This is a genomic window from Rhodococcus sp. H29-C3 (genome assembly GCF_030063405.1).
GTDB lineage: Bacteria > Actinomycetota > Actinomycetes > Mycobacteriales > Mycobacteriaceae > Rhodococcoides.
In genome coordinates this window covers 1-43,399 of the sequence record NZ_JASITC010000019.1, presented here as the reverse complement: position 1 = coordinate 43,399, position 43,399 = coordinate 1, and the positions used below count along the sequence as shown (strand labels likewise).

The 43,399-nt window shown below is 62.1% G+C and carries 53 protein-coding genes and 4 pseudogenes; 20 read left to right on the top strand and 37 right to left on the bottom strand.

Translation table 11 applies throughout. From position 1 onward, the window contains the following. Positions 1-131: 131 nt before the first annotated feature. Both QMK32_RS23295 and QMK32_RS23290 read right to left on the bottom strand, forming a co-directional pair. A pseudogene (locus QMK32_RS23295) lies at positions 132-647 on the bottom strand (transposase); the annotation flags it as partial. Between the two features lie 234 nt (positions 648-881). Next, positions 882-1,091: a hypothetical protein gene (locus tag QMK32_RS23290; RefSeq protein WP_283477841.1), complete on the bottom strand. Its 210-nt coding sequence runs from the start codon at positions 1,089-1,091 to the stop codon at positions 882-884. Between the two features lie 110 nt (positions 1,092-1,201). On the opposite strand from QMK32_RS23290, the gene QMK32_RS23285 reads away from it, so the two are divergent. Then, on the top strand, positions 1,202-1,423 hold the full coding sequence (locus QMK32_RS23285; RefSeq protein ID WP_283477839.1) for a helix-turn-helix transcriptional regulator: 222 nt from the start codon (positions 1,202-1,204) through the stop codon (positions 1,421-1,423). Between the two features lie 369 nt (positions 1,424-1,792). Here QMK32_RS23285 and QMK32_RS23280 read toward each other — a convergent pair whose 3' ends face one another. Next, positions 1,793-2,482, bottom strand: coding sequence for an HAD family hydrolase (locus tag QMK32_RS23280; protein ID WP_283477837.1), 690 nt, complete (start codon positions 2,480-2,482; stop codon positions 1,793-1,795). Between the two features lie 152 nt (positions 2,483-2,634). Beyond that, positions 2,635-3,162, bottom strand: a complete 528-nt coding sequence (locus QMK32_RS23275) for a CGNR zinc finger domain-containing protein (protein WP_283477835.1) — start codon at positions 3,160-3,162, stop codon at positions 2,635-2,637. A gap of 269 nt (positions 3,163-3,431) precedes the next feature. On the opposite strand from QMK32_RS23275, the gene QMK32_RS23270 reads away from it, so the two are divergent. Further along, entirely contained in the window at positions 3,432-4,184 is a 753-nt protein-coding gene (locus tag QMK32_RS23270) for a hypothetical protein (RefSeq protein WP_283477833.1), read from the top strand. A gap of 7 nt (positions 4,185-4,191) precedes the next feature. Here QMK32_RS23270 and QMK32_RS23265 read toward each other — a convergent pair whose 3' ends face one another. Continuing rightward, positions 4,192-4,428 carry a hypothetical protein gene (locus QMK32_RS23265; protein ID WP_283477845.1) on the bottom strand — a complete coding sequence of 79 codons (237 nt, stop codon included), beginning with the start codon at positions 4,426-4,428 and terminating at the stop codon, positions 4,192-4,194. Here QMK32_RS23265 and QMK32_RS23260 point away from each other — a divergent pair. Further along, on the top strand, positions 4,340-5,176 hold the full coding sequence (locus QMK32_RS23260) for a DMT family transporter (protein ID WP_283477843.1): 837 nt from the start codon (positions 4,340-4,342) through the stop codon (positions 5,174-5,176). The two genes, QMK32_RS23265 and QMK32_RS23260, sit on opposite strands and share 89 nt — an antisense overlap. Before the next feature lie 155 nt (positions 5,177-5,331). Here the strand turns inward: QMK32_RS23260 and QMK32_RS23255 are convergent, their stop codons facing one another. After that, positions 5,332-6,027, bottom strand: a complete 696-nt coding sequence (locus tag QMK32_RS23255; RefSeq protein WP_283477842.1) for an IS6 family transposase — start codon at positions 6,025-6,027, stop codon at positions 5,332-5,334. Between the two features lie 162 nt (positions 6,028-6,189). Here QMK32_RS23255 and QMK32_RS23250 point away from each other — a divergent pair, with 162 nt between their 5' ends. Together QMK32_RS23250 and QMK32_RS23245 are read left to right on the top strand one after the other, a co-directional pair. Beyond that, entirely contained in the window at positions 6,190-6,891 is a 702-nt protein-coding gene (locus QMK32_RS23250; protein WP_283477831.1) for a hypothetical protein, read from the top strand. Next, complete coding sequence (locus tag QMK32_RS23245) at positions 6,888-7,262, top strand: hypothetical protein (protein ID WP_283477829.1); 375 nt, start codon at positions 6,888-6,890, stop codon at positions 7,260-7,262. Before QMK32_RS23250 ends, QMK32_RS23245 begins: the two co-directional genes overlap by 4 nt. A 70-nt stretch (positions 7,263-7,332) precedes the next feature. Here QMK32_RS23245 and QMK32_RS23240 read toward each other — a convergent pair whose 3' ends face one another. From QMK32_RS23240 to QMK32_RS23210, 7 genes are all read right to left on the bottom strand, one after another. Then, positions 7,333-7,569, bottom strand: a complete 237-nt coding sequence (locus QMK32_RS23240; protein WP_283477827.1) for a hypothetical protein — start codon at positions 7,567-7,569, stop codon at positions 7,333-7,335. Next, positions 7,566-7,901 (bottom strand): CopG family ribbon-helix-helix protein, encoded by a 336-nt coding sequence (locus QMK32_RS23235; protein ID WP_283477825.1) that lies wholly within the window; start codon positions 7,899-7,901, stop codon positions 7,566-7,568. Before QMK32_RS23235 ends, QMK32_RS23240 begins: the two co-directional genes overlap by 4 nt. 79 nt (positions 7,902-7,980) lie before the next feature. Further along, positions 7,981-8,250 carry a hypothetical protein gene (locus tag QMK32_RS23230; protein ID WP_283477823.1) on the bottom strand — a complete coding sequence of 90 codons (270 nt, stop codon included), beginning with the start codon at positions 8,248-8,250 and terminating at the stop codon, positions 7,981-7,983. A 58-nt stretch (positions 8,251-8,308) separates the two neighbouring features. After that, a complete protein-coding gene (locus QMK32_RS23225; protein ID WP_283477821.1) occupies positions 8,309-8,710 on the bottom strand; it encodes a hypothetical protein in 402 nt (133 codons plus the stop codon). Further along, positions 8,707-8,928: a hypothetical protein gene (locus tag QMK32_RS23220; protein ID WP_283477819.1), complete on the bottom strand. Its 222-nt coding sequence runs from the start codon at positions 8,926-8,928 to the stop codon at positions 8,707-8,709. Before QMK32_RS23220 ends, QMK32_RS23225 begins: the two co-directional genes overlap by 4 nt. Positions 8,929-9,694: 766 nt before the next feature. After that, a complete protein-coding gene (locus QMK32_RS23215; protein ID WP_283477817.1) occupies positions 9,695-10,279 on the bottom strand; it encodes a DnaB-like helicase N-terminal domain-containing protein in 585 nt (194 codons plus the stop codon). Between the two features lie 22 nt (positions 10,280-10,301). Further along, positions 10,302-10,532 carry a hypothetical protein gene (locus tag QMK32_RS23210; protein ID WP_283477815.1) on the bottom strand — a complete coding sequence of 77 codons (231 nt, stop codon included), beginning with the start codon at positions 10,530-10,532 and terminating at the stop codon, positions 10,302-10,304. Positions 10,533-10,757: 225 nt separating this feature from the next. On the opposite strand from QMK32_RS23210, the gene QMK32_RS23205 reads away from it, so the two are divergent. After that, positions 10,758-10,979, top strand: a complete 222-nt coding sequence (locus QMK32_RS23205; RefSeq protein ID WP_283477813.1) for a helix-turn-helix transcriptional regulator — start codon at positions 10,758-10,760, stop codon at positions 10,977-10,979. 214 nt (positions 10,980-11,193) lie between these two features. On the opposite strand, the gene QMK32_RS23200 is transcribed toward QMK32_RS23205, so the two are convergent. From QMK32_RS23200 to QMK32_RS23185, 4 genes and pseudogenes are all read right to left on the bottom strand, one after another. Next, a complete protein-coding gene (locus QMK32_RS23200; RefSeq protein WP_283477810.1) occupies positions 11,194-11,391 on the bottom strand; it encodes a hypothetical protein in 198 nt (65 codons plus the stop codon). Between the two features lie 514 nt (positions 11,392-11,905). Then, a complete protein-coding gene (locus QMK32_RS23195; RefSeq protein ID WP_283477808.1) occupies positions 11,906-12,553 on the bottom strand; it encodes a maleylpyruvate isomerase family mycothiol-dependent enzyme in 648 nt (215 codons plus the stop codon). Positions 12,554-12,807: 254 nt separating this feature from the next. After that, entirely contained in the window at positions 12,808-13,386 is a 579-nt protein-coding gene (locus QMK32_RS23190) for a hypothetical protein (protein WP_283477806.1), read from the bottom strand. 1 nt (position 13,387) lies between these two features. Then, a pseudogene (locus tag QMK32_RS23185) lies at positions 13,388-13,962 on the bottom strand (NADPH-dependent FMN reductase). 133 nt (positions 13,963-14,095) lie between these two features. On the opposite strand from QMK32_RS23185, the gene QMK32_RS23180 reads away from it, so the two are divergent. The 3 genes from QMK32_RS23180 (at position 14,096) to QMK32_RS23170 (ending at position 15,680) form a co-directional block, all read left to right on the top strand. Continuing rightward, complete coding sequence (locus QMK32_RS23180) at positions 14,096-14,497, top strand: MerR family transcriptional regulator (RefSeq protein ID WP_283477805.1); 402 nt, start codon at positions 14,096-14,098, stop codon at positions 14,495-14,497. Between the two features lie 53 nt (positions 14,498-14,550). Next, on the top strand, positions 14,551-15,009 hold the full coding sequence (locus QMK32_RS23175; RefSeq protein WP_283477802.1) for a MarR family winged helix-turn-helix transcriptional regulator: 459 nt from the start codon (positions 14,551-14,553) through the stop codon (positions 15,007-15,009). A gap of 302 nt (positions 15,010-15,311) precedes the next feature. After that, the gene (locus QMK32_RS23170) at positions 15,312-15,680 is read left to right on the top strand and encodes a hypothetical protein (protein WP_283477801.1); all 369 of its coding nucleotides are present in this window, start codon (positions 15,312-15,314) and stop codon (positions 15,678-15,680) included. 370 nt (positions 15,681-16,050) lie between these two features. On the opposite strand, the gene QMK32_RS23165 is transcribed toward QMK32_RS23170, so the two are convergent. From QMK32_RS23165 to QMK32_RS23155, 3 genes are all read right to left on the bottom strand, one after another. Beyond that, positions 16,051-16,524, bottom strand: a complete 474-nt coding sequence (locus tag QMK32_RS23165) for a ParB/RepB/Spo0J family partition protein (protein ID WP_283477800.1) — start codon at positions 16,522-16,524, stop codon at positions 16,051-16,053. A gap of 143 nt (positions 16,525-16,667) precedes the next feature. Beyond that, entirely contained in the window at positions 16,668-17,027 is a 360-nt protein-coding gene (locus QMK32_RS23160; protein WP_283477799.1) for a hypothetical protein, read from the bottom strand. A 266-nt stretch (positions 17,028-17,293) separates the two neighbouring features. Next, a complete protein-coding gene (locus QMK32_RS23155) occupies positions 17,294-18,526 on the bottom strand; it encodes an IS110 family RNA-guided transposase (RefSeq protein WP_502943745.1) in 1,233 nt (410 codons plus the stop codon). A 309-nt stretch (positions 18,527-18,835) separates the two neighbouring features. On the opposite strand from QMK32_RS23155, the pseudogene QMK32_RS23150 reads away from it, so the two are divergent. Both QMK32_RS23150 and QMK32_RS23145 read left to right on the top strand, forming a co-directional pair. Then, a pseudogene (locus tag QMK32_RS23150) lies at positions 18,836-19,782 on the top strand (IS3 family transposase); the annotation flags it as partial. A 606-nt stretch (positions 19,783-20,388) separates the two neighbouring features. Then, positions 20,389-20,604 (top strand): annotated as a pseudogene (locus QMK32_RS23145) (IS3 family transposase); the annotation flags it as partial. Positions 20,605-20,741: 137 nt separating this feature from the next. Here the strand turns inward: QMK32_RS23145 and QMK32_RS23140 are convergent. From QMK32_RS23140 to QMK32_RS23100, 9 genes are all read right to left on the bottom strand, one after another. Beyond that, complete coding sequence (locus tag QMK32_RS23140) at positions 20,742-21,131, bottom strand: hypothetical protein (protein WP_283477797.1); 390 nt, start codon at positions 21,129-21,131, stop codon at positions 20,742-20,744. Then, positions 21,128-21,424 (bottom strand): hypothetical protein, encoded by a 297-nt coding sequence (locus QMK32_RS23135; RefSeq protein WP_283477796.1) that lies wholly within the window; start codon positions 21,422-21,424, stop codon positions 21,128-21,130. The genes QMK32_RS23140 and QMK32_RS23135 overlap by 4 nt, the downstream gene beginning before the upstream one ends. Before the next feature lie 253 nt (positions 21,425-21,677). Further along, complete coding sequence (locus QMK32_RS23130; protein WP_283477793.1) at positions 21,678-22,544, bottom strand: hypothetical protein; 867 nt, start codon at positions 22,542-22,544, stop codon at positions 21,678-21,680. 112 nt (positions 22,545-22,656) lie between these two features. Beyond that, on the bottom strand, positions 22,657-22,785 hold the full coding sequence (locus tag QMK32_RS23125; RefSeq protein ID WP_283477791.1) for a hypothetical protein: 129 nt from the start codon (positions 22,783-22,785) through the stop codon (positions 22,657-22,659). Beyond that, a complete protein-coding gene (locus tag QMK32_RS23120; protein ID WP_283477790.1) occupies positions 22,785-23,066 on the bottom strand; it encodes a hypothetical protein in 282 nt (93 codons plus the stop codon). Before QMK32_RS23120 ends, QMK32_RS23125 begins: the two co-directional genes overlap by 1 nt. Next, complete coding sequence (locus QMK32_RS23115; protein ID WP_283477789.1) at positions 23,063-23,380, bottom strand: hypothetical protein; 318 nt, start codon at positions 23,378-23,380, stop codon at positions 23,063-23,065. The genes QMK32_RS23120 and QMK32_RS23115 overlap by 4 nt, the downstream gene beginning before the upstream one ends. 283 nt (positions 23,381-23,663) lie before the next feature. Further along, a complete protein-coding gene (locus tag QMK32_RS23110) occupies positions 23,664-24,047 on the bottom strand; it encodes a HicB family toxin-antitoxin system (RefSeq protein WP_283477787.1) in 384 nt (127 codons plus the stop codon). Next, the gene (locus QMK32_RS23105) at positions 24,044-24,244 is read right to left on the bottom strand and encodes a type II toxin-antitoxin system HicA family toxin (RefSeq protein ID WP_283477786.1); all 201 of its coding nucleotides are present in this window, start codon (positions 24,242-24,244) and stop codon (positions 24,044-24,046) included. The genes QMK32_RS23110 and QMK32_RS23105 overlap by 4 nt, the downstream gene beginning before the upstream one ends. 370 nt (positions 24,245-24,614) lie before the next feature. Next, entirely contained in the window at positions 24,615-25,577 is a 963-nt protein-coding gene (locus QMK32_RS23100; protein WP_283477785.1) for an oxidoreductase, read from the bottom strand. Positions 25,578-25,632: 55 nt separating this feature from the next. Between QMK32_RS23100 and QMK32_RS23095 the strand changes: the two genes are divergently transcribed. Further along, entirely contained in the window at positions 25,633-26,064 is a 432-nt protein-coding gene (locus QMK32_RS23095; protein ID WP_283477783.1) for a MerR family transcriptional regulator, read from the top strand. Between the two features lie 277 nt (positions 26,065-26,341). Continuing rightward, positions 26,342-26,806, top strand: a complete 465-nt coding sequence (locus QMK32_RS23090) for a hypothetical protein (RefSeq protein ID WP_283477782.1) — start codon at positions 26,342-26,344, stop codon at positions 26,804-26,806. 79 nt (positions 26,807-26,885) lie between these two features. On the opposite strand, the gene QMK32_RS23085 is transcribed toward QMK32_RS23090, so the two are convergent. Beyond that, positions 26,886-27,263 carry a hypothetical protein gene (locus QMK32_RS23085; protein WP_283477781.1) on the bottom strand — a complete coding sequence of 126 codons (378 nt, stop codon included), beginning with the start codon at positions 27,261-27,263 and terminating at the stop codon, positions 26,886-26,888. A 505-nt stretch (positions 27,264-27,768) separates the two neighbouring features. Here QMK32_RS23085 and QMK32_RS23080 point away from each other — a divergent pair. Then, complete coding sequence (locus QMK32_RS23080) at positions 27,769-28,368, top strand: TetR/AcrR family transcriptional regulator (RefSeq protein ID WP_283477779.1); 600 nt, start codon at positions 27,769-27,771, stop codon at positions 28,366-28,368. 139 nt (positions 28,369-28,507) lie between these two features. On the opposite strand, the gene QMK32_RS23075 is transcribed toward QMK32_RS23080, so the two are convergent. Further along, positions 28,508-28,762, bottom strand: a complete 255-nt coding sequence (locus tag QMK32_RS23075; protein WP_283477778.1) for a hypothetical protein — start codon at positions 28,760-28,762, stop codon at positions 28,508-28,510. A 212-nt stretch (positions 28,763-28,974) separates the two neighbouring features. On the opposite strand from QMK32_RS23075, the gene QMK32_RS23070 reads away from it, so the two are divergent. Beyond that, complete coding sequence (locus QMK32_RS23070; protein WP_283477776.1) at positions 28,975-29,229, top strand: hypothetical protein; 255 nt, start codon at positions 28,975-28,977, stop codon at positions 29,227-29,229. Between the two features lie 440 nt (positions 29,230-29,669). Here the strand turns inward: QMK32_RS23070 and QMK32_RS23065 are convergent, their stop codons facing one another. Together QMK32_RS23065 and QMK32_RS23060 are read right to left on the bottom strand one after the other, a co-directional pair. Further along, positions 29,670-30,287 (bottom strand): PIN domain-containing protein, encoded by a 618-nt coding sequence (locus QMK32_RS23065; RefSeq protein ID WP_283477775.1) that lies wholly within the window; start codon positions 30,285-30,287, stop codon positions 29,670-29,672. Positions 30,288-30,336: 49 nt separating this feature from the next. Next, entirely contained in the window at positions 30,337-30,795 is a 459-nt protein-coding gene (locus tag QMK32_RS23060) for a helix-turn-helix domain-containing protein (protein WP_283477774.1), read from the bottom strand. Between the two features lie 188 nt (positions 30,796-30,983). Between QMK32_RS23060 and QMK32_RS23055 the strand changes: the two genes are divergently transcribed. Together QMK32_RS23055 and QMK32_RS23050 are read left to right on the top strand one after the other, a co-directional pair. Then, positions 30,984-31,820 carry a hypothetical protein gene (locus tag QMK32_RS23055; protein WP_283477773.1) on the top strand — a complete coding sequence of 279 codons (837 nt, stop codon included), beginning with the start codon at positions 30,984-30,986 and terminating at the stop codon, positions 31,818-31,820. After that, positions 31,817-34,003, top strand: a complete 2,187-nt coding sequence (locus tag QMK32_RS23050; protein WP_283477772.1) for a hypothetical protein — start codon at positions 31,817-31,819, stop codon at positions 34,001-34,003. The genes QMK32_RS23055 and QMK32_RS23050 overlap by 4 nt, the downstream gene beginning before the upstream one ends. A 574-nt stretch (positions 34,004-34,577) precedes the next feature. On the opposite strand, the gene QMK32_RS23045 is transcribed toward QMK32_RS23050, so the two are convergent. The 4 genes from QMK32_RS23045 to QMK32_RS23030 form a co-directional block, all read right to left on the bottom strand. Further along, on the bottom strand, positions 34,578-35,738 hold the full coding sequence (locus QMK32_RS23045) for a glycosyltransferase family 4 protein (protein ID WP_283477771.1): 1,161 nt from the start codon (positions 35,736-35,738) through the stop codon (positions 34,578-34,580). Beyond that, complete coding sequence (locus QMK32_RS23040; protein WP_283477767.1) at positions 35,735-36,937, bottom strand: glycosyltransferase 87 family protein; 1,203 nt, start codon at positions 36,935-36,937, stop codon at positions 35,735-35,737. Before QMK32_RS23040 ends, QMK32_RS23045 begins: the two co-directional genes overlap by 4 nt. Positions 36,938-37,009: 72 nt before the next feature. Further along, positions 37,010-37,678 carry a response regulator gene (locus QMK32_RS23035; protein ID WP_283477765.1) on the bottom strand — a complete coding sequence of 223 codons (669 nt, stop codon included), beginning with the start codon at positions 37,676-37,678 and terminating at the stop codon, positions 37,010-37,012. Further along, the gene (locus QMK32_RS23030; protein WP_283477763.1) at positions 37,675-38,952 is read right to left on the bottom strand and encodes a sensor histidine kinase; all 1,278 of its coding nucleotides are present in this window, start codon (positions 38,950-38,952) and stop codon (positions 37,675-37,677) included. Before QMK32_RS23030 ends, QMK32_RS23035 begins: the two co-directional genes overlap by 4 nt. A gap of 181 nt (positions 38,953-39,133) precedes the next feature. Here QMK32_RS23030 and QMK32_RS23025 point away from each other — a divergent pair, with 181 nt between their 5' ends. The 3 genes from QMK32_RS23025 to QMK32_RS23015 all read left to right on the top strand — a co-directional run. Next, complete coding sequence (locus tag QMK32_RS23025) at positions 39,134-40,525, top strand: IS30 family transposase (RefSeq protein WP_283477762.1); 1,392 nt, start codon at positions 39,134-39,136, stop codon at positions 40,523-40,525. Between the two features lie 157 nt (positions 40,526-40,682). Beyond that, positions 40,683-41,882, top strand: a complete 1,200-nt coding sequence (locus tag QMK32_RS23020; RefSeq protein WP_283477761.1) for a tyrosine-type recombinase/integrase — start codon at positions 40,683-40,685, stop codon at positions 41,880-41,882. Continuing rightward, a partial coding sequence (locus QMK32_RS23015) for a hypothetical protein (RefSeq protein WP_283477760.1) occupies positions 41,875-43,399 on the top strand: 1,525 nt, incomplete at its 3' end. The genes QMK32_RS23020 and QMK32_RS23015, both read left to right, overlap by 8 nt.

Below are 43,399 nucleotides of genomic sequence, written 5' to 3'. Positions count from 1 at the left end.
CCCGGACAGCCCTTGTCTGATCAGTTCGAAGTAGCGACGCTTGATCTCCAGCGGTGACTTGTTCCACGCATACTTGGGCATGCGAATCCTCTCGGGACAGGATTCGCTTCGATCAGTAGAAACCGCCCGCGGTCGAGTGGCCGGTTCTGCCATTCGGTCATCTCGCCGACGACCTTGTCTGTGATGCGGGAGATGGTGTCTTTCGATACCGTCGCTCCATAGATGTCCTGGAAGTGTGCGGACACCTCACCTGTCGTCAAACCCTTTGCAGTCAAGGACAATACGATCTCGTCGATACCTGTCAGGCGACGTTGACGCTTTTTGACGATCTGCGGTGCGAACGAGGAATCGATATCGCGTGGTACCTCGATTTCCACCGGCCCGATCTCGGTCAGCACCGTCTTCGAGCGGGTGCCGTTTCGGGAGTTCCCGCTGCCGCGGCCGGCGGCGTCGTGTTTCTCGTAGCCGAGATGTTCGGTCATCTCCGCATCCAACGCCGTCTCGAGGACGTTCTTGGTGAGCTGATTGAGGAGCCCGTTCGGGCCCATCAACTCGATGCCTTGCTCCTTGGCTTGAGCCAGGAGCTGCTCGGCCAACTGCTTCTGATCCACCTCGGTCGCTGCCATGGGATCCAGTGTTTCGGTCATCGTCGATCCTTCCCGCCAAGCTCAGCTCGGCGTGTCGAACCAAGGACCGGATCCACCGTTATTCAGACAGTCCCCATGGCGCAGTCGCAATCTTGAACGATGACGACCTGATGCGCCTGGCGCGCCCCGACTGCTCGCACGACAAGCGCGCCGTTGCCCGGACTCTTTTTGCGAACGCCATTGAGATTCCTTTCGTTGTGTTCTGTATCGGGTTGCGGAGCTGGGTGTGTGGGTCTAGTTGCGGAGTTCGTGGCGTGCGGTGCGGCGGTCGCGTCTCGCGCTGGCTCGTTTGGCGGTGCGACGAGCCTTGGCCTTGCCCTGGCGGTGTACGAGAATGTCGATCTCGTCGGCGGTGCTGTGGTGTTGTGCTCGCATGGTGGCCTCTTTCTCGGCGGTGGTGAACAGGATTGAGTGCCAGTCGATTTCGGCGGTCGGCGAGAGCATACCCCAATATGACAGTCTCAGACTGTACAGTAAAGCGTATGGGCCGATTTTTACAGTAGGAACCTGTAAGGTCGAGATAATTCAACTCTGAACCCACCTAGGAAGCACCGATGTCCGACGAACTCACCATTGCCGAAGTACTGGCGCTGATCGAAGACAAGACCGGGAAGGCGATGCCGGCCAAGACGTGGTCGTCCTACGTCGCACGTGGTCAAGCCCCGAAACCGGCCCGCCATCTCTCTCGTACTCCTCTGTTCGCGCGAGAGGACATCGAGCACTGGATCGACAACCGACCAGGCAGCGGAGCACGGACGGACCTCCCGCCGACGTGAGGCTGCCGCCCTCGGCTCCGACCTACTCACTCGCGCCGTCGATCCACCACGATCACGGCGTCAACTGACGCTCCTTCGGCACACGAGAACGGCACCCGCACATAATGTGTGCAGGTGACGTTGGTTTGCATTCGGCGTTAAGCCGATTATCGCCTCTTTGCCACACGCTGAGGCCGGCCTCAGCGTGCGCTTGGCTACACTCCGAGGTGCTGCGTTCGGTTCCATGCGGACATCGACGCGGCACGGGCGCGGGGAAACACCCCCCCAGGTGACCCCGCGCCCACCAAGCTCGAGACGGACCCGGCCGCGGTGTGACGACGACCGGCGGGCCTCAAAGGGCCGTGGAAGGCCGGCCTGATTGATCGTGCTCTACAAGCTGGTGGTGGTGGTGGTGGTGCTTTCGACAATCGGTCGATCTGCGCCGCTTGCGTGTTGGCGGGTGTGCAACTGTCGCAACGATTCGACTGAGGTCTCCAGTAGAGAGTTTTTGTAATCGAACCCAGGAAGCTTGTTGCCTGCTCTGGTGGTGACGAGCAGAACATGGGAGCCGCTCAGTCTGGCGCTGGTGGCGCCGATGACGGTGTCTTCGATAGCAATGCAGTGCCGTGTGTCGACACCGAGCTTGGCCGCGGCGGAAGCGTACGGTTCGGGGTGCGGTTTACCATGTTTGACGTCGCCTCCGGTGACGATGACGTCGAATACTTCGCTCAGGCGCGGGATGGCGTCGACAACACGTCGGTCGGTGGATGTCACCAAGGCGCAGGGCATTTGAGTTCGTTTCAGATCGGCCAGTAGCCCTTCGGCGCCGACAGTCCAGGGTGGGTTTCCTAGGTGCAGGAGTTCGACCATGCGGTCTGTCAGAGCCGCGCTGATATGTTGGACCTCCAACTCGACACCGAGAGATCGCATTCGTTGCGCTGATTCGCCCATCGTTGTTCCCGTGATTAATTGCTGATCTTCATGTGTCCATTCTCGGCCCCATTCGGACGCCACGTCTTGGTAGGCCTCGAACCATAACGGCATGGTGTTGAGCAGCGTTCCATCTAGATCGCACAGCACCGCGTGGAGTTGGCAGAAGCACTTACTCGGGTCGGTCCCTGTGCGCGGCACCGCTGCCGCACCAGAAACCGGGGATTGATCACCGAAAGACTCAGCAAGGTTCGATTGCGATACTTGGAACCCCTGTTTTTGTGTGTGCCGCTTCCTATGGCTCACGATGTGGGGTTGCGGCGGGCGCGGTGCGCGGCAACGTGAGCGCGGTTACCGCATCGTGCAGGGTCGCAGAACCTTCGGCGCCCGCCTCGCGAAGCGTCCACGAACATGCCGGTACATGAATCGGTGGTACAGCTTCTAAATCGCGAGATGCCGAACGTTCGAGCCATCGCCAACAGACTGGGAACCACGACTAGTTGTAGTCGCCGAATTACGTCAGCATCGCTCGTCACCGCCAGATGCCAATGCCATTGACCGTCGAGATCGGAGCGGTCAAGTTTGACCAGGGGCTCGGCTTCGCGGAGCAAGTCGTTTAAATCTGCAACTGCCGACTCTACGGTGGAGGCCGCGAGGATTGTGCGGACGCGATCTCTGAAATGGCGCAGATGCGAGAGATCATCGTCGGTGACTTGGACAGTCACTGAGTCGAGCCCGATCGTGGCAAAAAATGCTTTGGCGTCATTGACCGTAGTCAACCTGTCCGCAGCCCTCTGGCCGGCTGCGGTGTTCGCCAGCAGCGTGGCCACGGCCGCTCCTTTTTCGTAATCCGATAGCAATGCTATGTAATTCATGTGAATCACTTGCAGACCTTACGTTATTCCCTTACTGTAATCCGTACAGAACAACCATACGCCTTACTTGTAGTTCGGTACGTGTTTCTCGGTCCGCTATGGACCCGGCACGCTCTGACGTCCGCTGAAGCCAATCGGCGGGTTCATCCAGCCAATAACTTCTATCTGCTCAGTTCTGTCGCGTCCGCGCATCGTTTCGATGATCATCACATCAGGGGGATCCCGTGTTCGATGTCAAACAGCAGTTCACCCGGCGTGAGCTACTCGGTAAGCCCACGTACTGGCAGGCGTCCGACTTCGGAGCGGCGCAGCTTCGCCACCAGTACCCGGCCGACCTGCTCGACACCATTCGCAGCAAAGCGCTGGAAATCAAGGACGAAAACAGCGAGAATCGGCCCCTCAACCTCCGCTACATCCGTGGCGCTCACAAACTGATACCCGAGATCCTCGATCTCTTCTACCTGCCGGGTCGGCTGGAGGCACTCAGCGAGCTCGCCGAAACCAAATTGGAGATCTATCCAATTTCCGTGATCACGACGGCCGTAACTTTTATGGGTCCACAGGACGGGACCGTGGACTGGCACGGCGACGGTGTGCCGTTCACCGAGTTGATCGCGTTGGAAGTCGACGATGTGAGCGGTGGAGCCCTGGAGATCTACCGCGGCGACTTCGACGAGGGATCGGCGGTAGTCCACGGCGGCGGCGACCTCCCGGTCGACACACTCACCCATCTCACCCATGAGGTCGGTTCCAGTATTTTCGGACAAATCATGCGAGTGCTGCACCGCACCGAACCGATGGCGTCCGGATCGCGAATCACGTTGACCCTCAATCACAGCAGCGCCGAGAAACCGTTCATCGACGATAATCCGATGTTCTACCTCGCTGCCGACAACCCCACGTTCGACTGGGTCGATGAATATGTCGACGATGTCCGTACACGGCAGCTGCCCGCGTACATGGCCACGCGCTCCTGACTGTGGGTCAGACCTTGCCGAACCGAGACAGCACCACTGCGATCCCGTCCGGGACCCCAGACTCCACTGGCACCGGGTCCCGGCGTGCGCCTGGCTCGTCGGTTCGGGCAGCTGTTCTCGCGCTCGGAGGCGTCGCATTCTGGTCGACGAACGCTTTGGCCGGCACGACTGCCCTGGAGCATTCGAACGTCTTGCAGGTTATCGCAGTCCAATTCATCTCTGCCACTGCAGCTTTGATGCTCATTCGACGTCTTACGGGTCGTCGTAAATTACGTATGGAATCTGCTGCTGCGTCTTCTGCTGCCGAGAAGTCGTTCGGATATGGGATCGGCATCGTGGGCCTCGGCGGAACCATGGTGCTGCAGTACATTGCCTTCGCCAACGCGCCCATCATGGACGCCAACATCATCGCCTACTCATGGCCGATGCTTGCCGCGATCTATCTCGCCGTCACCGCTCTGAACACCTCGACAGTGGCCAGTGTGGTGATTTCCCTGATCGGATTCGGTGGTGTCACGCTGATCGTGGCAGGGCAGACAGCAACCGACAATGGGACAGGAAACGTCGTACTCGGCTATTGCGCGGCGGTCGGATCGGCGGCGTGCATGGCGGTCTACACCCTGGGTATGCGAACGGTTCGCATACCGGTGCTCGATCTCATGCTGATGACAACCGCGGTCGGCGGTGTCGGCGCGGTACTCACCATGATCGTCACTACAACCCCGGTCGCGATCTCCAGCGAGGCAGGTCTGGCGATCTACATCGGCATCGGTCCGGTCGCACTCGGATACACACTGTGGAGTTTCGGAATGAAACTCAGTGGAGGTCGACTCGCTCCGCTGGGATTCATGACCCCAGTGCTCTCGACGCTGGTGCTTCTGCTCGGAGGTAACGCCTTCGGAGGTGTGACCGCGCTGGGCGCAGGCATCGTCTTGCTCTGTACGGTCGCCGTCCTCGTCGTCGACCGGCTCTTCGGTAACGCATCACTCTGACACCAAAATCGACGGACCGAAATCTTTCGGTCGTCACCCTGCTCGCTCACATCCAGAAGGAGCATCGAAATGGGCACTGTCACATTAGTCGAAAAGCGTAGCAGTGAAGCCTGTTTGGGGCAGACTGTTACAGGACACCGCCGGGCTGTTTACTTTCAGGCGGCGTCGGTCGTCGTGACTTCCTGCCAGATCGTGAAACGGTCGGCCATCTCGGTATGCCATTCGGATGCCGAGAGGCGGTGGCGGCAGGGCCGGAAATGCGGCGAAATGCCCGAGAAGGCGGACAGGAATCGTTGTGCGTGCCCGGGAGATGTGAACCGTTTCATCGCATGTTCTCGCTGTCGGGTGGGTTGGTGCGAGTTCTCGGCCCGGTTGTTCGAGTATTTCGATCGGCGATGCTCGACCGAGGCCAGCAGTTCGCGGTGCGCGACCTGGTAGCTGCCGAGCTTGTCGGTGACGATCACCCGCGGCACATAGCGCAAGCCCTTGAGCAGCTTACGGAAGAGTCGCTTGGCGGCGTTGCCATTTCGTCGGGACTGGACCAGCACATCGAGCACGTTGCCGTCCTGGTCGACCGCGCGCCACAGATAATGTTGGCGGCCGTTGATTCGGATGAACACTTCGTCGAGGTACCATTTGTCACCGGATTGTGGACGTCGGCGGCGCAGCTCGTTGGCGTAGGCCTGCCCGAACTTGGCGCACCACCGCCGGATCGTCTCGTAGCTGACCATGACACCGCGTTGCAGCATCATCTCCTCGACTTCGCGGAAGCTGAGCGGGAACCGGAAGTACAACCACACGCAGTGGTTGATGATCTCGACCGGGTAGCGGTGGCACTTGTACGACAGCATCGGGGTCGTCACGCCATGGATTCTGCCAGTTTGCCGACTTCAACAACGTGACAGTGCCCACGCGAAGTCGACACCGTCTCCGTCGTCATCGACGCCATCTCCGACGGAAGCTCTCACCGTGATGTCGAGTTCATCGGCACCCCCGGCGAACTCGCCGCCGAATTGACCGCGCTCGCGGCCTACGCATCCGGTGCGCGCCGCACCGTCATCCCCGCACCGCGAGAGGTCACCACCGCAGTGGCCGCCATCGTTGAGGCGTCACCGCCCCTGCCCGATTCGGCGGTAGAGGGTCCCGACGCTGTCGCGGTTCTCGACGTTCAGGTGTACTCCACCCGGCCCGGCCCGATCCCGAACTCACGCACCGAACTCGGTGCATACGAAAGCTCGGACGCACACCGCATCGCCGAAGGTCTCGCCCGAGATCTCGGCGGCACCATCGAACCGATGCGGGGCAACACTGTGCTGCGCGTAACCCACGAAGCGGACGTCTTCGACACCGACCGCATCGCCGCCGAGAGGACAGTGCGGGTGCGGAACCTGCGCGCGAACATCTCCGTCCTCGACCCGGTCGCCGACGCCGAACACATCACCGCCCTCGCAGCCGACCTCGACGAGCTGCGAGCACGGTCGACGCCGCCCGCACACGCCGACGACACTGCGGCTGCGTCCGCGTCGGTATCGACACCGCCCGTGTCGCACGCAGTCGACATCGAACGCTCCTCGACACGTCCGCGCGGGTTGATCACTGCCCCGCCCGCACGCTCGTCCGGAGCAGCGCGGGCCGCCTCACCCGCACTGAACACCGCACCTGCCCCAACACACACAGCGGCGACATCGCGGTCGGCCGATCACGGGCTCGGATGACCACCGAGCATCGTTCCTTGTCGCAGCTGCGAGAAGGGCGGCACCGACCGCCTCGGCCGCCGCAGCGGTCCGGCCCGATCGGCATAGAGGACATCGCAGTCGAGAGCACCGGAAAGCCTGCGTTCCGGATCGACGGCGGCGACCTCGGCACGGTCCTGATGTTCGATGCGGTGCTGTGGAACGAACCGATGACCGGCGTACTACGCGAAATCCACATCACACCCGGCCGCGTGCGCGTGGCCGTACTCCAGACCGAACAGCAGAAAGGTCTCTACCCGCGGTACACCTCGAGCGGCGTGCCCAATGCGCCGTATCTGGCCGATTACGACATCGACTTCGGCGACGAGGTCCGGGTCAGCGATCGCCACTGACATCGCTGACCAATCGACGAGAAAGGCACCCACACAGCCAGTGTGGGTGCCTTTCTTGCGTACGGGCCGGTTACCGCGCGGTCGGTGCTGCAGACGCGGCGTGCTCGGGTGCCCGGTAGATCTCGACCGAGAGTGCCCATGCGCTCAGGGTGCGGCGTTCGGCGTCGGTCATCTCGTCGACGCGGAGGTAGTCCCACTCCTGCAGCGCATCGAGATCGCGCGCGTCGGCACCGACATGTCCGCACCACCACAGGCCCGCCCCGATCGCAGAGGGCACCTCAACGCTGACGCCGCCCGCAGCGTTCACGCGTTCATGCTGTGCGCGTCGGCGTACTCGGCGACTGCATCACGCAGCACCGCCGACCGACTGCGCCCTTGCTGCGCTGCGATCGCGTCGATACGTGCATCCAACCGAACAGGCAACCGGACCTGCCGCACCGGGGACTCGGTGCCAGGTTCGGCGTCGGGGTCCAACGATGGGCGTCCTGCGACACGGTCGAGCAGAGCCCGGCCCGCAGCACCAGCATCGCGCCCCCGCTTCGCCGTCTTCGAGGCAGCGGGAAGGGTCATCTCGTTCTCGGCCCAGTCGGACAGGGCGTCGTAGTCGGTGCCCGCGTCGGGCTTGTCGGTGTTGCTCATCATGTTCACCTCTGGGTATGTGGAGCCGGGTATGTGGAGTTGGGTACGTGGAGCGGTAGATGTCTGTTCGGGCGGTCGATCAGTCGTCCATCCGGTCCAGATGCTTCTCCCGTGCTTCCATGACGTGAAAGACGACCATCTCGCGCGGTGGGATCATCTCCACCATCACCTCCAACAGCGGACCTCCCAGCGTTCGGGGTGGGCCGATGAACAACGTCGGTTTCGCGTGCCCGGGTACGCGCGGCTCGTCGAATTCTTCCTCGACGTAATAAGCGTTTCCTATCGCGTGCAGAGCGTCGGCGTGGTCGATTCCGTGCTTGTCAGCGCTGTTCGCCCACCTGATCCCCATACCAATAGTGTACTACACAACCCCTGTTGTGTAGTACACAACCATAGAGGGTGGATGGTCAGGCGGAGCGCTGGACCGCAGCCGGCGACGCGGTCGGCCTGGTGGGTGATTCCCAGCGTCCGGTGTGCCCGTTGTAGCGCCGACCGCGATCGTCGACGCCGCGCATATCTCGTTCCTTGCGGGGGCCGGTGCGGGTACGGGGACCGCCGAGGTCGACCCGGTCACCGTTGTAGTCGAAGGCGATTCCGGCGAGCACCATCGATGCGGGTCTGATTGCGCCGCCCGCAAGCGCGGAGCGGCACGCGCTCAGCAGGGGGCATTCGAACCGGCACACCCGCACCGACGCTGTGAGCACCTCGGCGGTCGAGGCGTCGAGATCCCACGACGAGGGGTCGGAGCTGCACGGCGCGGTAGGGGCGTCGTCGACCGTCCGCACGCTCTGCGGTGTCTCGGTGGTCATCGCTGCACGGCCGGGTCTGTGAGGTAGAACCGCGCCGATTGGGCATGGGCGGCGGCGAGTGCGTCCGGATCTGCGGATCCCTCGACGCTCTCGCACCGCAACCCGTGGTCGGTCCACGTGGACAACTCGGTGGACAGCTCGGTGATGGAGTGTCCGAGGACGGTGATTTTCTCGGTGATGGCAGCGAAGCTGTCGCCGGTCTCGTTCGGTGATCTCATGCGTCGGCCTCTTTCCGTGCGGTGGTGGTGTGTCCGCATCGACGCATTACCCGGTGACGCGTCAGAATATGTTGACGCACGCTGTTCGAGGAGTGTCTCTCACTCGAGGTACTGCACACCAATATTGCTGCCCTCGACCCCACTGTCGACGCCGAGCGCATCGCTATTCTGTCCGCGGATCTACAAGAGCGCTGTACGACCCGGTACCTGGCGCGCGTAAGACCGGTGAACGGCCGCGGCGTCTCGTCAGCCCACCGCGGCAGCGTTCCACCAGCGCTCCGAGTGCTTCGACGGGTAAGCCTGCATTGCCGCCGACCTACTCCGCATCGCCGTCGGTGGACCGCGATCACGGTATCGGCTGACCTTCCTGCGACAGAGAACAAAACGGCACCTGCACCTCGTGTGCAGGTGCCGTTTGTTGTATTCGGTGTGAACGTGAGAGAAAACCGGGTACTCCGCGTGCGTCTTGCCTGCTGACTGAGCTGATCTCGAGCTGAGTCGCTCGTCACCTCCGGTCACACGAACAATGCGGATGTCGCAGATGTGTGGCTACACTCCGTCGTGCTGCGTGCGGATACCGACGCGGCGCGGGCGCGGGAAAGCACCCTCCCCCCAGGGTGTTCCCCGCGCCCACCAAGCCCCCGCCCCTGATGTTCCTCGGTGGTGCTCCCCCTGCGATCGGCGTCGTAGTGACTGTGATGGTGCCAGGTGGATACGACGGGTGCCATCGGTCGTACCCCTGTGCACGCGCCGCAACGCAGCGCCTCTACTGAATGCGTCTAACCGCTTCCACTCCGCTTCGGAACGCGTGCAACCTGTTGTGCGCGCGGCGTTGTCGGCGGCCGCACTCGAGCATCTGTTCGAAGAGGTCATCCTCGGGGAGCTCCTCAGCGGCCTGGACGATCGAATGTCCGGCGATACGGAAGCTACGCCGGTAGGACTGCGAGAGCACTATGGCAGCGTTGTTGGTGGCCGTGAGCGGATGCGTGCCGAGAGTGGTGATGTTGACCAAGCGGCGGCGAAGTGGTGCATCCTTCTGCCCGGCTGCCCCCGAACGCACGAGAGTGTTGGTGACCGCCGCGACATCGAATGGCTCTGCGGCGGCGACGAGTTCGGCGACGATCGCGTACAACCGGCCGTGCGCGGCGTCGTCGAAGTCTGCGGCGGTCAGCGCCGCGGTGATGCGTGCAGTCTCACTGACGTCCCCGGCCGGGTGGTAGCTCCACATCAACGTGCACAGCAACAGTGCCTCCGGATCGGTACCGAGATCGTAAGTGATCTCGGCACCGTCGACCCGGTCGAGGGTGCCGACGCCCGAGTCTGGTGTGGGCACGGCGCGCAGTGCAGTCATCTTGGCTCTTCCTTCTCGGGTGTTACGAGAGGCCGGCGAGGCTGGCGTTCTCGATCTGGGTTTCGGTGGCTCCCTGCGCGCGGGCTTGCTCCGCCCAGGCTTCGAGTGTGCGGAGGAGGTCGGTGATGTCGACGGTCTTGCCGCTGCGCGCTGCGGCGTCCATGCGTGCGGTGGTGCGGGTGTACTGGGTGAGAGCGCGGTCGCGGCGTGCTGCCGTCTGCGACATGGTGTGCGCCGTCGTGGTCATGGTCATGTGTTGAGTCCCCCCGGATGCGTGTGTGAGTAGTAGATCGCGTGTGACAACCTGCGCCACTTCCCCGGTCGGGGTCGCGGCGCACGCGGCGGTGCGTCATGGCGTGGCCGTACCTCAACGATACCGCGCTGCGTTGTGTAGTCAAGGGCGAACAATTACAGCGGTGAGCTGTATAGTGGGTGACTACACCACCGGCGAAGTACCGAACGATCCTGGAGGCCTGCAATGCCAGAAGAAGAGTTGACCCTCCCTCAAGTCCTCACGCGCATAGAAGAACGCATGGGCAAGAAGATCGCGGCCTCGACGTGGAGGTCCTACGTCGCGCGCGATCAAGCCCCCAAACCGGTCCGCCGCGTGGGACGCGAGCCGATGTTCGCCGGCGCCGACATCGAAGAGTGGATAAAAGAGCGACCCGGACGCGGCGCACGCACCGACCTACAACACTGATCGGAGGAACCACCGGGCCACCGCATCGCCAGCTCGCTACTCGCCACAAGGAACCTCACGGTGCGTCAGGTTTTCCTGACACTGAGTGTTGTCAGGTTCCCCTGACGCTAGTTCTTTCGCAGCTGGTCGCAGCGGTAGGTACGTGAGCCCTGACATTCGGAAAGCCTCCACCCATCGAATACGAGGGTGGAGGCTTCATTTTGCTGTTGCGTTCTCAGTCGTTGTCGACGGCGGTGTCGTAGGCGACGTCGATGGTGATGTTGCCGATGGCTGCCCGCTCGATGGGGCTGAGCACATATCCTGCGTCGGCGAGGAAGGTGAGGTAGCTGTCGATACCTACCATTCCTCGGTAGTGCTTGAAGGAGAAGCGCCAGTAGTCCTTGGCGTCCTGAGGGCCGGTCAGACGGGCCACTTCATCGCACTCTTGGGTGCGGTTTTGCCGGAGAGCACGCGTGCAGAGAAGCTTCGGTGTACGCGATCTCGGCCGACTGTTGACCGGGCCGACTCCCCTCTCCGGCAGAAAGATCTGAACGTCGATCCCGGCCAAAAAAGCTCAAACCGCCGTGCCGGTCAACGACACCGCCTCCGGCAGGAAACGTCAGCTCAGGAAACCCAATTCACAACGGCTCGAGATAGCCATCCGGGGCGTGAACGCACGCATCAAGAGTGCAACAACAGATTCCTTGTCGGTTAGCCCACGGTTAGCCCGTACCCCCCGATTCGTGGGCTCATGACCGCGAGCTTTCCACGGATGTTGCAGGCGCCGCCATCGTTTTCCGGGAACCCGCGTCGTCTGGGCTCCGCTTGCCGATCGCTTGCCGATCGCTTGCCGATCGCTTGCCGGGGCGCCGGTGCCGGTTACCGGATCCGGTCGCAGCCTGTTCCCGCCGACCGACATTCCTAGTCCGCCAGTGATTTGACTGGTGTCAATTGAAGAGGGTGAATGCGGAGGCATTGGCTCCCGTGAGCCGATATCTTCCTGGATCAGCGTTGCGGCCGGCGCAGAGCCTGAACAGCGTGGCAGTGTCAGTGACCAGCGACACCTCGGCGTCGTAGCTCCCGAGAATTACCTCGCCGCGATCAGACAATGTCACCACGGTTCGAGGCACGTTGAGATCGGGCAGCCTGCTCAGGTCGCCCAGCAGCACGAGCGCATCGTTTACACCAGCACTGGCGTAGGCGTCGGGAAGCCCCAACGCCTCTCGGACGTCACCGCCGTGGATCCACTCACCGAGTGCCAGCGCGTCGAGCCGACCCTCGGCCGCGATGATGGCCCGTGCGGTATCGGCGTAACCGGCCTCCAGCTCAACCAACACGTCATCGAACGGCCAGGTGCGGCGCGCATCGACATCGCTCTGATTCTCGGTTGGACTGAAGCCGTGCCAGCTACTTTTCGCGGCCATCGCGAGTGCCGCCGAGCAGTGCGCGAGTACATCGCGCACCGACCAGCCGGGTAAACACGTCGGCTCCACCAACTTCTCGACGTCGATGGACCGCAGTGCCGGCAGCAACGCGTCCCGCTCCGACAGCAAAAGTCGTGCAGCCACTGAAGTGACACGGCTCTCTTCACTCATGTGAGACACGGTATCGCACAGACAAATGCGCGTCTGAGTTTGGCTGAGCTGCTGTCAGGACTAACCGACGGATGTAGGCGGCGCGGAGCCCGAGCCGTTCGAACTCGCCGAGCGCCTCGGCCAACTCTCGAAGCGTCCGGTCGCGTGTCCATCCGGTGGACCCCAACGAGATCACGAAAACCACCTCCGCCACCGTGTCGTGTGAGTTGACGGCGCCCGTAAGCGATCCCTGACCGCCGATCGCAGAGTGGTGGTCATAGGAACGGAAGGTGGTGAAACTCTTCGCCATTGACTACGGCGACCAGACTGTAGGCCCCGGACAGGTTGGTGTCGCTGAGTGGGCAGGTCATCCGCCCTTCGGCGACGTCGGCATCGAGCAGGACGGTCTTTTCCAAAGACTCTTGGGTGGGCTGGTGATACAGGCTCACGCAGATGTGGCAGGTGGTCAGTACCGTCGCTGTGACCTGCCCACCGCGATCGTGCAGGGTGAAGGTCAGGTCCTCGACGAGGGCCGGGGATCCGGGGCTACGTTGAATCGCGGCGGCCACTTGGGCTACGGCGATCGGTCCGAAAGCGTCGACGAAGCCAACCCTCGGGTCTTGATCAGAGAAGGCATGCTTGAGGCGCTCAGCCCCGGGCCCCAGTGCCCCTCGGCCGAAGGCGATCACCTTGAATTGGCGGGCGTCGTAGCGTTCGGCGGCGGTGTCGGGCTCTGTGCAGCCGACCGCGTCGATACCCAGTTCGCGCAGCGATGCGACGACGTCCTCGTTTTTGACTGGGGACAGGCCGATGACAAGCACCCGTTGGTCCCTCGGCGGCTCGGCGACACTCATATCAGGCCACCGCGGCTGTAGTGCGCAGGTGTCGGAGGGCGTCGCTCCACACGACGACCTCTTCGAGCATCGTGGACAACCGCTCGCGGGTACGGGCATTGACCTCGACGGTGTCGTCGACGATATCGGTGAAGCGGTTGAGCCCGACCTGGCTGCGTACGTCGGCGAGCTTGAGCTCCGCGGCTATCAGGCGCAGGTGCTCAACGGCGCGCAGGCCGCCGTCGACGCCGTAGCTGACGAAGCCGCAAGCCTTGTTGTTCCACTCGGCGTAGAGGAAGTCGATCGCGTTCTTCAGTGCCCCGAAGTCGAGTGGTTGTACTCCGGGGTGACGAACACGAACCCGTCGTATCTTGCGATCGCGGCGGCCCAAGCCCGAGTGTGCTCATGGGTGACCTCACCACTCATGGGTGGCATCGGCTCGTCCAGCATCGGGAGGTCGTAGTCGGCGAGGTCGAGCACCTCGAACGTGGCGTCGTCCCGATCGCGGGCGACGCCGTGGACCCAGCGAGCGACAACCTCGGCCGAGCGCCCCGGGCGGGTGCTGCCGACGATGATCGCGATCTTGGGCGCGATCATCCTCGATCCTTCAGCTCGAGCGGTCCCAGAGGTGACGTCACTGGACTCGGTAACAAGTTTCGTTTCCATGGTCTTCACGCTGCACGTTGAACATATGTTGAAGTCAAGTGATGCGTCTGTCACGATCGACTTCATGACCACCACAGCCGAGATCGCAGACGTTGCGCCTACCCTGACCGTCCGTGATGTGGCCGCCGACAGCGGTGTCGCTGCCTCGGCGGTGCGGTTCTACGAGAAGCATCACGTCGTCACTGCACTGCGGACCTCGGGCAATCAGCGACGCTTCGATAAGTCGGCAGGCTGCCGGATCAAGGTAGCCAAGCTCGCGCAGCGGGTGGGGCTGAGCGTGCGAGAAATCGCCGAGATCTTCGCTGACCTGCCCCCTGAGCCGGGCCCCGAGGACTGGGGCCGGATAGCCGACGCCCTGATCGAGGAGGCCGAAACCCGCACCGCCGAACTGCGGGCACGGCTCGACGACATGTGGTCGGGGAAAAAACTGTGCGAGATCGTGGAATCCGTCAACGACCACGAGTAGCCGTGGCGATTGTCCTTGACTTCATCATTGGTTGAACTTCTACGGTTCTCGATATGAACCAGAATCCGATGCAACCTCCCGCCAAGCAGCCTCTAGGATTTTGGACAGCCCGCGCTGGTGAAGCTATCGGCCAACACACACGGGCTGCCTTGGCCGAAATTGGTTTGTCCCAACCTGAGTGGTGGGTGCTCCATCAGTTGTCGCTGTACCCGAAGGGGCTTGATCGATCCACGATGATCGAGACGATCGGCCCGAACATGGGATCGGACATCGAGACCGGGTACATCGAGACGGCTATCGCCACCGTCGCTTCGAAGCGCTGGTTGACCGAGTCCGAGTCGACTTTGCGCTTGACACCTAATGGGAAAGTGCAATTCCGGCGAGGCGCAGACGTTCAACGAGCGCTTGCCGATCAACGGATGCAGGGGATCACCGACGCCGAGTTCGCGACGACCATCACGGTGCTGCAACGGACCATTGCCAACGTCGGCGGAGAGGCCTGGCACTGGTGACTACAGCTAGATGACCAAACCACCGATTGATGGCACGTACGGTCCCAGCGATCGCCGGGCCGGTTCCCCGGCTCAAGGGGGCCGCCACTTCCTTGCCCGTCTACGCCCAGTGCCGCCGATGGGAGTTGGACGCATCTGCAGGCGGTAAATAGCACCGTTCCTGAGTTCGTCAGACGTGAAGTACTGAAACGCGAAGTAGTCGTAGTAGGTGACCACGGTAATTCTGTAGGTTCGCTGGTTCGCGGGAATGCGGTCAAAGTGCGCGACGTAGGTGTGCATATGCCCACTCCGTCTGGATTCTGTTGGATGGAGGCGACTTCCAGTGGCGACCTCGCGGATGCGGAACCAGCATCTCCTTCGATCGCGAGAATATCGTTCTGAGAGACCTGAACTGCTCCGATGGTGCACTTGCCGGATTGGGCGATGCTCGGTTGGCTTCGCTGGTGACGGTGACCGCGGCGGCAAAGGTTTCCGGTACGTCGATCGTGGTCGAACAACTCGTCAGGATCAACGCCCGCAGACGCCGCCATCGCGGCCACGATCTGCCGCCATCCCCGCCTCATATCAGTCACGATCGACAGTCCGAACCGAGGCCGTGGTGGATCTCCGAACCGAGGCTCGGGCGAATGCGTAACCGGCTGCGTTACCTGTGTGTACATTCGATGATCTGACAAGGGATGTGGGTCGCCATCGCGAGGTAGTCCGGAAGCCGAACCCTGGCCGGCGCATCCCGAAAGCCGTCCCTTGACCGGCGCTCGTCGAGCTGGGCAATTCCGGTAGCCCTGTCCGGTGACGAATCCCGCAACGGTGCGCTCAACGGGGCACCACGGCGGGCGGGGTTGCTTCGCATCGCTGCCTAGTTAATCCGGCGACGCATCTCACTAGTCTTTTCGCTGCGTCTCGACAGCTAGCCGGATCGGGCGGTTCTGTCCCTCGTGCGTGCCAGGTAACGCAACCGGTGGGCGATCCCGTACGGCTGGCTCAGGATGGCCTCCAGCTTCTCGGCGATATCGGGGTCCGATTCGGCGGCATCTTCGAGCGTCAGAGCGAGGTCATCGAGGTTGCGCTGCGCGGTCTTCGATCGACTGCACGTGCGGCGGTCTCGACATACGCCTTGGTGTACTTGAGCTCGCGGGTGATGGCGGCCGCGCTCATCCCCAGGTCGAGCATGTCGGTGATAGCGCTCGCGCGGTCGCTCTCGGTGATGTCGATGCGGTGATCGTTGCTGCTGAGCTGTTCGGTGATACGAGCGATGGCCGCGGTCTTCTCATCGCCGGTCTCGGGGCGCACCAACACCGGAATCGTCGTCAGTCCTGCTTCTCGCGATGCGAGGGTTCTGTGCTGCCCATCTCGTACCAGTACAACTCCGTCTGCGCCCTCCACAGCGGAGATCGCTTGTAGCGCAACGTGTTGGATGATGCTCGCGACCAAGCTACGAAACTGGGGTGCGTCGGTGTCGACGTGTTTGCGCGCGTTGTGCCCGATCTGGAGATCGCCTGGAGCGAGGTAGCGCAAGGTGTAGGCACTGGCGGGGACAGAGGTCTCGGCGGTGGTCTCGGTGGTGAGGCACCGGGCAGATATCAGCTACCCGGTGCCTCGATGTCGGTCGGAGCCGGATTGATCTGCCGGACTACAAGTACTGCTGGCAGGGGCAGCTCTCACCGCACTCGGTCCCCCTGCAAGAAATCGACCGTGTCATCGCGAGTGTCTTCGAGTGCCGCGTCCGCCACCCACGCGCCGCTGCCTCGTAATTCGACTGCGACCTTCCACGTCGGATCCTCACCGCCGGTGTGGTCGATGTCTTCCCACTTCCCGATCATCTCGAAGCCGCGGTAGCGGAGTAGTTCGGTGGCCATCTCAGGTGTCCAGTCCAACGGTGCGTGCTCTTCGATTCCGGTGGCGATCAAATACTCGACCTCCGAATCGAACTCTCGCACAGAGACACCCAATCCGAGGCCGGGGCGTATGTCGCCGAGTGCGGAGGTGATGGCGGTCAGATTCTGGACGGTTTCTCCCATACCCCAACCATGCAGCGTTCCGCTGTAGAGTCAAGTTCGGGAAGCTTGTTCGCATTTGTAGTTCTCGAACTGCCTGCGGCACAGCATCTGCACCCAGCTACACCCACCAGCGCGGCCGATAGCGACGCCGGAGACGCCGAGTCGTAGGGGCTTCTCAGCGGCCGCTCGTCTCCGTCAGGGAATCCTGACAGTGAGAGCGTAGTGTTCCGAGGTCGCCGCTCCGAACACGATCGGGACTGCCCCCATCTTGGATGCTCCTATTGGTGTCAAGCGGAATCGGCAAGTTGTCCCGTCAACCATTCGCGGTAACGTGCCGCGAATTGGTGGTTCGGTTTGATAGCCCGTTCTGTGCGCGAGATCGTCGTGAGGGAGACTGCGAAATGGTCGGCGCAGGATTGCATGGACAGCCCCGTTCGGTGGCGTAGTGGCCGCAGGTCATCGGTGCCGGGGACGGACTGCGGGTCGACGAGAAGGGCATAGACCTCTCGGGCTATGTGACGTTTGAGGCAACGCCTGATTTCCCGGGGCGATTTCCCCTCGGCGGTCCTCCGCGCCACGTAAGTGCGGGTGCGTTCATCGCTGGACGATCGGATCAGCGCGATGCGCCACAGTGCGTTGTTCGCTTGACGATCTCCGCCGCGATTGAGCCTGTGGCGGGTGTGCTTACCCGACGACGCTTCGATCGGCGAGACGCCGCACAGAGCAGCGAAAGATGCTTCGCTGTGGAGTCGTTCGGGATTATCTCCTGCGGTGACGAGCAGTGTCGAAGCGCTGTCAACGCCAATGCCCGGCGCTGCGAGCAATGCCGGGTTGGCTCGTCGCACCAGCTCGGTCAACTCTTTTCGGAGCCGATCCATCTCGTGTTGCTGGAAGAGGATCTGGCGTGAGAGTGAACGAAGCGTCGACCTGACGGCTACCCGAGCGTCGGTAGGCGCGCCGGCTGGGACACGGAAGCTCGAGCAGTGATGTAGCAATGTGCCGATGGTCATGGGCTCGAGTTGGTCGCGTAAGTCGGGTGGAGCGCCGACGATGACATTGCGTAGCGAATTGGTCAGCGCTGTAGTGCATTTCCGGGTTCCAGTCAGTGTGACACGAAGAAGTCGGATCGATTCGATCGTTCCGTCGCGCGACTTGGGGACGGCCGTTGCGGTTCCCGCGAGAACGGCCCGCGCTGCCGCTTCGGCATCGATCGCGTCGGTTTTGCCGCGCAGTCTCCGCATCTGCCGGTTGGGGCGGTTCACTTCGACGACCGCGAGTCCTCGGTCGCGAAGGAGTCGGGTGATGGCGACTCCATAGGAGCCTGTGCCTTCGACACCGACCCGGGCTACGTTACCGAATGACGTAATCCACCGCAGCAGAGTGCGATAACCAGCAAGTGTCGTCGCGGCTGTGAAGGTGTCGATCAGCCGTCCCAGGTGGTCGACGACCGCGGCGACGTGAGAATCCTTGTGTGTGTCGATCCCCGCATAGACCGCGTCGGCGACTGAATTCTCGGACAATTTCTACCAATCCCGTACCTGGAGGACGTTTTGCCGTCCTGTCGTGTGGTCGCCGAACGGGGTTAGTGGACAAAACACTAACGATGAGTTCAAGGCTCCTATGAGGTCACACAACCGAGACTCGGCGACGCCCCGGCCGCCATGGTGGCGAGGCGGGAACGTCGAGCAACGAACGCCGACAAATCCAAAAGAGGACATGGTTCAGTCAGTTGACATTCGAGTCAGACGACGCTGCTCGACGCTTCAACCATTATTAGTGTTGACATCTGATCTGTGAGGATCGCTCCTCGCAGTGGAAGGATGTTCCCCATGCCGAAAGCATTTCCCGAAGAGTTCCGCCGCGACGTCATCGCTGTCGCACGTAAAGGCGAGGCCCCGCTGCGTCAGATCGCGAAGGACTTCGGAATCTCCGAGGGCTGTCTGCACCGTTGGCTGAAGATCGCCGATCGCGACGATGGCATCACCCCCGTTGACGGGACCGCGGCGAGCAGCGAATCCGTCGAGCTGCGGGAAGCCCGCAAACGCATCAAGATGCTCGAGCAAGAAGCAGAAGTGATGCGGCGCGCGGTCGGCTATCTCTCTCGGGACGTCAACCCAAAATGATCTACCCGCTGGTCCTCGACCTTGCTGCCGACGGTATCCCCGTCACAGTGACCTGCCGGGTTCTCGGATTCTCTACCCAAGCGTTCTACAAATGGAAGAAAACACCAGTGTCGCAACGTGATTGGGACGATGCGCATCTGATCAACGCGGCCCGTTCCATTCATGCCGACGACCCCGCGTTCGGGTACCGCTTCATCGCCGACGAACTCCCCGACCACGGCATCACCGCCGGCGAGAACAGGGTCGCCCGGTTGTGCTCACAGGAACGAATCTGGTCGGTGTTCTCCAAGAAGCGAGGGCTGAACAGAAAGGCCGGTCCGCCCGTCCACGACGACCTCGTCGACCGTCAGTTCACCGCAGAGGCCGCGGACACACTGTGGCTCACCGATATCACCGAACATCGCACCGACGAAGGCAAGCTCTACCTCTGCGCCATCAAAGATGTGTGGTCCAACAGGATCGTCGGCTACTCGATCGACTCCCGAATGAAAGCGTCGCTGGCCGTGTCCGCATTGACCAATGCTGTGACGCAACGCGGCTCGGTCGGGACGATCGTACATTCGGATCGCGGTAGCCAATTCAGATCCAGGAAATTCGTGCACGCGTTGTCCCACAATGGATTACGTGGATCGATGGGCCGCGTTGGGGCATGCCTGTTAACCGGCTAATCGAGGCATGCGAGCAGGTCAGGGCGATATGCACACAGTCGTGGTACTTGTTCTGGGAAGAGAACAGGACTACGACTGTCATATGAGGAACCAACGCACGCTGCGTTCGGAAGCCGGCGCCGAGGCCGTTCATGTCAAGTAAGCGTCTCGATCGTAATGGCGGTGCCTGCGGACTGCCGGGCAAGTCAACGAGTTATCGTCGGTCTAATAATGTTGGTAGACAGGACCGTTCGTGTAGATACGACGAATTGTCGCCACTTCGGATGCCGAGTGTCCCAAGTCGACCCGTGGGGCTCCTCCACGTTGACCCGGACAGGACTTGCCCGACGACACTTTGTTGCCGCCCTGTCCGCTCACACGCCGCACGAACAACCAACTGCCTGGTCAAGTGCCGCGAATCCCGATCGAGCTCGACCGCTCATGGCGAGGTTTCGGGCGACTCAATGCCGCTGTCTTGCTCTCTGTCCGGGCAGTCGCGCGATTTCCGGAGGTCGCGTCGTCGGCGCCTGCACGTGGCGGCTGAAGGTGGTTCATTGCGCCGGTGATGAACCATTCTGCGCAACAACGGAGTTCCCTCAATCGCGATTAGCCGGTCAATGCGGCGACAACGCTGCGATGGAGTCGTTCTTCGCCCTGCTGCAGAAGAACGTTCTCGACCGCCAGCGTTGGTCCACGCGGGCGCAACTGCGGCTGGCGATCGTGACGTGGATCGAACGGACCTACCACCGCAAGCGCCGCCAACGACGCCTCGACAAACTCACGCCGATCGAGTTTGAGACAATCAACCGGGCCGCACACGCGGCCTGAATCACTCAACCCCACGAGTCAACTGAAGTGGGGGCAGTCCCATCACTGGGCCGTTCCACATGAATTCACCTATGGCATCACATCCCCGTCGAACTCCACCCCACCCAGCCCCGGCCCTGACGATCAGATGTCGGCGATCAGGTGTTGTCGTGGAGGCGCTGATGAAGCGTGTGAGCATCGAGGACGGTATCGAGTGCCTGCTGTACATCGCGGATGTTGCTGCGCCGGGTGTCGTAGCCCAGGAAAATGATCACACCCAGGGAAAACAGGGGCGCGATAATCGCGAGGGTGCTGACGCTTCGGCCGTTGACACTGTCGATGGCTACAGCAGTCACCATGGCGATCACGCAGGCAAGCAAAACCATCACCAGGACCGCGCGCAGGAACACGGTCCGTTTGTGATGTTCGTACGCGGCGTCCATGAACGCATTCGCCCGCGCTTTCGTGTACTGGGCGTACAGCTCGCGGCGGGTGCGTGAGATGTCGGATCGGGAGGCTCGAACATCGAGTGCGGTCAGGATGCTCATGCGGTCAGCTTTTCCTGATCGGTGGCTGCGCTGCGGCGGTGAGGTGTGCGCAGTGTCCTGACCCCGACCACAACGGTGACGAGGGCGGCGGCAGTGATGGCGAAGTTGAGGAACCACTCGATAGGGCTGCGGTAGTCGTCGAATCGCATCCATGTGCCGACGGTCAGCACGAGGACGCCGGCGATCATGAGCACGAACGTGGCCTTGGCCAACTGAGGCCGACTCTTCTCACGTAGAGCGATACTGCCGACGCCGGCTCCGGCGACGATGAGAATTCCTGCGATGATCAGCATCTATCTGTTCCCCTGTTTGCTCGAAGTATGTTCATTCACAGTCTGATTCGCGCCTGTAACAGTTGGTCGGTATTGTCGTGGCGGTCGGGCACATCGTGCCAGCAGCGATGGCGGTGTGCTGCGCCCTCTCGTAGTTCACGTCGGTGTCCCCCTGCTTGCCCTCGTGATGAGTACTGATGGTGCCAGGTCGGTCCGACAGTGAGCTACCTGCCGGACCGACCTCGACCCCCGCACGGACTGGTTCAGCTGCGGGTCAGTGCTGTGCGGGCACTGGCGTGCACTGCTGTGTGCGGACACTGCCCGCGACCCGATCAGGGATGGTGAGCATGCCTTCGGAGAGTCGGTGCACGGCGGTGAGCGCAGCATCTCGCTCGGCCGGCGTCGCGGCGTCGTCGAGTGCGAGCGTCAATGCCGATTCGATGCGGCCGATGGTGCGCTTGTCAGCGCTGGTGCGCATTCCCATACCGATAGCGCGAGCATGCTCGTCGGCTTTCTTCCAGGCGCTCCGAGCGGCGGATGCAGCGCCGGCGAACGCGGTGATGCGGGCCGCGTCGTCGGGGCACCGCTCGGTGCGCAGATCCCCAGCTTCGGCGAATGCGGTGATGAAGGCTCCGGTGAACGGATCATCGACGTTGTCCAGTAGCGGGCGAACGAAGATCGAACAGGGGTCGGTGAGGTAACCGGCGTAGGCGGCGACCACATCGGAGTAGATGTCGAGTGCTGCGGCGAAGTCATCGGCGCGCCCACGTGCGGCGACCTTACGGTCGGCGATGTGGCTGCGGGTACGCATGATCAGACACCACGCCAGCGCCAATACTGCTATTGCTGCTACGGAGCCGAGGACCCAGATCAATGCAGTCCAGTCCGTGGGGCCGGCCGCCGGTGCCTCGATGATCGGGGCCGGGGCGGGTGTCGAGGCGACTGCCAGGGCGTCTACCGGTGCAGGGTTCACCGCCTCGGGGCCGGAATCACCGTCGGACCGCTTTATCACCTGCCCGATGACAACTCCACACACGGCTACGACGAACCCTGAGAACATCAGGCCTGTTCCTGCGGATTCCTTGCCCTCTTGTCCGGTCCCCCTGGCCCACACCAGCTGTATTGCTCCAGCGATCCCCATGATGATGCTTACGGCCGTGCACCCCTACAAGAGGTACTGCAGGACGGTGTAGGTCGAGCCGTCGAGTGTTGCAGCGGCGTCCTGTGCGTGCAGGAGGTGTGAGGGGGGGTGTTCATCGTGCACCTTCCGGGCTTGGTGGTGTCGGATCGTCCTGCTGCTCGTCGAGCACGCGCCCGTCTGCCGCGATACCTGCGAGGGCGCCGAAGACGTCGAGCCGGCCTGCGATTTCGGGGGCGGTCATCACCGGATCTCTCTTTCCGGTCGGGGGATCGACTGGACGGCCAGGAGTAGCTGGAGGTCGGCGGCGTCGATGACGACGGGAACGCTGCCGCTGTACCAGGCTCCAGGCTCGGTGAGGATCGCTGTCACTTGTTCGCCTCCGGCCGCGGTCGTGCGGTATTCGACGATGTCGAGGACAGTTCCGCTGAACTGCGTGTCGAGGGACATCAGTTTCATGCCGAGTCCTGTGAACGATCGGTGAGCGGTGGTGGGCGGTAGAGCGGCCGCGAGTGCGATGGTCATACGAACTCCAAGGTCCAGTCGAGGGTGAATCCGGCGTCGAGGGTGTCGGGGCCGTATGCGGTACCTACTGCCGATCGAGCACTGCTCCCAGGCGTGCGCGGAGCAGGCGTTCTCAAAGGCCGGGGGTAGTGGCGCACCTGCCTGTTCTCTGCCTGCTTCGGGGCCGGTTCGATTCCCCGCGCTGACCATCGCTCCCCTGGCGGCGGCGGATAGAACCCGGCATCGATGACGATTGCGGCGTCTGCGTCTGCGTCTGCGTCTGCGTCTGCGCCTTCGGCGAGGGCGAGCGCGCGCCGGTAGAGGCCGATGAACACGACACCGGGTTCGGCGGTGCCGAGCTCGACGGCCGGGCCGTAGGGCAGTGCGAGCGCGGCGGGTCACTGGTGACCTCGGCGGTGATCTGGATTCTCATGTGGTCCCTTCGCAAAGATCAACAAAGTTTCTTGTGTATCTAAATGGTGTGAAACGTAGCGTGAGATTCGAAGTGTCGGCGCTACTACCCCGCGCAGGTTTCTTGTGTATCTAAATACTGGTCGGGGTTCACTGCCTCGTCCAGTGCGCTGAACGAAGCAGTGGCCCAGTCCGGGTCAACCCGGGTCAACCGTTCACGAGTTGGCTGGCGCGTTGAAAGGTCACTCCCAGAAGCGATCCGATGTCGCGGACAGGAATGTGCGCATCGGCCAACTCTTTGGCGAATCGCTGCGTTTCGGACTTCACGTGAGCTTCGTCTTCGAGTAGTTGCACTCGTCGATCCTTGATGGCCCGCACGCGGGTCGAGAGGTCCTCCCCCGATGCGAGTTCGATCCGTTCCTCGATCTCGACCTCATCGAGCGCAACACCGGTTTCGAGGGCGATCAATTCTCGCGCCATGGTGGGGACGTCGTCGATTCGCCGGGCCTGGGTGAGCGCATCGAGTTCGGGGACCGAGATCATCCACCACTTGCCGTCTCTGGTCACCGAGACCGAGTAGATCTTGCTCATTTCCCCGCCTCCTTCATCGCCTCGAGTATCTTCCGATACACACCCGGCGAGATCTTCCGATGTCCTTCCGGGACAGTCACTTTGACTTCCCCGTCGGCAGAAACCCACGTCGTGTGTGATCCCACCGTCCGCGCCGGGGAGAATCCGGCCGCTTTCAGCTCTTTGACCACCGTGCGTGTGGGCTGCTCCGTAACCATGACTATAGTCTAGCCGACTAGACGCTTTCAAGTCAAGTGGGCTAGACGGATTTATTGTGCAGCGTCTGCGATCCATCTTCTCGGCCGCACCGCGTGCTCACCGACTTCGCGCCTTGCCCCGGCAGCGCATCACTCGCGCTGGTCGTCAGGTGTTCCTGACGGCAACCCGGCGTCAAGAGGATTCGGCGATGGTCGGCGGTAGCCAGTGGGGGAACCAGCGTCGCGTTCCGCTGGTCTTCGCTGCAACTCGACATGGTGGTTGTCGAGTCGCAGTAAGAATTAACAAGCCACGCCAGCCACACTGAGACAAATATCGGGTGTCCACCGGGCCCGCAATGTCGGTGCAGCACCGCACATGGCTCCGCTGGGGTTAAGTGAAGGCGTTGACGTTGGTAAGGGATGCGGAGAGGGTCCAGAGTCGGGCGGCATCGTCGGGGTCGATCGCCCACGGCTTGACGCCTCCAAGGAGCATGTCGTCGCCAATCGCCGCAGAGGCGATGTCGCAGTCTTGGCAGTACGCCCCGGAAAACGCTTCCAGGCCTGGAGCGGTCGCCGCCCAGACAGCTGTCGATGCACCCTGCTCCGGAGTCTTGAACCCGTCGACCTGACGCCCACTCGGATCGATCCAACCGAGCTCGATCTGTTCCTCTTCAGGGATGTGGCGTTGCAGCGGAGTCAGGATGCTGCCGGGATGAATCGAGAACGCGCTGATTCCCCGCGGGGCAGCGACTGCTGCGAGGTGCACGGCCATCAGCGCGTTGGCAGTCTTGGACTGCGCGTACGCCTCCCAACGGTCATAGCCACCAGTGAAGTGCATGTCTTCCCACCGGATGCCGGAGAGAAAGTGCCCAGAGGAGGAGAACAACACGATGCGGGCCCGACCAGGGGTGAGAGCTGGCACAAGCCGGTTGACCAGGGCATAGTGCCCGAGGTGGTTGGTCGCGAAGTGAGCCTCCCAGCCTTCCCCGGCACGCGTTTCCGGGCAGGCCATGATGCCGGCGGCACCGAACACGAGATCGAGGCGACGCCCCGATTCCAGATAGCGATCCGCGAACCGCTCTACGCTCGCGAGGTCCGCGAGGTCGAGTTCGTGGACCTCAACCGAGGGGATCCCAGCGACCGCCTTGGTGGCAGTGTCGACCCGGCGCGCCGCGACCACCACTGTTGCCCCTGCGTTAGCGAGCGCGCGGGTCGTCTCGAGGCCGAGGCCGGATGCACCGCCAGTGACCAGCGCGAGCAGGCCGGAAAGATCGACACCGCCGAGGACATCCGCTGCGGTACTGCGGGCGTCGAATTGAGAGCCGATGGGGTGCTGTCGAACGGAATGTGTCATGTCCGCCGACGCTATGACCTAGAGCAGACTCTAGGTCAAGCCGTAGACTCGCGCGGTGGAGTCCATCGCCGAGGAAATGTCAATCGGGGAGGTTGCGAACGTGACGGGCTTGAGCGTGCACGCGCTCCGATTCTTCGAACGCGAGGGACTGCTGCTTCGTGATATCCCCAGGGGCGGGACCCGTCATCGGGTATATGCGCCGGCGGATGTGGAGTGGTTGAAGTTGTGCAACCGTTTTCGTGCCTCGGGGATGCCGCTGGCGACCATCCGGACGTTTGCAGATCTTGTCCGGGCCGGGCCTGGCAATGAAGCCGAGCGTCTCGCGGTGCTCCAGAACCATGAGCAGCAGATGCGGGATCGGATCGCCTCGTTGTACACCGATCTCCAGGTCATCCATGAAAAGGCGATCGCGTACGAGCGTCATGTTCAGGACGGGACCACCGACGGCGTGTGGGACCCCACGCAACCCCCTGCGGTGAAAGCGTAGACCGCCCGATAGTCGAACGATGCCCGGTGCATCGTGACAGCGCCCGTTGGCTGGAAACTCGCTGAACTGGTCATTCCCCGAAGCAGCCCGGTGATCGATCCGGAACCGATCTCTAACGGAGTGCTCCGTCAGATAGGGTCCTTGCTTCTTGCCCAGTATTCCAGCGTCGCATCTCGCCAATCTTCGCTGCATCTCGACAGTGGTGACTCGTGTGGTCGTATCCAGGATGATGTAGTGGATACAGTGGATACAGCTGCCCTGATTCGGACCCGACCGGGTGACCGATAGTGCAGATAGAGAGGCCTTCGACGTGACCGCACGCACCCCTGACCGTGCTGCATCGACGCCGGCAGGTCGCCCCGCATGGAGCCGAGAGCGAGAGAGTTTCTCCTGCACAGATCAGGCCTGGGACGAGGCGAAAGCGGCCTGGGGTTCTGTCCGACGGGACTATCTCACCTGGGCTTTATGGCTCGAGACAGCGTTGGCGAACAAGACCGCTGCGGTGAAAGCCGAGCTGAACACCGAAGTGCTCGAGCCTGCCCCGGAGCGGCTTCCGACCGGGCGACGTACCGCAGCGGCCGCACCCATCCGCCGCAAGCGCCGAGCATTCACCTGCGCGCCGGATGTATGGAAGCAGGCCCGCGCCGCATGGTGGGTACAGCTCGAGCTGTACCCGGCGTTGTCGGATTGGATCGAAGAGGCCATCGTGGAAATGACCGACACGACGCATCGGCAGCCCTGACCGCCCGCGGCAGGGGGTGCTCAGCGATCTGGATGCATCCGCAGAATCGCCCGGCGCTTGCGATATCGACCGCGACATTTCACGCGTGCTCGGTGGGATTGTCGGCTCGGGGCCGGATGTTGCCTCCCGCGAACCACTCGTGGGCCGACTGTTTCGTCATCCCCAGCATGCCCCCGATCTTCGACCACGGCATCGGCGGATCCTGCTCACGCAGGCGGCGCACGATCGCGAAACGGTCGGCGAGCAGAGACGAAGCCAGAAAAACGTTGATCTCCAACGCATCCGCGTCCGACACCGCATCGGCAAGTCGTCGACTCGCAATGGCCTTCCACTTCTCGGCGCTCTCGTGACCGTTGATCTGCATGGTCTCTGCCATATCGGCGGTGACCTGCGCCGCGTCGTAGATGCCGTACAACGCAAGAAGTTCCGACGGCTCCAACTTCTTCTCGGATTCCATACCGTCAGGATATGCTGACGGTTGGGTCTGCGTCAAGATATCCTGACGATTCTACGATGTGCTGGGATAGGCCGAAATGTACTGGTCAGTTCTCACCCGGGTCGCCGGCTCCGCTCATTGGGCAACCGTCAATGCTGCTGGAGCGTCCCGGTGTTCGGCATCGGCACTGCCTGCGGACGTCCAATGCAAGGCTTGGGCGCCGAAGATCGCGGAGGTGAGGGTGTAGCGGCCGGTACGACGGGGCGCTCCTCGGCCGTGGACCGCAGTTTCGAAGGTCGGCGAGCGTAGGCGTCCTCTCCCCTGCCCGATGCCGCTTGTTGCCGACCAGTTGGGTGTCGATGGTCAAATCGATGCCCGGCATCCGTCCGCTTGCGCATACCAAAATTGCGGCATGTGTTCCTATCCGGCCTACGGGGCTTGGGTCAACTGCACCCGAGGGAGGTCGACATGAAATGTCACCTTAATGACACTATGCATGTAGTTATGGATGGACTACGTTCATAGTATGAGTGAGAGAAAGCAGCTGATCGCCGACGCGGCGGTCAAAGTGATCGCCGCGGTAGGACTGCGGGGATTGACCTACAAAGCAGTCGACGAAGAAGCCAACCTGCCCGCGGGATCGACGTCTAACTGCTTTCGTACGCGTACCGAACTGATCGACGGTGTAGTGACACGAATGGCCGACACCGAACTGTGTGACCTCGCATCCGCCACTGACAGCGCCTCTGCTGCAGCTGCTTTCAACCGATGGTCTGATCAAGGCTTAGCTCAGACGCTGGCACGATTCGAGTTGATGATCGAAGCAGTCCGCTCACCCGGCGTTGCGACGGTCCTGAATCGTCAACGTGCTCGGTTCACGTCCCTTGCTGAGCACTCCGAGATCATCGAGCCCACCGGATTCACTGGTGGGGAACTGACAGCAATCTTGGCGGGCATGCAGTTCGCTGAGATCACCACGGGCGAAAAAGTTCTACACAAAGTATTAGCGCTGTTACAGGCCGGTCCAATCAAATCCGACAGTCTCCGTTCCACCGCCGGAGGTAGTCATCAAGATCCGATCGACAACCTCGACGAAGCGGCCGATATCGAACGCGCACAACGATGAACCGACAACCACTAGGAGCCACCCGTCGGGAGCGGTCCAAGATGTCGCTTTGCGATGTCGAGAAGGTTCTTATCGTCTTGGCAGTCTTCGCGCTTCCCTACGCCCTCTCGTTCCTCATTCCAGTGGCCGCACTTGCGTATTACACGTTGCAGGCAGGAACACTGATAGCCGCATGGATCAAGAACAGCATGTTCAAATCGTTCGCCGTTACTCGACGTTCGGAACGCCGCACCTCCTCGTCGCATTCGTAAACGAAGCTCGGAATGAACGGCCTCCACCTCGGCGGGTGCGTGGTCGCGCCGGTCCGCAATCGTAGCCATACGGCGGCGTAGGGCGTAGAGTTGCCGAGCCTTGCGAGGCCGGTGAGGCCCGGCGTCTGAGCGGCGGTGGTCATGATGTGCGACCTTTCGCCGAGGGGACGGGTCGCTTCGATTCTATCGAACTGACATTCGAATTTCCACCGTGGGTCCACATCGCCTGTGCGATAGTCGTCGAGCGTGAGATGCCCCTCGCTCGGCGAGTGGTGTCGACGGGTACGTAACTATTTCCCTCGGATGGCGTCGCATTCGATGTCGCAACGAGCTCCAATGACGGCATGGCAGTCAAATGAAGAATGCGCTGGCGCGCAGCGCCTTTTCATCGCGTTCGTCGATTGCGCAGATGTGGTTGTCGGGTCCGACGATTTGGCGAAAACCGGAAGCCGCAAAGGCGTGGGTGGAGCGTCTGCTCTCGGTGGAGTCGACTGAGCCGATCGCATTCCGGCCGCAGAATTACGGTGACTACGAGATACCGTCGCTGCAGCTGAAAGACGGTCTCGAGTCTGCAGGCCGCACCGGCTTCGGCTTGCACGTACGCGGTTAAGCCTAGGCTAAGCGGCCATCGGTTCTGGTTTTGGCCGAAACCATTGCAGACTATGGCTGCTCGGTTTCATGAAGCAGTGCACGTTCAACATCCCCTTGAGACCAATCCGTCGTCGTCGCCACATCCAAACGTGACTGGATCGAAGCGAGCAGGTCGACCGTCGCGCTTCCGTCGTAGTTGGCGAGGATCGTTCGGCGCTCTGCTTCCTCCGCGACCGCAATCCCTGCGTGCGCTCACAATTGGGTGGACTTGGAGCCGGAGTTCCTGCTCCATGAAAGCGCGTTCTTGCGGAGTCAGGAGGTCATTGCTGTGCTGGGACGAAATCGGATCTCGACGTCGGGGTGGACGGTTCTGGTTACGTCGACCAGGCTTGCGGCTCAATTGGTGATCCTCGGGGTCGTCAGTGGCGGAGAACGTACCGAGTTGACCAATTTCGGCACTTACTGCTGGGCGAACGACAAGTCGCTCTGTCTGATATGGCGCAGGACTCGCTCTGCGAACAGGGGAGCCTGAGCTCTTTCCAAACGTTTCGGGAGGGTGAAGTGTTCGTCGTTCGGTCTTGCGTTTTTGCGCTTGAGCCAGTGCGCGAACTGGTATTCGAGCACCTCTGCCACAATCGCGGGCGATGAGTCGTCTACCAGGATGAAGAACTCGTCGGCGGTGTAAACCTCGTACGGGAGATCGTCCGCGAACCGAACGTCCTTGATGTTCTGACTCAAAATGATGTCGACGTCTCCATGTACAGCTGCCGCATGCAGATGTGCGTCTTCTTCGTCGCGGTATCCGAGCGTCGGGTCGATTTCAAACCCAGAGATGAGGCCCTCTGGAACATTATCGGTCAGCTTCCGTCGGACGTCTGTAAGCTGGGCGTCTGAGGCGAAAGGAACTTTCTTCCTGCGGTGATAGGCGTATTCGGTAACGACGTCTTCGGTCCACTTGATGTCGTACATCGTTCCCCGAGGGTGCCACGACAGGAGGAAAGTCCAATCACGAAGCGTCCTGGAGAGGAGGATATTTGCGTCAACCAGGACGCTCATCCCCCCTGTGCTAATACTCATGACGGAGATCGTACAAGTCGAGAATCGGGGTTCCCGTTAACGCGCAAACTCAGTCTTCGTCCAGACCCAATTCGTCTTCGAGATCCCGCACCTCTTCGAACGCCGCCAGGCGCGAACGGCGCTGCGCTTCCTTGTACGACATGACATTGTCGCTCTTGACGCGCGTGTGGGATCCCACCTTGTGGCCCTCGATTGCACCCTGCGCTATGAGCTTCATCAAAGTCGGGCGCGAGATACCAAGCAACTTAGCCGCCGCAGTCGTAGTGAGCTCGTCAGGGACGGTTCCAACGGTCACCGTCCCTCCACGGCTGACCACTTCCAACACTTGTCGCATGATCGCCACCAGGTCCGACGGCATGGCCGTTCCTTGGCTTCCGTCACTATCGCCTGCAACTACGATTGCGCCCTGGATCGTCGGCGCGGCTTGAGTGAACTGCCGTGCTTGTTCGACTTCGTGCTGATTGAGGGAGAGAACCGTCCGGTCGTCGCGGGTCAGTAACGTGCTCATTCGACTCAGTCCTTCCTGATTTCTCTTTGACTTCGTTTGGCGTCGCCTGATGATAACTACTTTTCACTTATAAGTGCAACAGAATTGTGGTTATGTTCCCAGGAGGTCATCAAATAGCATGGGCCGACCTGACGCGACGTGGCTGACCGTAGATCTCGACTTCAACAACGTGACAGTGCCGCCGACGGGTGTGGTCCATCTGGACACGTGACAACACGCGGGGAACAGCGGCATTCATCCAGGCGCGTGCGGCGGCCAACGGTCACATCGACCCGTTCGATCTGCAGGTTGGCCGATGGCTCGAGCATCGCAAGTGGGTCGCGCAGCACGGCCTGACAGCCGATGACAGTGGCTCGGGAGCGGAACCGCTGGTGTTGTCCATGAACCGTCTGAAAGCGACGGTAGAAGTTCGCCGAACACGCGCTGTCGGAGGGCATCTCAGGTCGGCGTCGAGAACGAACACCCCGGATGTGTCATTTCTGCATTACCTGCGTAGCGATCCCAGGGTGCGCGACTGGGCCGATGAAGTACTCACCGAAGCACTCCACGAGGCAGAACACAACGCTCACACCTTCCGCGGGAGAATTCTCGGAGCCACCGGGGCGGCTGCATTCGCGTCGGATCCAGCTGGCACCGCCGCCGAACTGGGTGTTTCAGTCGATCAGATCCGGCGCGCAGTCGACGGCGAACTGGACACCTTGGTGAGTTCGTGTTTGGACTTCGAGCACAGCCCATTCAGCCGCGGCGGAGTGTGCGGGGTGTCTCTCCTGACCTGCCTGCGCTGCCCGAACGCGTTGGCCACCGAACGCCACCTCCCCCACCTTTTCTCGTTGCTCGACTGGCCTCAGCGCGATCTCGACCAACGCGACGTCGACGATTGGTGTGGCCGACACGGCGTAACCTGGTTGATCGTCACCCGCCTGGTTTTTCCCACATTCACTGTTGCTCAACAAGTACGGGCCCGCGCCGCGAAGCCTGACGACCTACCCGCCGACCTGCTTGACGGATTGAAGGAACTCGCGTGAACTTGTCAGCACCCCGCCTTGGGCCAGCGCGGATATCGGCCGAGACGCTGGTGCTCGCGGGCCGAACTTTGCGACCGGGCGCGATAATCGAAGACACAGCACGCTTTTCGGACGTGGTGTGGAGACTGGGACCCGCACAGCGCCAACAACACCATCAGCAGATATCCATCGACTTCACCAACGTCCCCGAAGGTTTTCGCGAGATAGCGAAACAGGTGACCTATACATTGCTCAGGGCAGATCGTCCTCCGGGTTGCGAGAGCATCAAGGCAATCGCCACGGTCAAAAACTTGGCCGGTCAGTTGGGCGCAGTCCTGCGTTGGATCGACAACCGTGGTCTGCGCTCGATCTCTGCGATTACGCCCGACGACTTCAGGGCCTTTCAGCAGCATGTGAACGAGCTCCGACTCACCGAAGGAATCAAGTCGCACCTTCCGCGGGCCTTTCGGCTGCTGTGGCTCTGCCGTGCACACCTCGATGATCCGCTGGCATTCGATCCAGCCTCCGCCCTCGACACACCGCGGTCCAGACACTCCCCGCACGGACGCGAGAACGAGACGGCCCGCATACCTGAGCAGATCCACGCGCCGCTACTGGTCTGGGCTATGCGATGGGTCGACGATTTCGCACTCGATGTGCTCCGCGCCGGGGCAGAATGGCACACGCTGCAGAGACCCTCAGCTGTGCCGGGACAACATCGCCAACGATCGCAGCCGGACACACGGGCAAACGTCGCGGCGATCTCTCGGGTCATAGCTCGCTATCGCAGTGAACGACGCGCGCTTCCGGCTTATCAGGGAACGGTGAATCTGAGCCACCTGCGCCGCGAAGCCAATCTCGGCCGCTCGGTCGCCGGGCCGACCCGTCCCGCCGGCGCTGTCGTCAGCGCTACCGTCACCGAACTCGGGGTAGACGATGACACCTACCTCCGGGCACCGATCGACGCACTGTTGGACGGACAACCCTGGCGGGGGCGGATCCGATATGCAGAACTCGAAGAGCTCACAAGGATGCTGTACATCGCCTGCTACATCGTCATCATCTATCTCTCCGGTATGCGGGACAGCGAGGTCAAACACCTACAACGAGGTTGTGTGTCGGTGTGGCGGGACGACACCAGAGAAGTCGCGCGGCTCAGGATCGCCGGACTGGCGTTCAAAGGTGAGCGCGACGCCACCGGGGTCGATGCCACCTGGGTCGTCACCGCGCCTGCACAACGGGCAGTTGCTGTTCTGGAACGGTTGCAACCCGCGACGGAGAAATACCTGTTTGCGCTGCCTCCGACATCGAGGAGAAGCGAGAGTCCGCGGCCCAACCACGTGAAATCCACCGCTGCCACGAACCGCGACCTGGCCGACTTTGTAGCCTGGATCGACAAATTCTGCCGCGAACGCGGTCGCCGCGATCGGATTCCCGAGGTCAACGGCGCGGCATGGAAGCTGAGCAGCCGACAATTTCGGCGCACCCTGGCCTGGTACATCGCTCGACGCCCCGGCGGGAGCATCGCCGGCGCACTGCAATATCGCCATGTGCGCGTCCAGATGTTCGAGGGATACGCCGGCACCTCCCAGTCCGGGTTCCGCGACGAGGTCGAAGCCGAAGACGCCATCGCACGCGGTGACAAGCTCGCCGACCTGATCACCAACCCGGACCTGCACCGACTGACCGGCCCTGCCGCCGCCGAGGCGGAACGACGGTTCGCTGAATTCGAGCGTCATGTTCGATTCGACGGCACGGTCGTCAACGACGCCAAGCGAATGCAACGCCACATGGCACGTCACGACCCTCACATCTACCCGGGCGAATTCGTGACCTGCGTCCACAACCCCGACCGCGCGCTCTGCCGACGAAGCGATAGACAAGACGGGCCGTCACTGCCGGATTGCCAGCCTCTGCGCTGCCGCAATGCGGCAATCACTCCGCACAACCGCCAACGCATGGAAGAAGCGTTGCAGTCATACGATCGCGAACTCGCAGACACCGTCCGTCTCGGCCCCTATGTTCGTCACCGCCTCCAACTCAAACGATCCGAAATCGCCGAATTCCTTGCCGACCAGCACAATGTTTCACTCACAGCACCGTGTAGAAACCACTCCCCGGTCACGCCGACGTCCGGGCCGCGATGGACGCCGTGCTTACCGAGTGCGAAACGTCGGGGCGGCGAACAACCATCACGTCGGTAGAAGACCGTCTCGGCATTACACACGCAACGTTCTACCGGAACTATCCCGCCCTCATCACCTGGTTCCAGCAACAAAGCAAGGGCCAGGCACCTACTAAGCTCAGCGGAAGTAGCAGTGCAGCAGACGATCTCGCTCGACTACGGCGCGATAACTCCGACTTGAAGAAGCTAGTCGCGATCTACGCGAACGCGATCCGTCAACTCACCCTGGACAACGCTGCGATGAGAGCGGAGCTCGATAAGACGTCCGGCGTCACCGCGCTCAGACCTCGATGAAAACTGGCACCTTCGCTAGCCCAGCTCGATCCGGCACCGCCGTAGCCGTGAACTCGCTGGTCAGGCCTCATCTAGTGCCTGCCCCACCGCTTCCCCGGGCGAGAGATGCAACCGTGACCAACGACGAATGGACCGAAGTCTCGAACCCACCTTGGCAATCTCACCCCACCTCGAAGTTCGCACGACTCCGGGTGTTTACGGCTCTCGGGCGCGGCCGTGATGTTTCACCCGACGCCCGCGAGTATCGGTCACCGCTCTGAATTGCAGCTCGAGATCATAGGGTCAGGCGGTTCTGCGAATCAGTGTTGTGGCGCGCTCGACCGATCCTGGCCGTTGACATCGACATTCGGGAACAGAGCAGCGAGAAGGGTTGCATAGGCGGCGTGCCACGTCCATTGCGCCGCAACCCAATTGCGTCCGCATTCGCCCATCGCGCGGGCGCGAGCCGGGTTGTCGAGGAGTTCGACGATGGCTTGGGTCAATTGCTCGACGTCAGTGACTACATAGCCAGTGTGGCCGGCCTGAACGGTTTCGGGGGCACCTCCGGAATCACCCACGATGATCGGTAACCCCATGGCGGACGCCTCCAAGTATGCGATACCCAGTCCCTCCTCTTCGAGTCCCAGGCGACGCGTTCGGCACGGCATCGCAAAGATCGTGGCGTTGGCGAGGATTTGCGGGACGAGCGCGTGCGGAAGTCCGCCGACAAAGGTCACCGAGGTCTCAACACCCTTTGTCCGGGTCAGACGCTGCAGTCGGCGGCGGTCAGGACCGTCGCCCACGAGAAGCAACTTGGTGTCAGGATGGCGCTCGAGAACCGCAGGTAGGGCTCGGATCAACGAGTCCTGGCCTTTTCGCGGAACGAGACGCGCGGTGCACACGATCACGCCACAGTTCCCATCCGAGGATGGGCCGGGGTCCGTTGCGGAGCTGTGTGCGGGGGTAAATTGTTCGACGTCGACGCCCGGGCTCAGACGCACCAGCGTGGTATCGGGTGTCACCGCCGGCAAGATTGCGCGATAGGTGTGGCCGGAGATATACGTCATCACGTCGACCCAACGGCCAATTGTGCGTAATCCCCACCGTGTCAAAGGCACCTTGGCCCACCATGTTTCATGACCGTGAGTGGTCGCCACGACCCGCTTTACTCCGCACGCCCGAAGCGCGGGAGCGATCAGGCCGAGGGGGGCTGCAGCAGCAATCCACGCGGTATCGCAGTCGTGTTCGAGCGCGATTAGACCTGCTTTGCGCATCACACGTCCTGTGGGAAGCAGGGTTCGGCTGCGGTCCCGTATGACGGGGAATGGAAGCGATGCGTCGTAGGCGGCTGCTCCGCGTTCTGCCGAGGTGTAGACCACGATCGACTCGGGCGGAAAGCGGCGAGCCATTTCTGATGCGAACGTCTCGATGCCGCCCTGTCTCGGCGGGAAGTCGTTGGTCACGATCAAGGTCCGGCTCATGCCTCGACCCGCTCTCGTTCACGGCTAGGACTCGATACAGCGGTATCCGTTCTGGCACCCCGCGCAATCCACGCCATTCCCCAGAACATCAGAGGGTAGGCGAAGTACCCGAACCTAGCCGAAGGGGCGAGAAGGAACAGCACGGTGAGCCCGAGTGCAGCGATCGAGCAGGCCGCCACGAACGTGCTCGGTGGTTTTGCGCACAGCCTGACTCCGATGACGACGGCACCGACGAGAAGTGCGAACAAAGAAACGATGTGGCCGTACTCGCTGGCTGCCGCCAACGCGCCGCCGATCACCGACGATCCTGCCGGGGTCGGAACGTCCGCACGGCCGAGCGGAAACAACACGGTGTGCTCAATTATGTTGCCACCGTCGAGAATTGCCGATGGCAAGATCATCACCGATGCCAGAGCGACGGCCAGTGCGCCGACGCTCACAGTTGACCGCATGCCGGCGCGCTGGTGATGAAGAACCAGCGCGACAACCGCTACCGGCCACGCGGTCCACTTGAGCGCGCACGCGAAGGCCAGCACCACAGCCCCGGCCCATCGGCGATCTGCCGCCATCAGCCCCAAACCGAGCAGACAAGCGCCGATGACCGGCAGATCCACTCCACCCGTGCACAGCGGAATCGCCACGAGTGGGGACGCTGCCAGAAGTCCGAGCTTCCCGAACAACTCCTTATCGATTCGGCCTAGGCCGGACACCGTCAACCGAACGACGGTGACTACACAGGCGACGAAGAACACTCCGAACCAGACTCTCGGGTCCCCGAGTGGCCCCTCGATCACGACGCCGGGCAGCCCAAACAACGCCATCGCCGGAAGGTACGGATTGTACTGAGGTAGCTCGTGAGGGTCATTCACGTAGGGACTGCCGGTGTCGAGCAAGTGGCGAGCCGAGTCGACGACGACCGCAACCTCGAGCTGCGCGAGCGCGCACCCGATCAGCACAATCATCGGAACGAGCACAGCGCCCAACACCGCGACCCCAGCCGCTCGAGGTCGATTTCGCGATCGCAACAGGACCGCACCGGCGGCGAGATAGCCTGCGACAGCGCACACCCCCCACACCCGATGCGTGGTCAATTCGGTGGTCACCGCGTAGACGGCGGTATACGCAGCAAGTGCCACGTAGATCCCGACGAGTAGGCGATCCCGCCCTAAAATGGTACGAGAATCCCTCTGCAAGAGCATGTTTCGACGCTACAAAGAAAATGGGATCATGTCGTCACGCATAGGAGCCAAACTCGGCATCCCCCGGAGGAGCTAGTCGAGCCGGTGGGAGAGTTCATTTTCGTAGTAGAAGACGACAGCCTGCGTCCGATCACGAAGGTCGAGCTTGGCGAGAATCCGCCCGACGTGGGTCTTCACTGTCTCCTCCGCGAGCACGAGATCGGACGCGATCTCTCGATTCGACAGACCCGTCGCCAGAGCATCCAGCACGTCGAGTTCGCGTGGAGTCAACGCCGACACTGCGGCGTTGTTCGGGCGTCCGCGCCGACGCCGGGCGAATTCCGAGATCAGTCGGGTTGTGACAGTCGGTGCCAGCATCGACTCCCCGGCCGCGACGGTGCGGACGCCACGAACGAAATCCTCTGCGGTGGATTGCTTGAGCAAAAACCCGCTTGCACCGACGCTGAGTGCTTCGTACACGTAGTCGTCGAGGTCGAACGTCGTGAGCATCAGCACGTGGATCGAGTTCGTCGTCTCGCCCTGTGATGCGAGGATCTGCTCAGTCGCCCGGATTCCGTCGAGTACTGGCATTCGGATGTCCATCACGACAACGTCGGGCTGCAGGCTGAAAGCAAGATCAACGGCCTCCGCACCGTTCGCGGCCTCCCCGACCACAACGATGTCAGGTTCGGCCCCGAGCACGGCTGCAATTCCGTCGCGCACCAGTCCCTGATCGTCCGCCAGCAGAACCCTGATGGTCATCGTCCGTCCTCCACTGTGCTCGGAGCATCGCCAATGTCACGGCCTGGAGCGGTAACTTGTCCGCGGACTGGGAAGAGGACCGTCACCTCGTATCGTCCGCCATTCGTCATCCCAGCACTCAAGCGCCCGCCGAACGCTGCAGTTCGCTCTTCGATACCGACAAGTCCGTGTCCCTGGCCTCTCGGGTCAGCGGACACCTGGCCGATTTCGTTGCCGACAGCCACCCGGAGCTCATCGTTCGTGCGGGTCAAGCGGGCCTCGACCTTCATGCCGGGTGCGTGACGCGCGGCGTTGGACAGCGATTCCTGAAGGATGCGGTAGACGGTAGTGGATAGCGCTTCCGGTAGCTTGTCGAACTCCCCATCCGTGTTCAACGTGACGTGCGCCCCGGCTGCACGCCATTGGCCCACGAGGGCGTCGATGTCGGACAGGTTCGGTGCCGGTGAGTGTTCAGTTGCCTCGCCGGAGTCACGAAGGACCTCGATAACCTGACGCATCTCGGTCAGAGCGGTCGCCGACGCGCGATGTATGTCGTCGAAAGCCGCGATCGCCTCGGGTGGGAGGCCGGGGCTCTTGAACCGTGCGGCTTGCGCTTGCACCGCGATCATCGACATGTGGTGCGCCACTACATCGTGCAATTCTCGTGCGATCCGCGCCCGCTCTTCGATCACTGCCTGCCGCCTCTCCTGCCTCATGCGGAGCTGCTGTTCGTCCTCCAGGGCGCTCTCCGCCGACGACAGTCGCTTCATCACCACTCCCGCGGCGGTAATCGCAGCCAACGTCGCGGCAATGATCAGCAAAGCAAACGGTGGCATCCTCACCGTCAAGACAGTCGGGACCACGACCGCCAGGAACGACACGAGGGCAGCCGCGGCCCCCACGTTCGGCGAATGCACTCGGGCCACTCGATACAGGGAGAGCCCCGCCGCAATGCAACTTGCCGCCGGCCACGGGAAAACCTCGTCCTGAACCAGCCCTGACAGCGTTCCCGCGAACATGCCGAGTGCGACCATCTGCCAGGTGAGTAGCGGTGCCACCCGGATTAGAAGAAGGGGAAGTGTTTGAACAGCGCCGAGTACATAACAGGCGGCGACCGAATTGACCATGCTCGTCAGTTGACCTACCGCAGTACCGAACAGCACGGCGACAAGCAACGCTCCAGCTACAAGCGCCACCAATCTCGACCGGCTACCAGGCTCGTCGGTCCGTCCACCAATTGTGGGCAGCTTCGGGCGCAAGGCGGTTTTGATTCCGGCTGTCAGTTCGGCAATCACCGACACGACCCTACTTTGAGAAGATCCGCTTCAAACCGGACATAGCGTGACCCACGACGATTCAGTCGTGAGCCGCGCGGAGTCGCTGATCACAGGTAACCTCTAGATCCGTTTTGGACAATGACACAGATACCAGGTTCAACCGGTCGACGCAACACCCCAAGGGATAGAGGGGTTTTCGATGGGACGACAAACAGACTCGGCCGCAGCGTTGACGGGGCGAGCGGTGATGCGCTCCCCAGGTCGGCCACCTGTACGTCGGGATCTCGAACGAGCGTTTTGGTTACGAATCGCCGAGGGGCTCACCAGTGAGGATGCGGCGATCACGGTCGGCGTGTCGGGACCGGTCGGGTCGCGGTGGTTCCGGCACGCTGGTGGCATGTCGCCCATCGATCTGGCCCCGGTTTCGGGCCGCTACTTGTCTTTCTCCGAGCGCGAGGATATCGCCGTCATGGTGGCAGAAGGGTTGAGCATGCGTACCATCGCGGATCGCATCGGACGATCACCGTCGACCATCTCACGCGAGATTCGCCGTAACGCGGCTACTCGCAGCGGGAAGCTCGAGTACCGTGCGTCAGTGGCCCAGTGGAAGGCCGATCTCTCGGCGAGGCGACCGAAGGTAGCGAAACTGGTTGATCACCAGCGACTTCGAGACTACGTGCAGGAGAAACTATCCGGTGTCATTCACGATGAGAACGGCGACGTTGTGGGCCCGTTCGCGTCGTGGAAGGGCCGCAACAAGCCACGGCGAGCGGACCGACGGTGGGCGAGCGCGTGGAGTCCTGAGCAGATCGCGAACCGGCTGCCGATCGACTTTCCCGACGACGAGTCGATGCGGATCTCCCACGAAGCGATCTATCAAGCTCTCTACATCGAAGGCCGCGGCGCGTTGGAACGAGAGTTGGTGGCGTGCCTGCGCACCGGCCGGGCACTGCGCAAACCACGGGCGCGAGCGAAGAAGCTCCGAACAGGGTTTATCACTGACGACGTGACTCTCGCCGCCCGCCCGGACGAGGTCGACGACCGGACGACACCTGGCCATTGGGAAGGGGATCTGATCATCGGACTGGGCCGGTCGGCTGTGGGCACGCTGGTCGAGCGGACCAGCAGATTCACTACGCTGCTGCATCTTCCGCGTAAGGACGGGTACGGCGTCGCGCCGCCGGTGAAGAACGGGCCGGCTCTGTCCGGGTACGGGTCCGAGTCGGTTCGTGATGCTCTGGCTGCGGTGATGACACCGCTGCCGGAGCACCTGCGCAAGTCCGTGACCTGGGACAGGGGGAAGGAACTGGCTCGTCACGCCGAACTGACCGCGGCGACGGGAATCAAGGTGTACTTCTGCGACCCCTACAGTCCATGGCAGCGCGGTACGAACGAGAACACCAATGGGCTGCTGCGACAGTACTTTCCGAAGGGAACCGACTTGGCGCGGTACGACATTCATCAAGTTCGGGCGGTCGCCACCGCGCTCAACAACCGACCCCGGAAGACACTCGGGTGGAGAACGCCAGCGGAAGTGCTTGCGGAGCAGTTACACTCGGTTCCACGACGCAGTGTTGCGACGACGGGTTGAATCCGCCGATTGAACGACCGTCATAAGACCTGCAAGAATCCCTTACCGTTACCCGTAGGGATTCGGTAGCTCAGGCAGCAAATCCATTGACCGCGTGTCCTGTTAACTGCACCAAACCGAGTTAAGCTGCCGGTCTGACGCTACGGGGGTGCGTGGGATGGATGAGTTGAAGCGTGCAGTGCGCGAGGGACGGGTCGAGCTGCCGAAGGTGGGGGCGGTGCACCGTACGGAACCACCGGGCCCGATTCCGTACGTGGTGCGCGTCGGTGGCCTGGAGGTCATGGCCATCTCGGAGTACCTGCGAAGCCTGGTGCTCTCGGACGTGCGCCCACTGACTGTGCGTTCGTACGCCCACGACCTTCTACGTTGGTGGCGGGTCCTCAGCGTCATCGAGATACGCTGGGAACGTGCGACTCGAGAAGATGTCGAAGTCATGGTCGGGTGGCTACGATCCGCTGACAACCCGCAACGGCGTCGATCGATAACCTCTGCGACACAACCTGGCTCGCTGAATCTCAAGACCGGGAAGCCGGTGCTGAAGTCGGGGTATTCGCCGTCAACCATCAACCACGCACTGACGGTGATTTATTGCTTTTACGAGTTCCATCACACCTTCGGATGCGGCCCTGTCGTCAACCCGGTGCCGTCGTCCCCGGGCCATCGCCGCAGACTCGGCCGGTATCACGATTCATCGGCGCGGCATCGCCAACGCCGATCACCACTACGGCAACGTCAACCACAGAAGTCACCCCGTTCGATCCCTGACACGTCATGGGCCCAGCTGGTTGCCGTCCTCAAACACGACCGTGACCGCGCCATCTTCGAGTTCGCAGTGTCTTCCGGAGCGCGGGCGAGTGAACTTCTGGGTGCATGCGGCCGCCACGTCGACTGGGGAGAGGGCAGGGTGTGGGTCGTCTCGAAAGGCAGTACGTCGCGGTCGCCCGTCCCCGTATCCCCGCTTGCTTTCCGTTATCTTGCAGCATATTTCGAGCAGACAAGCACACCTACTGCAGATGAACAACTATGGGGGACGCTGCGAGGTACACGGCGGCCATTGACGTATTGGGCGTTGCGGCGGGTCTTGCAACGAGCCAACGACCAACTCGGTACCAACTGGAGCTTCCACGACATCCGCCACACCGCAGCCATCCGGATGTCCAAAGACCCGGAGTTGTCGTTGGTCGAAGTGCAGACCATCATGCGTCATCGGCATCTGACGACGACGCAAATGTATCTACTCCCCCGTATGGAGGATCTGCTCGACAAGATGCAAGAGCATTTCGCTCGCCCACGACCGGCGAAGGCCTTTACCTCTGGGTACGCCGCCGACGACATCGCGGCGGTGTTCGGTGAGTAAAACGCGCACCGACCGGCCGAACAGGAAGGATCGAAACCCGGACACGATCAGCGCTACGAGATTCAGCAGGCCCACCATTGCTGCGGGATCCGCGCTTCCGCGTCTTCGCCATCACCGAGGCGATCTCAGTGACGCCCCACTCGCGTCCCTACGATCGATCGGCGTTGAGCTGTGGCCGGCCCCGAACAGTCGCCGAGTCAACCGCAACCGAGGCCTGTATCTGCTCACCGAGTATCTACTCCGGCACCCTGGATCCACCTGGCAGGAACGCTGGGACGCCAGCGAGCTCAACACTCTCTCGCTCTCCGCCGATCAACTGACCACCAGTGAAGCCGCGCGAGCCCAGTTCGGACAGGCCCTCGGCGCGATGTTCGCGCTGCGGGTCATCCAACCCACGCTGGCAGCGTTCAAGGTCAACAAACTGATGAAGTTCACCGACCAGTTCGTGATCGCCGAGGCAGATCACCAGCTGGACAGCTATATCGCCGCAGTTCGGGTGTCGGACTCGACCGAGACGTTCAAGGTGCGTGCGGTCATCGAAGTCTGCACCGCACTGACTGTGCAAGGGATCCCGTTCGCGGATCTGACGCCGGAAGCGTTCCTTCATCATGCGATGGTGACGCGCCAGAGCACCTCGCGCACCGGGCTACACACACTCAAATACATTGGTCACCTCGCCTGGCAAGTCCTGCACTCGACCGGCCATTTCCCACCGACCGCGCCCTCCACGCTGCGGGGTGCACTGCGTTCGCCGCAGTTGACCACCACCGAGATGGTCGACCGGCACCGGATCGCCAATCCTGAAGTCCGACAGATGTTCATCGACTATTTCGATCGACGCGCCTCCGATGTCAAATACTCCTCGCTTGCGAACACCGCCACGATTCTCGTCGGCCTGTTCTGGAAAACGATCGAACAGATCAACCCAGATCAGTCAGATTTGCGGGTAGCGGATGAGCACTACCAGCAGTGGCGCGCCACCTTGGCCTTCCGCGCCGACGGCACTCCTCGGTCCGGGCCGTGGGTGATCACGATGGCAGTTCAAGCGCTGTACTACGACATCCAGGCCTGGGCCATCGACGAACCCGAACGATGGGCGCGATGGTCGGCACCATGCCCAGTCCCGCGCAGCGACGTCCGAGCGCAAGCAGCCCACAAACGCCGCGTCCAAGAGAAAACCCACGACCAGATCCGCGTCCTTCAACCGCTTCTGCCGGTATTGGTGGACTACGTCGACCAACGCAACCAGCACTGGCGACGAGTACTCGAACTCGCCAGCGCAGCAAACCACGACGAGCAGTTCGACCACGACGGTCACAGCTATACCCGCGTGATCACGCGCGGCGACACTCAATTGATCGAGGCCGGCGACCCACCGGGGGTGCATGTCCGCAGCCCACGCTTTGGGCGAACAGTCGATGTCGCACTCTACGAGGATGCCGCATTCTGGGTGTGGGCGATTATCGAAACTTTGCGGTACAGCGGGATTCGAATCGAGGAGCTCACCGAACTATCGC

Bases quoted from the DNA above. Each gene is read 5' to 3' on its own strand.
- QMK32_RS23070 (WP_283477776.1), top strand. From the start codon at position 28,975: ATGAAGAATGCGCTGGCGCGCAGCGCCTTTTCATCGCGTTCGTCGATT.
- QMK32_RS23285 (WP_283477839.1), top strand. From the start codon at position 1,202: ATGTCCGACGAACTCACCATTGCCGAAGTACTGGCGCTGATCGAAGAC.
- QMK32_RS23065 (WP_283477775.1), bottom strand. From the start codon at position 30,287: ATGAGTATTAGCACAGGGGGGATGAGCGTCCTGGTTGACGCAAATATC.
- QMK32_RS23235 (WP_283477825.1), bottom strand. From the start codon at position 7,901: ATGAGCAACACCGACAAGCCCGACGCGGGCACCGACTACGACGCCCTG.
- QMK32_RS23105 (WP_283477786.1), bottom strand. From the start codon at position 24,244: ATGGTTACGGAGCAGCCCACACGCACGGTGGTCAAAGAGCTGAAAGCG.
- QMK32_RS23180 (WP_283477805.1), top strand. From the start codon at position 14,096: ATGACCACCACAGCCGAGATCGCAGACGTTGCGCCTACCCTGACCGTC.
- QMK32_RS23025 (WP_283477762.1), top strand. From the start codon at position 39,134: ATGGGACGACAAACAGACTCGGCCGCAGCGTTGACGGGGCGAGCGGTG.
- QMK32_RS23175 (WP_283477802.1), top strand. From the start codon at position 14,551: ATGAACCAGAATCCGATGCAACCTCCCGCCAAGCAGCCTCTAGGATTT.
- QMK32_RS23135 (WP_283477796.1), bottom strand. From the start codon at position 21,424: ATGCTGATCATCGCAGGAATTCTCATCGTCGCCGGAGCCGGCGTCGGC.
- QMK32_RS23230 (WP_283477823.1), bottom strand. From the start codon at position 8,250: ATGGGGATCAGGTGGGCGAACAGCGCTGACAAGCACGGAATCGACCAC.
- QMK32_RS23225 (WP_283477821.1), bottom strand. From the start codon at position 8,710: ATGACCACCGAGACACCGCAGAGCGTGCGGACGGTCGACGACGCCCCT.
- QMK32_RS23215 (WP_283477817.1), bottom strand. From the start codon at position 10,279: ATGACTGCACTGCGCGCCGTGCCCACACCAGACTCGGGCGTCGGCACC.
- QMK32_RS23120 (WP_283477790.1), bottom strand. From the start codon at position 23,066: ATGACCATCGCACTCGCGGCCGCTCTACCGCCCACCACCGCTCACCGA.
- QMK32_RS23100 (WP_283477785.1), bottom strand. From the start codon at position 25,577: ATGACACATTCCGTTCGACAGCACCCCATCGGCTCTCAATTCGACGCC.
- QMK32_RS23110 (WP_283477787.1), bottom strand. From the start codon at position 24,047: ATGAGCAAGATCTACTCGGTCTCGGTGACCAGAGACGGCAAGTGGTGG.
- QMK32_RS23020 (WP_283477761.1), top strand. From the start codon at position 40,683: ATGGATGAGTTGAAGCGTGCAGTGCGCGAGGGACGGGTCGAGCTGCCG.
- QMK32_RS23035 (WP_283477765.1), bottom strand. From the start codon at position 37,678: ATGACCATCAGGGTTCTGCTGGCGGACGATCAGGGACTGGTGCGCGAC.
- QMK32_RS23075 (WP_283477778.1), bottom strand. From the start codon at position 28,762: ATGACCACCGCCGCTCAGACGCCGGGCCTCACCGGCCTCGCAAGGCTC.
- QMK32_RS23040 (WP_283477767.1), bottom strand. From the start codon at position 36,937: ATGCTCTTGCAGAGGGATTCTCGTACCATTTTAGGGCGGGATCGCCTA.
- QMK32_RS23060 (WP_283477774.1), bottom strand. From the start codon at position 30,795: ATGAGCACGTTACTGACCCGCGACGACCGGACGGTTCTCTCCCTCAAT.
- QMK32_RS23290 (WP_283477841.1), bottom strand. From the start codon at position 1,091: ATGCTCTCGCCGACCGCCGAAATCGACTGGCACTCAATCCTGTTCACC.
- QMK32_RS23245 (WP_283477829.1), top strand. From the start codon at position 6,888: ATGACCACCGAGCATCGTTCCTTGTCGCAGCTGCGAGAAGGGCGGCAC.
- QMK32_RS23045 (WP_283477771.1), bottom strand. From the start codon at position 35,738: ATGAGCCGGACCTTGATCGTGACCAACGACTTCCCGCCGAGACAGGGC.
- QMK32_RS23265 (WP_283477845.1), bottom strand. From the start codon at position 4,428: ATGAGCATCAAAGCTGCAGTGGCAGAGATGAATTGGACTGCGATAACC.
- QMK32_RS23220 (WP_283477819.1), bottom strand. From the start codon at position 8,928: ATGAGATCACCGAACGAGACCGGCGACAGCTTCGCTGCCATCACCGAG.
- QMK32_RS23160 (WP_283477799.1), bottom strand. From the start codon at position 17,027: ATGGGAGAAACCGTCCAGAATCTGACCGCCATCACCTCCGCACTCGGC.
- QMK32_RS23210 (WP_283477815.1), bottom strand. From the start codon at position 10,532: ATGACCATGACCACGACGGCGCACACCATGTCGCAGACGGCAGCACGC.
- QMK32_RS23205 (WP_283477813.1), top strand. From the start codon at position 10,758: ATGCCAGAAGAAGAGTTGACCCTCCCTCAAGTCCTCACGCGCATAGAA.
- QMK32_RS23130 (WP_283477793.1), bottom strand. From the start codon at position 22,544: ATGGGGATCGCTGGAGCAATACAGCTGGTGTGGGCCAGGGGGACCGGA.
- QMK32_RS23190 (WP_283477806.1), bottom strand. From the start codon at position 13,386: ATGAGTGTCGCCGAGCCGCCGAGGGACCAACGGGTGCTTGTCATCGGC.
- QMK32_RS23140 (WP_283477797.1), bottom strand. From the start codon at position 21,131: ATGAGCATCCTGACCGCACTCGATGTTCGAGCCTCCCGATCCGACATC.
- QMK32_RS23125 (WP_283477791.1), bottom strand. From the start codon at position 22,785: ATGACCGCCCCCGAAATCGCAGGCCGGCTCGACGTCTTCGGCGCCCTC.
- QMK32_RS23085 (WP_283477781.1), bottom strand. From the start codon at position 27,263: ATGGAATCCGAGAAGAAGTTGGAGCCGTCGGAACTTCTTGCGTTGTAC.
- QMK32_RS23255 (WP_283477842.1), bottom strand. From the start codon at position 6,027: ATGCTGTCGTACAAGTGCCACCGCTACCCGGTCGAGATCATCAACCAC.
- QMK32_RS23080 (WP_283477779.1), top strand. From the start codon at position 27,769: ATGAGTGAGAGAAAGCAGCTGATCGCCGACGCGGCGGTCAAAGTGATC.
- QMK32_RS23195 (WP_283477808.1), bottom strand. From the start codon at position 12,553: ATGAGTGAAGAGAGCCGTGTCACTTCAGTGGCTGCACGACTTTTGCTG.